The following is a 46,784-nucleotide window of genomic DNA, read 5'->3' as shown; positions in this document are numbered from 1 at the left end:
CGGAGATCCGGCCCGGCGCGAACGTGGTCAACGGGAAAATCACCTGCAAGGGCGTGGCGGACGCCTTCGGGATGGACTACACGCCGATCGAGGAGCTGCTGTAGCCGGCTCTCCTTGCCGACGGGCCGGCGGCCTTTGCAGGATGTCATTGCGAGCGACCGAAGGGAGCGAAGCAATCTCCTTCTTCTAAAAAACAAGGAGATTGCTTGGTTGCTTCGCTCCTCCGGCCCCGCCCCGGCTTCGCCGGGGTGGGGCCCACAATGAACAGGACGCGTCACTCCCAGCGGAACACCAGCACCGCGATGACCCCGGCCACGACCATGACCGCGCCCAGAACCAGCACCTCCATCTGATACTCCGACCAGGCGTCCCCCCTCCACAACCCCTGCAGCAGCGCCGCCACGTGGGTGAGCGGATTGAAGCGGATGGCCTTCTGCATCCCTTCCGACATCACCTCCTTGGGGAAGATGACTCCGGAGAGGTAGAGCATCGGCTGCAGCAGGACGTTGCCGATGATGGTGCCGGTGCGCGTGTTGGGCATCACGCCGCCCAGAATCATCCCGATCGAAAAGAAACTCAGGCAGCCGAGGGTGAAGGCGGCGACGACGCTGGCGATGTTGCCTTCGAAGCGCAGATGGAAAAACAGCTTGCCGATCAGGATCAGAAGCAGCATTCCGAGGATCGTCATCGCGAACTGCAACACCAGCTGGGCGCCGAGCACGGCCGCCGGGCTGACCGGCGTGGCGCGGTAGCGGCGCAGGATGCCGCGCTCGCGGTAGGTGGTGAGGGCCATCGGCAGCGCTAAGAGCGCGCTCATCGCGATCACGATGGCGATGAACCCAGGCACCGCCCAATCCAGAAACCCTCTCCCGCCGAACTGCGGATTGGGGTCGTTGGTGAAGACCGCGCCGAGGATCAGCAGGATCATCGGCAGCAGGCCGAGGGTGAAGAAGGCGGCGATCGGGAAGCGGAAATAGATTTTGCATTCCGCGAGGGTGAGTTTCCAGAAGCTTTTCATGCTGTCCTCCGTCAGTCGCGCATCGCGCGGCCGGTCAACTGCAGAAACACGTCTTCGAGGTTTGGTTGTTCCATCCGGATGTCGCTGTAAGCGGCGCCCTGCGCCGAGAGCCAGTTCACCACCGCGCCGATCAGCGCCGGCTCGCCCGGCCGGGGAGCCCTTCCGTAGACGATGACTTCGTCCCCGTCCCGCTCCACGCGGGTCGCACCGTCGAGCGCCTTCAGCGCCTGCGGATCGAGCGCGTTGCGGGTCTTGAACAGGACCCGGGCCTCGGATCCGAGATCGGCCACCAGCGCGGCGGGGGTTTCGAGGGCCACGATTTTTCCGCGGTCGATGATCGCCACGCGGTCGCACAGCGTTTCGGCTTCCTCCATGAAGTGCGTGGTCAGGAAGACCGTGCAGCCGCCGTCGCGCACGTCGCGCACCAGGTCCCAGATGCTGCGCCGCGCCTGCGGATCGAGCCCGGTGGTCAGTTCGTCGAGAAACACAAGCTTCGGCCGGTTGATCAGCGCCAGGGCGATGAAGACGCGCTGCTGCTGGCCGCCGGAGAGTTTGGAGAACCAGGCGTTGCGCTTTTCCGCCAGGCCGAGGCGGGCCAGCAGTTCCGGCCAGGGCGCCGGATCGGGGTAGAAGGAGGCGAACAAGTCGAGGATTTCGCCGACTGTCAGTTGGTCCGGCAGCTGCGATTTCTGCAGTTGGGTGCCGATGACGTAGCGGAGTTCCCGCTCCTGGCGGACCGGATCCAAACCCAGGACGCGGATCTCTCCGCGGTCGGGTCGGCGCAGGCCCTCCAGGCATTCGATCGTGGTCGTCTTGCCGGCGCCGTTGGGGCCGACCATACCGAAGATCTCGCCCGCCCGCACCTCGAGGGAGAGATCGTCGACGGCGACGGTTTTGGCGTACGTTTTTCGAAGGTGGCGGACTTCAAGGACATTGTTCACGGCTTTTTCCTTTCTGGATTCGGCGACGGGTATCCTGCCGGGGTGGAAACCACCGCGGATCGCGCCGAGCACAACCGGATTTATGGTATCGAAGAGACGGAGGGAGCCTGGGATTAACCCGCTTTTGCCTGCATAACGGTTTCTCCTTTCCCGAAGATCCCACCAATAATCTGGTTCATCGTTGTTTTCCCTTTGCGCCGGCCGCGCCTTGGATGATTTCCTCCAGCGCCTCCACCTGGTTGCGGAACACCTTGCGTCCCGTGGCGGTGGCGGCGGCGTAGGTGCGCGGCTTACGGTCGACGAACTTCTTGGTCAGTTCGATGTAGCCGGCTTCCTCCAGCTTGCGGAGGTGGGCGCCCAGGTTGCCGTCGGTCACGCCCAGCAGGTCGCGCAGGAAGGTGAATTCCGCGCTTTCCCCGGTCCGGATCGCCACCAGGGCCGCCATCAGGCGCAGGCGCACAGGCTGATGGATGATCTCGTCGAGTTCGGCCATTGCTAGGCTCTCCCGCGCAACAGCAGCAAACCGCTGCCGATCAGCGCGCCCCCGCCCACCAATGCCAGCCAGAGGAAGAAGTAATCCGGCAGGACGAGGTAGCCGAACAGCATCAGGGCGGTGAAGGCCAGGGAAACCCACAACAGACGCAGGTCGACCCACAGCCCCATCGCCGCCATCCACAGCATGGTCATCAGATACACCAGCAGGTTGATTTCCCGCGGGTCGGACGGATGGACGAAGAACGCGCCCACTACCCCGAACAGGAGGAAAACCGCATATAAGAATCCGAGCCGGGCGCCGTACGGGTTGAGGAATTTGCGGGCCCGCCGGACGTTGACCATCACGGAGAGGATGTTTCCGAGGGTGCTCATCACGATCCAGGGCCCGGCGACCAGCGCGACCGGCAGCCGGTCGGCGAACTGGGTCAGCGTGTATCCGATCATCATGACAGTGCCCCAGATGATCATCTGATAGGCTCCGCCCGAGGCGCTCTGGGCCCGGTTCATCTGGTTTTCCGCCTCGCGAATGGATGCCAGTGCGGATTCGGCAGCGGAACGGTCAATATCCATGAAGCCTCCAATAGAGTACTCTATAACATAGAGTACTCTATTTCGTTTTTCCTGTCAAGGCCCCAGGATGCTTTTTGCGGGCGGTTTGCGGGTCGGCCGTTTTTCGCGAAAAAAACAGTTCGAAAAGCCGTCCAAAGGCGGTCGGGAGGACTGCCTTGGTCGGGGGAAGAGCGTCTGTCATGGACCCCGCCCAGGATTGTTTGGAGAATCGCGGTTCACCCGGCTGAAACCGCCTTCGGGTAGAATCCGGCCGGACAGCAATTCCGCCAATGGGAGGGTGGCATGCAGCCTGAACGGATTGCCGATGGACAGTTCGACATCGCCGAAAACCCGCTTTGGCATCCCGCCGAGCGCCGGTTGTATTGGACGGATATCCCCCGCGGAAAGCTGTACCGATTGGATCCGGCTGACGGGAAGTGGGAGGAGTGTCGGCGCGGGGAGCCGGTCGGCGGGTTTACCATCCAGGCCGACGGCGCCCTGCTGTTGTTCATGGCCCGTGGGGCGATCGCCCGCTGGAACGCCGGCGAGTTGACATACCTGCGCCGGGAAACCGCCGGTGAGGAGGATGGCCGCTTCAACGACGTGATTGCCGACCCGCGCGGCCGGGTGTTCTGCGGGACGATGTCGACCGCGGCGCACGGCGGCCGCCTGTACCGGCTGGATCCGGACGGATCGTTGCACGGGATCCTCGAAGACCTCGGCACCCCGAACGGCATGGGATTCACTCCGGACCGCACCGGGATGTATTTCACCGATTCACGCGCCCGCCGGATTTATCTCTTCGACTACGATGAAGGGACGGGGAATCTGAGCCGGCAGCGGGTCTGGCTTGAGACGCCGGAGAACCTGGGATCGCCGGACGGGCTGACGGTGGATTCGCAGGGGTTTGTCTGGTCCGCGCGCTGGAACGGCTCCGCCCTGTTCCGCTATTCGCCCGACGCGGTCGAAGTCGCGCGGTTCGACTTTCCCGCCCGCAAGGTTTCCAGCGTCGCCTTCGGAGGGGATTCCTACGAAACGGCCTTCGTCACCACCGCGCTCGACGGGAAGGCGAAGGCGGAAGAGGGGCAAGGAGCCGGCGCCGTGTTTCGCATCCGGCCCGGCGTTCCGGGCGTGCCGGAATTCGCTTCCAGGGTGAACGTCTGACGTCCGGCGGGCCGGGGGCGCATCCCCAATCCTCCCATGACGATTCCGAAGAACCTTGCCTATGATCGGAGCGGTTCCGCCGGCGAAAAAAACCGCGGGGCGGACTTCGTCTGGCGCATGATCGACCGCCGGCGGGCTGCGTGGATTCAGGCGCTCTCCCCGCTGTTGTTCCTCGCGCTCTTCACGGCCTGTTGCTGGCTGCCCTTGCGCGATCTCGCCGAGGCGTTCCGCCTCTCGCTGGCGCTGCTGCTGCAGATGCTGTTCCACGAACTCGGGCACCTATTCGTGTTCCGGCGGAACGGAATCCGCAGCCGGATCTGGTGGCTGTTGCCTTTGGGCGCCGCGGCGGCCCCTCTCGACCGGGAGGAGAAACGGAAAAGTGACTCGCTTCCCTGGAACGCGGTGGCCTGGTTGCTCCAGGCCGGCGTCACGGCCAATATCCTTCTGATGCTTGCCGGATCCCTGATGCGCAGCGCCTTTTCCGGATCGGCCGCTCAATTCGGGAAGGATCTGCTCACGGCGGGCGGGATCCTCGCCATTTCCAACCTCCTGCCGCTGGCAAAGCTGGACGGGGGCTTGCTGTTCCATGTTATCTTTTCTTCGCTCAAGGAAAAAGACGACAGGCGGGTGGCCGCCGGTTTGGCGGCGCTGCTGGCGGCGGCGGTCCTCCTCGCCGCCGGCTCGATTGCCTGGCTGGATCTGGGGGAGCTTATCGCCGCCTTCTTCCTGCGTTCCGGGTGGTTCGTGGCGTTCGCCTTGATCGCCGCCGGAATTTGGCATCGCCAGGGTCTGGACAATCCCGTCCACTCCTCGAGCGCGCAGGCGATGAGCCGCAGGCAGGCTTTGGTGCACATTCTCCATTACATCGCCCTGCTGTACATCTCCTTGCGGCTGATCCTGGGGCCGTTGGGCTGGATTTTTTAAGCGCCCCCGTTTTTCCGCGGACGAGAATCCGTGTACAATCCAGGATGGTTGGCCTGCGGAGGAATCCCTGCCGGGAAGCCGTTCTAGGTTTGCGGATCCCCCAAGGCGGAAGGAGGAGAAAAAAGATGAAACGAACCCTTGCCCCGTTTCTGTTGTGGGCCGGCCTGCTGATGTCCCTATCCTGCAGCGCCCTTGCCGGTTCCCCGGTGGAAAAAACGGAATCCCCTTTGAAAACGGAGGAAATGGAATCTTCCCTGCGAGCGGATAAAACGGCCCCCATCCTGGAACCGAAAAAAACGGAATCCCCTCTCCGATTGGAAGAAATCGAGGATTTCTACGATGCGGTGGAGGCCCAAGACGATTTAAGCATCATCCGGTACATCGACTCTGAATTGGACCGGGCGGATTTGGAAACTCCGTACAGCCCATACGATATTTGCTACGAAGAGACCGTCCGCGAGATCGAGAGCGGAGCGGGGGGAAAGCCGGCGGCCGAGCCGGTCGAGGGTTGCGGTTCCGCGGAAGACGGCGATTACGCCATGGCGGCTTCCGTCAGCCTGGAATCCTCCGCCGCGACGGCCGCTTGCGGATACCGTTTCCGCTCCGACGGTGAGGGGGACTGGTACGCGTTGCGGCTGGAACGGACGGAGGGGGCCGCCTTCTGGTCGTTGCTGCGCTTCGCCGGCGGAGTGGTCGCGGAAGTCCTGATCGAGCCGGCCGCCGATGGGGAGCTTATCCTGGCGGACGGCGCGCGGACCCGGGTGCTGTTGTATGCGCGCGGGGAAACGCTGAAGGTGTTTTTCAACGGACGCTTGGCGGGGACGGTGACGGATTCGGGCCTGACGGCCGGGACGATCAGCCTGTTCGCCGAAGCGGAATCCGGCACCGCGATGTGCCGATACGACGCGGTTTGGGTCAACGTCTACCATTAGTCGGGATATAAAACCGGATGTCTTGGCGAGTCCCGCCCCGGCAAACCCGCCGGGCGGGCTGGAACGGGCTTCACTCCGGAACGCACCTCCGTGCGGGGGGCGCCGCTTAGCAGAAAAACCCTGCTTCTGCCGGGTGGTACGGGCGTACTCCTAGAAATGCCCGCCAAGACACCGCCGAAGGGCGTGGTCAACACCCGGCGCAGCCGCGGGGGGGGTGATGGGCGGTGGAAGCCTGCCTCGTTCGGTAAAAAACCGATATTTTCCGCTGCTCGTAGATTGCTGCGATGGATCAACTGCGAGTTTCCTGCATCGCCGAAAGGAGAACGGCATGTCGCTCGGACGGGTACTGCTCTGCATCCTCCTGCCTCCCCTGGCCGTCATCGATAAGGGCTGCGGTTCGATCGTCATCGTCACCCTGCTGACCTTGATCGGCTGGGTGCCCGGGGTCCTCGGGGCGTTGATCGTCCTGAACCGCAAGTGAACCGCCCGCGAGTACGCCTCGAGGTGCTTTCCGGACGCGGATGGAAGCCCGCGCCGGCCGGAGGCTAAATCCGGGATCCATCCGCGGGGAGGTCCGTATGAAACCGACTGACGAACGGATATCCTGGCTGCTGGACTCGCAGACTCCTTCCATCGTTTACCAGACCCTGAGCGATCCGCGCCTGTGCTCCCCGCCGGCGGCGCGGGTCCGCGCGGCGAAGGCGCGAGGGATGCGGACCGGCGCGATACCGGCGATCCTCTCCCGCCAATCCAAGCAAGGCAACTGGAAAATCGATTTCGGCTACTACGGGCCGAAATATTTCAGCACGCATTGGAGCATGATGCTGCTTGCGGAATTGGGAGCGGAAAGGGCCGATGCGCGGTTTCGGCGCGGGGCCGGTTATATGCTCGAGGCAACCCGCGGCAAGGTGCAAGCAGGTTTGGAATCGGAATCCTTCCCTTGGTCCTGCCTGTTCGGCAACATCCTTCGCTACGCGTGGAGCGTGCGGGCCGCGGAAGACGACCGCCTGGAGCGGTTGACCCGGTTTTGCGCCCGGGCGGTTTCCGACGGGGACTGCGCGTGCGGGTGGAACGGCGGAAAAGCCTGCGCCTGGGGCGTGGCGCGCGTATTGTGGGGGCTGGCGGCGATTCCGAAACCGCGCCGCGACCGTAACGTGGAGGCCGCCGTTAGGAAGGGCGTTAACTTTCTGCTTCGGGACCATCATTTGGAGCGGGCTGATTATCCGGTTCCGCGCGGAGGAAGGGTCAGCCCGCTGTGGTTCAAATTGAACTTCCCGCTTTTCTATCAGGCGGACATTCTCTTCACCCTGCGCGTGCTGGACGAGCTGGAGTTCCTGGATCATCGCGGCGCGCGTCCGGCGCTGGATTGGCTGGAATCGCGCCGCCGGCCGGACGGCCGCTGGAAGGGGAGCAGTCCCTTCCGCACCCGCACCTGGCGCGAAATGGGCGCGCCGCCGGAGACGGACCGCTGGGTGACCCTGCAGGCCTTGCGCATCCTGCGCCATGCGGGACGGGCGGATGCGTGATTTGACGGAACGCACCGGGGCACGGATGGATCCGGTCCGTCTGCCGCAGGGATCCCGCGGCCGCAAAACGTCGCCAGCCATCCTGGGCGGATCGTTCCGCCGGATCCGCGCCTGGTGCTGGCGGGCCGCCTCTTTGGTCCATAGATCATTCCCACGCCGGCCTGCGGTGCACGCCGTGGGAGACAGCCATGCGAAGTTCATTTTCCGCGGCGCGCCGGACATCCGGCTGCATCACCTGGGGCCGGTGACGATGCACCGGATCGCGCGCGACGGACGCGCCGCCCTGCTTTTGAGCGATCTGGGCGTGCACGACCGGGATATCGTCATCTGGTGCCTGGGGGAAATCGACGTGCGCTGCCATCTCGTTCCGCAGGCCCGTCGGCAGGGCGTGACCGTCGCCTCCCTCGCCGCAAGTTTGGCCGGAGGATTTCTCCGGTCCGTCTCTGAAATCCAAAAGGACGCGCGCGCCCTGCGGACGGTCATCTTGTCGGTCATTCCTCCCACCGATCAAGCCCCAAATCCGGCGTTTCCCATCGCCGGCACCCTCGCCGAACGGGTCGAAGCCCGCCGGATTCTCAACCGGTCGCTGGCCGAACAATGTTCCGCTTTCGATTTTCATTTCCTGGATCCGTTCGACCCTTTCGCGGATCCGGAGGGCGCCCTGCGCCGAAGCATGTCGGACGGCAACGTCCATGTCGGGCCGTCGCACGCGGATCGAGTCCTCGAGCCGGTCAGGGATTTATGCTCGCCGTGGCGGGAGACCCTTCCCAGCCGGGCCGGCCCGGGAAGGGATTCGGCTTGATGGAGTGAAGGGAGAATAGGCGTCCATGTTCCACAACATCCGGCCGGAAATCCTCGAACGGATGCGCCAATTGGAGGCGATCGACCGCCGGGACCGCGCCGACGGCACGCCCCGCCAGCGGCGCCTGCGCCAAATCCCGCCCGAGACCGGCCGGTTCCTGGCCCTGCTGGCGGCGGGCACGCCGCCGGGCGCGTGGCTTGAAATCGGCTCCAGCGCCGGGTATTCGACGATGTGGCTGGCGCTGGCCTGCGAGCGCTTCGACCGGCGCCTGACCGCGTTCGAGATTCTGCCGGAGAAGGCCGCCCTGGCGCGGGAGACTTTGAGCCGGGCGGGGATCGAACAGTGGGTGGAACTGGTTGAAGGCGATGCGCGCAACCATCCGGCGGCGTTCCGGCAGGTTGCGTTTTGTTTTTTGGACGCGGAAAAGGAAATCTACTCCGACTGCTACGAAGCGGTAGTCCCCAACCTGGTTCCCGGCGGGATCCTGGCCGCCGACAACGCGGTCAGCCATGCCGATTCTCTCCGGCCGGTGCTGGAAAGGGCGCAGGCGGATCCGCGCGTGGATTCCCTGATCGTGCCGGTGGGCAAAGGCGTGTTGATCTGCCGGAAGGAATGATTCCGCCGGCGCCGCGGATTCCGGCGGGAGGGCAAAACCACCGCAAAATGCCGCCGTCTCGATATGCCTGTACGGAATGCGGGCTGCGCCGGCTTGGCTCTGCCAAGCCGGACGGGGATCGACCAGGGTGATCCACACCCTGTTCGGGGCGTTTTAAATTAAGAGTTCAATAATGCGGAAAGGTGAATTCACTGCGACAAGGTACAATGCCGTTCGGCCTCCGCCGTACGGCAGGGGATTCCGCAACGGACAATGCTGAGGATTGCATGGACGATTCAAGCCTGATTGAAGAATTCGGCAGCCGGTCCCGGTCCGCCCGCAACATCCGGTTGGCCGCCGCGGCCGCTTTGCTTTTGTCCGCCGTCGGATTCGCACTCTACGGAATCCCTTCGGCGCGGGATGCCCAATGGAGCGGCGTGCTGTTGGCCGCGGCGGGCGTCCTGGCGGCGGCCGCCTTCGGTTTGGCGGTTTTCTCCTTCACGAGATTGCGCTGTCCGAACTGCGAGCGGGCGCTGTGGGGGGCGTTCCAGGCCGCCTTCTGCCCGTCCTGCGGGGCGGCGCTGAAGGCCGGCGCCGGTTCATTCCACGCCGCCCGGTCCACCCGCAAACTGGAGGGCAGGACGGCCATCGTGCGGCGGGGATCGGCCCGGACGTCGGCCAGGGTCTGGGAGCCGCAGGTCGGGCTTTCCGGCGCGGACGATTTCCCCATGGAATCGTATCCCAAGAACATTCGCATGTTCACGACCAGCGACGAACTGGAATTGACCAAGCGCTACATGCGGCTGATCGACAAGGATGACATCCGGCGATCGGGGCCGGGCGCCGAGCGGCGGGAACCGCCGGCGGGGGATCTCGGACCGGACGGGCAGGTTCAGCGCCGAAGCCGGTGGACTTCGCTGTCGATGGAGACGAAGATCGCGCTGGCCGGGGGCTGTATGATCGCCGTCGTCATTCTTTTCCTGTTGATCGCCGCGCTGCAATAGGGCCGCTGCCGGGCGCGGGGCGTTTCTTCGGGTAGGCACGCAAGGCGGCCCGGGCGGCCGGCATGGACCGCCGCGGGCTTCTTTTTTTTTACGTAGTTTTCTTCCCCGAAATGCGGATTCCTTCATGAGGTTACTTTGCTGCGGCGACAGTTTGTGCGGAAGGCGGTATACTTCGATGAGATTCCGGAGCGCCGGAGCTTACTGCGGCCTTGCGTCGTGGTAAAATAGCGCGTTTTTGAACCGGATCCTTCCACCGAGGAACGTCATGAGTCTTGAGAAATTTTTTGCCCCCAAATCCGTGGCCATCGTCGGCGCCTCCACCCAAAGAACCAAAGTCGGATTCGAGATCCTTGAAAATATGATCGAAGCCGGATTTCCCGGAAAAGTATTCCCGGTCAACAACAAGGCGGACGAGATTCTGGGGTTGAAATGCTACCCCGACCTGCCTGCGATCGGGGAGGTTCCGGATTTGGTGGTGATCGTGGTCCCCGCGCCGGTCGTTCCGGCGATCATGCTGCAATGCGGCAAGCTGGGGGTGAAAGCGGTGATCATCATCACCGCCGGCTTCAAGGAAGTGGGCAAAGAAGGGCTGGCGCTCGAACAGCGGATCACCCAGACCGCCTCCCAGTACGGGATCCGCGTCATCGGCCCCAACTGCCTGGGAATCATCGCCCCTTCGCGGAAAATCAACGCCAGCTTCGGCGGGAGCCTGCCCGCGGCGGGGGGAATCGGATACCTGTCGCAATCCGGCGCGCTGCTGGCCGCGATCCTGGATATGGCCAACGCCTCCGGGATCGGCTTCAGCAAACTGATCTCGATCGGCAACAAAATCGACGTCAACGAATTGGACCTGATCGCCGCCCTGGGCGACGATCCGGAGACGAAAGTCATCGCCGGATACCTGGAAAGCATCAGCGACGGCAACATGTTCGTCCGCCGCGCCGAGCAGGTTTCGAACGTCAAACCCATTCTGCTGATCAAATCCGGCGGCACCGCCGTGGGGGCCAAGGCCGCCTCGAGCCACACCGGCTCGCTGGCCGGCGGGGAAACCGCCTACGAGGCGGGCTTCGAGCGCGCCGGGATCATCCGCTGTCCGTCGATCGACAAGCAGTTCGACTACGCCGAGGCCTTCGCCGTCCAGCCCCTGCCGAAGGGCAACCGGGTGGCGATCATCACCAACGCCGGCGGTCCGGGGATTATGGCGGCCGACGCGGTCGAGCGGGAAGGGCTGGGCTTCACCCAGCTCGCGCATGCGACGATGGACAAGCTGGAGTCCTTCCTGCCGGCGGCGGCTTCGGTCCACAACCCGGTGGACATCCTCGGGGATGCGCTGGCAGACCGCTACGAGCAGGCGCTCGACACCGTGCTCGACGATCCCGGGGTGGACATCGCCCTGGTGATCCTCACCCCGCAGGCGATGACCGAGTGCCGGGAGACGGCCGAGGCGGTGGCGCGGGTGGTGAAGAAGAAGCCCGGCAAACCCGTCCTGGCCTGCTTCATCGGCGCGGAAAAAATCACCGAGGCGCTGAAAGTCCTGCGCGCGGCGGGCATTCCGCAATACGTCTCGCCGGAAAACGCCGTCGACGTGATCAAGGTGATGACCGAGCACGTGCGCTGGCGCAACAAGCCCAAGCGCGTGGTGAAGCTCTTCCCGGTCAACCGCCACAAGGTGGAGATCATCATCGAGCGCCACATCCGCCAGGGATTGCGCGAGGTGGGCGAAGCCGACGCCAAGGAAATCCTCGAAGCCTACGGCTTTGTCACCCCCAAGGGGGCCCTGGCCACCTCGCCCGAGCAGGCCGCCTCGATCGCCGATCAGATCGGATATCCGGTGGTGATGAAGATCTGGTCGCGCGACATCATCCACAAATCCGACGTGGGCGGGGTGAAGCTCGGAATGCGCAACGCCCAGGAGGTGATGGACGCCTTCGACCTGATGATGTACCGCGTGCCGAAGAAGGCCCCCGACGCGCAGATTCTGGGGGTGCTGGTGCAGCAGATGTGCAAGGGCGTGCGCGAGGTGATCCTCGGGATGAACCGCGATCCGCGCTTCGGCCCGTTGATGATGTTCGGCATGGGCGGAACGATGGTGGAAGTGATGAAGGATGTTTCCTTCTACCTGGCGCCGCTGACGGCCGACGAGGCCAAGCAGATGCTGATTAGCACCCGCACCTACAAGATGCTGCAGGGCGTGCGCGGCGAGGAAGGAGTCGACATCGACGCGATCGCCGAGGGCTTGCAGAGGCTTTCGCAGCTGGTGACGGAGTATCCGCAGATCCAGGAGCTGGACATCAATCCCTACGTCGTCGGGCCCCGCGGAACGGTTCCGATCGCGGTCGACGCCCGGATGAGCGTGGAAGAGAAATAAACCCCCTCCCCTGCCCTCCCCCGTTTGCTTCGCAAACGGGGGAGGGCAGGGGAGGGGGACGGGAGCCGGCATGCCGAACACTTTCGACTGGAAAACCAAATACGCCGACAAGATCCGCGGCGCCGCCAAGGCCATGCGCCTGGTCCAATCCGGCGACAGCGTGTTTATCGGGTCGGGCTGCGCCCAGCCGCAATACCTATTGCGGGCGCTGGTGGATTACTGCGACGAGGTGCGCGACGTGCGCATCCTGCAGATCCTCACCATGGGCGAGGCGCCCTACCTCGACGAGCGCTACCGCGACAGGTTCAGCCTGAACACCTTCTTCATCAGCGACAACGTCCGCGCGACGATCGAACAGGGGCGCGGGGACTACACTCCGATCTTCCTGTCGGAGATCCCCAACGAATTCGAATCCGGCCGCATTCCGATCGACGTCGCCCTGATCAGCGTCTCGCCGCCGGATTCCGGCGGGCTGTGCAGCCTGGGCGTATCGGTGGACGTCGTCAAATCGGCGGTGGCGAACGCCAAGTACGTCATCGCCCAGGTCAACGCCAACATGCCGCGCACCTACGGCGACAGCTTCATCCACGTCAACGACTTCGAAGCCCTGGTGCCGTACGACGAGGAGCTGGCCGAAATCCCCCGGGCGGAGGTGGACGATGTGATGCGCCGCATCGGACAGAACGTCGCCCGGCTGATCGAGGACGGCAGCACCATCGAATGCGGCATCGGCCGGGTGCCGCAGGTGGTGGCCGAATGCCTGCGCGACAAAAAGGACCTCGGCATCCACACCGAGATGTTCGGGGATTGGATCATCGACCTGATCGACTGCGGCGTGATCACCTGCGCCAAGAAGACCCTCAACCGCGGCAAGGTGGTGGCCAGCTTTTGCATGGGGTCGAAGCGGCTCTACGACTACCTCAACAGCAACCACTTCTTCGAGTTCTATCCGACCGAGTACGTCAACGACGTCAACATCATCGCCCAGCACGAGAAGATGGTGGCGATCAACGTCGGCCTGGAGGTCGACCTGACCGGGCAGGTGTGCGCCGATTCGCTCGGCTACAAGTTCTACAGCGGGATCGGCGGGCAGGTGGATTTCATCCGCGGCGCGGCCCGCAGCCGCGGCGGCAAGCCGATCATCGTCGTGCCTTCCACCGCCCGGAACGGCACCGTCAGCCGGATCGTCCCGCACCTGGCGGAGGGCGCCGGCGTGGTGGTGACCCGCGGCGACGTGCACTACGTCGTCTCGGAATACGGCGTGGCCTACCTGCACGGCAAGAGCATCCGCGAGCGGGTCTTGGCGCTGATCAATATCGCCCACCCCAAATTCCGCGTCGGATTGATCCAGGCCGCCAAGGCGCAGAAGTACGTCTACGAGGACCAGATCATCCTGGACACCGAGCGGGTCATCTACCCCGAGGAGTTGGAGATCTACCAGACTCTCAACGACGGGACCGAACTCTTCTTCCGGCCGGTCAAACCCACCGACGAATCGGCGCTTTCGGAGATGCTCTACTCGCTCAGCCCGACCTCCCTGCGCACCCGCTACATGACCCACACCATGACCTTCCCGCACAAGGACGTCCAGCAGCTGACGAACATCGACTACATCAACAGCCTGGCGATCGTCGGCACCGTCCCGGGCGTCTCGGGCGAGGAGATCGTCGCCATCGCCCAATACTTCCTGGATCCGAAGACGCAGGTCGCGGAGGTCGCCTTCATCGTTCAGGACGAGTGGCAGCAAAAGGGCATGGGCACGGTGCTGCTGCAGTATCTTTGCCGGGTTGCCAAGCAGCGGGGGATCAAGAAATTTTTTGCCAAGGTCCTGCCGACCAACCGGCCGATGCTGTCCATCTTCCACAATTCGGGCTACAAGGTGAACACCGAATTCGACGGCGACGTCTACAACATCGAGTTCGACCTCTCACCGGCCAAGCCCGCCCCTCCGCCGCCGGCGGAGGTCAATTAGAAAAACCGCCGGCGGCGACGCCGGCGGTTTTTTTTCAGGGCCGCGAAGAACGCGACGGGCATGCGGAGGCGGCCGCCGGGGCCGCCCATTTCCTTGGAAGTCTCGGCATGGCCTTTGCAGGGTGCTGATAAAGCCTTTACCAGTGTTTTTGCGGACGGCCGGAGGGAGCGAAGCCATCTCCTCCTTCAGAAAAAAAGGGGATCGCTTCGCCGCTTCGCTACCCCGGCCCCTCCGCGGCGAAGCCGGGGCGGGGCTCGCAATGACAGCCCCCGCCTTTTTCCGCACCCGGCTAATGCGCAATAAACGTCAATTCGAAGAACCGCAGCGGACTTCGCAGGATCTCGCATTCAAACGAACAATAATGGGGCAGCCAAAGAACAAACGCCAAGACGGCGGCGGCGATCGAGGCGCCGTAGAACACCGGGCGGGAATCGGCGTGCTCCGGCGCGGAGACCGAACCCGATTCCGCCGAAGGCGGTGTTCTGCGGAAGGCATACTCCCAGGCCGGCAAATTCACCGAAACCGCAACCAGGGCGAAGTTGACGCAGGCGACCGTGAACCAGCGCCCGTAATCGTAGGCCGTGACGTACACGGGCATCGACAGCAGGAGCGGAACCGCGAAGTAGCGCAGAAAGAACTCGCCCGCCTGGCGGACCGCCGACCGCGGGGCGAAGGACCGCGGAACGCGGAACCGGAGAATGGCATACACCGTCTGGCGGGCGAGGTACCACAAGAGAACCGCCAACGTCGGAAGAATCAGAATCCAATCCATCCAATGCCGGGAGATGATCCACCGCGTGATTTCGGCGGCCCGGACGAACGACCACTCCATGGGAATGAAGGATCCGGGCAGGGTCGATCCGTTGAGTTTGTCGGGGGGCAGGATGCAGGTGCCCTCCCGGATCGCGCCGGCGGCCGCCCATTTTTCGCAGATGCCAAGCAGCGTCGAATAACTCGGCGTGCCGCTCAGGAGCACGGCGCCGAAGGCGATCGCGGCCGGGAGGTACAGTAATCCGGCCCACAGCGCGGTCCGCCGGAAACCGCCCGCGGCCGTCATCCGCAGAACCGACAGGGTCACCATCGCATGCAGCGGGACGAACAAAAGGAAATTCACCTCGTGCACGAGGACCGCCGCTGGGAGGAGGAGGACGGCGAGCGGCGCCCATCCCAGGAGGTACCGCCGCAGGCTTCCGTCCCGGCGCGGAAAGCCTCCCCCGAGCGGCAGCGTTTTTTCCACGACGAACAGGTGCAGGAGCAGGATGACGTATCCGAGCATTTCCTTCCGGCCGATGGCCTTGTGGTCGTGGAGGTAGAAAAAGAACAGCGAGGGAAGGAACAGCAGTCCGAACAGAGTCAACGGGTGCAGGGCTTTCAACGACCTTGCCAGCAGCCGGACGTAGCCGCAGGCGACGGCCAGGAACAGGATCCAGGAGAACACGGCGATGAATTCCTCGTGCGGGACGTCCGAAGGAAGGAGGCGCCAGATCTCGCCCGACAGCCCGCGCCGGATGAATCCCTGGGAATAATCGATCAGCCAATCGGTATACGCCCAATAATTCAGGCTGCGCTCGAAAGCATCCCTCGGCAGCCAGTACAGGAACGCGCGGATCAGGGCGCCGCAAAAGGCGGCGAGCAAGATGGAATTAATGAGCAAACGGGGTTGGGGAAAAAACGATTTGATCCGAGCGGATGCCGTCAATGCCGAACTCCTTCCGTCGTCCGGATTTTCTTCCCGCGGGGCCGAAGAGGGCGCGGAGGTTAACATTTTGTATCTCCTCAGCCTCCCGTCCTTCCTCTTTCCCCACTCCCATCACCCAAACCCTCCCCTCGCTGTCCCGAGCGTAGCGAGGGGAGGACCTGGGGATAGGGGCGAGGAGGGAAAAGGGCGGGTTTTTTTCTCAATGTGAAATGCGCTGAGCAGAAAAATTTCTTATGCCCCAATTTCCTATCCCCTTCCCCGGCTTGGCGTTCTTGGAGTCTTTGCGGCAAGGGGTTTTAGAAAAGCCCCTTCTGAAGCGCGAAATACACCAAGCTGATCGCCAAGATCACCACAATGAAGATCAGAATCGGAATCCCCGAAGCCTTCTTTTCGAGCGGCTTGAGCGGCTGGGCGTAGGAAGCCGCGGAGGGTTTGGTCGTCGCCGACGAATGGGGTTGGCCCGGGGCGTTCGGGGCCGCGGGGGGCGGTTTGGAATCGGACTGCGGTTTCCACTCCAACCGGCGCCTCTCGGTGGGGATGGCGCGCAGGTCGAGCGCGTTCGTGGCTTCGGAGTCGAGCGGCATTTCCAGCCGGCCGCCGGATTGGAGGTCCTGGTAGATCCCCGGCGCGAACGAATCCCGCCGGGTGGACGAATCGTCCCCGGCCGGAGGGGCGGCATGCGGGGCGCGCAGGGCGTCGAAAGAGAGCGGGCGCGCGGATTCGGTCAGCGGCAGGGATTCGGCCGGCGGGGCCGCGTCCAGGATCCGCTCCGCATCCTTCGCCATTTCGCCCGCCGTCGGGTAGCGGTCGGCCGGTTCTTTGGCCATCCCGCGGTCGATGACCGTCTGCATCGCCGCGGGCAGGTCCGGCGCCGCGGAGGAGAGCAGGGGGATCGGGCCGCTGACGTGCTTCATCAGCAGGGCCATGGCGTTTTCGGATTCGTACGGCGGACAGCCGGTGACCATGTGGTAGAAGACCGCGGCCAGCGAATACACGTCGGCCCGCCCGTCGATGGTTTTTTCCCCCTGGCATTGTTCCGGACTGGTGTAGGCCGGAGTCCCGAAAAATTCGCTGTGGGTCAATTGGACGCTGGATTCCACCAGCTTGACCAGCCCGAAATCGGTGATGTAGGGATTGTCTTCCAGATCGAAGAGGATGTTCCCGGGCTTGATGTCGCGGTGGATCATCCCCAGGGAGTGGGCTTTGTCCAGGCCGGAGGCGACCCGGCGCATCACGGCGCAGGCCGCCGGCGCCGGCAGGCGGCCGCGGCTCAGGCGGTCCTTGATGGATCCGCCCTGCATGAAGCGCATGACCAAAAAAAGCTGGTCCCCGTCTTCGCCGTAGTCGTACACCGGAACGACGGCGGCGTGCTCGAGGGTGGCGATCGCCTTGGCTTCGCGCCGGAACCGCTCGCGGTTGTCCGGATCCTGCCCCAGGTGGGTGGGCAGGACCTTGACCGCCACTTGCCGGCCGAAGGTCTCGTCCTGCCCGAGGTAGACCACGGCCATCCCGCCGCTGCCGATTTTATCTAGGATTCTGTATCGCCCGATCCTTTGGGGAAGCATGGACCGATTATATCCCGCCCCACACCGCCGGGCAATTTCTTGCCGCGCGGGATACGCGGTCCCGCCCCGGTCCCCGCTCCGCAAGTGCGGGCAGTAATCGGGCGGGGCGGGGGAGAACCTGACGGAAAATTTGCCGCCGCTCAGGCGGTTTATTTCAGCCGAATAACTTAGACACAACATCACCGCCGTTGTTGGGGTAAACCGTCACCCCGGCGTCCGCCCTCGCGCTTGCCTTCGCGCTTGCCCTCGCGAAGCGGGGGAAGCGGGGGCGCTCGAAGCCGGCCCCGGTTTTTTTCGAAGAGGAAATGGATGCCGGCGGGGGGCGTCCTGGGCAGAAAACACGCCGAGGGCGGGCGCCGGCATGACGATCGCCGACCGAGCGATTATTGGATTTTTTCTCTTCTGCTTCGTGCTTTACGGATCTTCTTCGCGCGTCCGCGTGAATTCAATGCTCGATGGAAGCGCGCAAGATCTCGTCCGCCGCCAGCCGCAGCGGGATCCGCCGCGCCCGGGCTAAAGTCTGGATTTCCTGGAAGGCTTCCCCCTCGGATTTTCCCAGCTCCATCAACCGGTCTCTGGCCCGCTCGACCGTTTTGCGCCCTTCCAGGTTGTAGCGCAGTTCCGCCAGTTCGTCCATATTCAGCGGGGCGGAATCCCGCCCCTTGGCGCGGAGAACACGGCGTAAGAAGGCATCCTTTTCGAGACGCCCCGCCTGGGCGTCGGAGAACCCGGCCGCGGAATCCTGCCGGAACGCCGGCCCGCGGTTGGCGGACGGGGGAGAACCGAAGGAATTATCCATCGTCGGATGACTCATGGGCGGCTCCTTTCTTATCTGCACAACCATGCGTTTCCTGCTTGCGGCGGAGGGGGGACCGGATTTTTACTGGGCGGGGGGAAAGAGGCTTGCCTGGTCCCACGCAAGCAATCCGGGAGAGGATCGGGGGTGGCGGGAATTGCACGCATCCAGTCCCTGAGAAAAACCGGCCTGAGCAAGGGCGGGGTCATGCTCAGGCCAATTGGCATACCGGAGCGCTGTAGCGTCTCCTCGGTATACCGAATCCATAGTGCGTGTTAAGTGTACGGCGGCGCGCCGCAAACGTCGTCCCGCCGATGGGCCATTCGGGCATCCCCCAAACGGGTTACAGCGTTTCGCCTTCCTGGCCGCGGGCCGGAACCATCGTCCAGATCCCGCTCGGGCAGGCCGCGGCGCAGAAGCCGCATCCGGTGCACAAATCCTCGTCGACCGCAAACGAAATTTCCCCGTGCTCCTCGGTCCGGCGGATCGCGTTCTGGCCGCAGACCGAGACGCAGATGCTGCAATCGCGGCACGTGCCGCAGGAAATGCACCTGGCGGCTTCCTCGAGGGGCTGGGACGGAGCCCGGCCGCGCTGCGGGGTGAAATATTCCAGGTGCAGGCGTTGGCGGGGGACGGCTTCTTTGCGGACGCGGCGGAAGGGTTCGCCGGAGGCGTCGGCGTGCGCAGCCAGGGCGGCGGTGCGACCGCCGCCGACCGCGTCGGCCAACAAGCCCGGCTTGACCGCGTCCCCGGCGGCGTAGATTCCTGGAATCCCCGTCCGGCCTTCCTCGTCCGCGGCGAGGTAATCGTTCTTCGAACGTCCGAGGGCATCCGGCAGCCAGTCCAATTCCGGGATTTCGCCGACCGCGACGACGACGGCGTCGGCGGGGAGGTCGGGCTGTCCCTGCTCGAAGGCCAGGATTCCATCGCGGTACCCGCGGACATGCAGCGGCCAGAGGATGCGCGTCCCGAGGGCCAGGGCCGCGGCCCGTTCGCGGCCGGAGGAGGCCGGCGCCCGCACGTCGACCGCGGTGACCTTGCGCGCTCCATGCCTCCAGGCCGCGGCGCAAACGTCCATCCCCACGTCCCCGGCGCCGATTACAACGGCTTGTTTCCCTTCGAGGGCGATCGGAAGCGTACCTGCGTTCTCGGCGCGCAGGAATTCTAGCGCGGTGAGCGCCCGTTCGCTCCCGGGGAAGGACAGCCGGCGAGGTTTGGTCGCCCCGGCGGCGATGATCACCCCGTCGTGGCGGCGGCGCAGGTCCTCGAAGAGCGCCCGGTCCACCCGCACGCCGGTGCGGGCTTCGATCCCCAAACCCAGCAAGCGTTCGATTTCATCGCGCACCAGCCCTTTGTCGAGCCGCTCCTGCGGAATGACGGAGAACATTTTTCCGCCGAGGTCCGGCCCGCTGTCGTACACGCAGACGGTGTGCCCGCGCAAGGCCAACTGCCAGGCGGCGGAAAGCCCGGCGGCTCCGGCGCCGATCACCGCGAAGGTTTTCCCGGTCGCCGCGGCCGGTTCGGGGGCGGGCAGGTCCGCCGAATATCCGCCGAGCGGGCCGGCAAGGACCGGAAAATCGATCGATCCGCGGGTGCAGGCGGCCATGCACGGATTGGGGCAGGCGGCGCCGCACACCGAACCCGGGAAGGGACTGTACTGCAGGACCAGTTCGAGCGCCTCACGCACCCGTCCTTCGCGCAGCAGCCGGATCCGCTCCTGGGTCGGGATCCCGTTCGGGCAGGCGTACTCGCACGGCGCCGCAAAAACGGCGTTGTTCCAGACCGGGAAAACGGAGCGGTATTTTCCACGCGGAACGAGCGGGGCCACCTCCCCGTCGTCCCGCAGCACGTCGCCGAAGATCCCGCCTTCCACCCAGCGCGCGGAACGGAATTCCGCGAGCGGCAGACGCTCCTGCGCGCGTTTGCGTTCCTGGGAATCCCAGGGGGTGATCTTGCGCCACTCGGTGCGGACGGTCAGCGCCCCGAGCAGTTCCGGAGCGTCGACGGCTTCGAGGAAACGCGGCAAGCCTTCGGCCAGGAAGGACCAATCCGCATCGTCGAGCCCGTCGCTGAGCTTCACCTCGGGGGAGAGATTTTCCACCGGTCCGCGCACATAGACCGTTCCGCCCACCATCCCGACGCAGGCGCGCTGTCCGAGGACCGAAGGCGCGCCCTCGCAATCGTGCCCGCAGACGACGGCGATGCCGCCGCCCATGAATTCAAACGGGAAGGAGCCGGTGTGCTTGAGAATCCACAACTGCGGCGGCGGGTACGCGGGATCGTGCTTCATCAGCGAGCCGGAGCGCGCGCCGGCCCTCCCGCCGATGTAGATCACGCCGTCGGCGGCGCAGTGGCCGGCGGTGTCGCCCCCGTCGCCGCGGACGACGATTCGCGCTCCGGCGTTGAGCCAGCCGACATCGGCCGGCGCTGGTCCCTCAACGACGATTTCGGTGCCCGGCATGCCCATCGAACCGACGCGCTGGCCGGGATTGGTCACCGTGAAATGCAGACCGCGCCCGAGCTGGTCCCACAGCGGGCCGCCGATGTCGTGCTGGCCGGCGGCGTCGATGACGAAATCCGTTTCGCCTGCGGCCATCGCGGCGTAGATCCGCCGCAGGAGGTCCTGGGTGGAGATGCGCTGGTCGTCGGTGTTGGCGGCGATGCGAAGCATGGGAAAATCCTTCCCCCTCCCTGCCCTCCCCCGTTAGCCGGTTTCGGCTAACGGGGGAGGACAGAGGAGGGGGCTCAGCACGCGTATCCGATCTGCAGACGCTCGGCGACGGCTTTCTCCATCGCGATCAGCGCGTCGCTGCGGCCGACGGGCAGGCTGGAGTTGCCGATCGGCGCCATCAGCTTCTTCAGTTCCCGATCAGTCGCCAGGAAATAATCGACGATCGCCTGCGCCGCGGCATCCACGTCGAGCCGCGCCACCAGCAGCGGATCCTGGGTGCAGATCCCCGTTGGGCACAGCCCGGTGTTGCAGGCGTTGCAGCGGCCGCGGTCGTTGCCGACGCAGCCGGCGATCTGCAGGAAGATCTTGGCCGCGAACACGCCGCTGGCGCCGAGGCAGATCGCCTTAAACGCGTCCGCGGCGAGGTGTCCGGTCTGGCCGAAGCCGCCGCCGGCGAAGATCGGGATCTGCCCTTGCCGGCCCTGGCTGACCGATTCCAGGTAGCAATCCCGCAATTTAGAGAGCACCGGGTGGCCGGAGTGGTCCAGGTTGACTTCGTGCGCGGCACCGGTTCCGCCCTGGATCCCGTCGAGGAAGAAACCGCCGACGATGTGATACGGGTCGCGGACCAGGTTGTTGAACACCGAGACGGAGGTGGAGCTGGCGGCGACTTTGATCGCCACCGGCACCCGGAATTGGAAGGCGGCGTTCATCGAGAGGAACATCTTTTGGACGCTCTCCTCGATGCTGTAGAGCCCCTGGTGGTTGGGCGGGCTGAGCAGGTCGGCCCGCGGGACGCCGCGGATGGCCTGGATGTGGGGCGCCACTTTCGCCGCGGGCAGCAGCCCGCCGTCGCCGGGCTTGGCGCCCTGGCCGATCTTGATCAAAACCGCGGCCGGATCGACGGTCATCTTGGGCATCGCCTTGATGATCCGGTTCCAGCCGAAATGCCCGGAGGCGATCTGCAGGATCATGTACTGCAGGTATTTCGAGGTGAGCAGCTTGACCGGCAGGCCGCCCTCACCGGAGCACATCCGCACCGGGAGGCCGCATTCCTCATTGAGGTAAGCGACGGCCAGCGCCAGCGCCTCCCACATCCGCCAGGAAAGCGCGCCGATCGACATGTCGCCGATCAGGATCGGGTAGATCCAGCGCACGGGGGGAACCCAGCCCGCCGGAACGAGTTTGCCGTTCTCAACTTTGAGCGGAAGTTTTTCCGCCGGCAGGCTCCGGCCGAGCGGGGTGAGCAGGTCGAAGGTGTGGCGGGCCGCATCCAGCGAGGGGTCTGTCATCTGGCTGATCCGGCCGACCTTGATCCCGTCCAGCACCCGGCCGGGGATCAGGTGCGCGCGCCCGCCGCGCTTGATCGGATTCCCGCCCCGGCGCGCGATCAGCGCGAAGCGGTTGTGCGGATTGGGAACGGGGCGGATCGAGCCGGTCGGGCAGACCTTCTCGCACATCCCGCATCCGCGGCAGGCATGGGCCGGGTCGTCGCTTTGGCGGACGGCCAGGATCACGGCGGTGGTGTCCAGCGGCTGGGGGAGGGAGCCGGCCGAAACGGTCTGCCCGCGGCGCTGGAGTTGCGCGTGCAAGGCGCCGAAGGTGCAGGCGGCGACGCAGGCTCCGCAGCGGATGCAGGTTTCGCTGTCCCAGCGGATCTTCCAGGGTTGGTCGACCACATGCGGGTCCCGGACGTAGACCGGGGCGGCGAGCGGGACGCGGGGCGGCGTCGGGAGGGCGGGCCGCCGCGCGGGAGAGGGGGTCGGCGCCCGAGGGGCGGGATGCGGCTGATCCCGCTGGTCGACCTCCAGATCGGTCATTGTCGCCATCGCTGCACCTCCAAGCTTCCGTCCACCACCACCAGTTCGCGTTCGCCGGGGTAGATATCCGCTTGCGGATCGCGGTCTGGAAGGATCCGGTTGAGCCCGCACACCTCCGAGGCCGCCGCCACCATCGTCCCGTCCCCGCCCACCACCACCGGCCGCAGCTTCTTCGCGTCGCAGGCGATTCCCATCCGCCCGTCGGGCAGGACGAAGACCACCGTGTTCGGCCCGTTGATCTCCAGGTGCTGGCATGCCCGCCGGATCTGGTACAGCACGGGGGCGTCCGGCCGCGCGGCTATCTCTTCGAAGGGCAGCGGGGTGATCACGTGCTTGTAATATTCCACCGGCCAGCCGAGGGTTCGGGTTATGTAATGGAGCGTGTAGAGGAACGATTGCGTGTCGGATTCAAACCCGGTGTAGTAGGGGCTCAGGGTTTGCTGAAAATCCTTGTTTTTCTGAAAGAAGGTGTTCTCGCCGTTGCCCATCAGGGTGTAGCCCTCGAGGAAGAAGGGGTGCGCGGCGTAGCGCACGATCCGGTAATTGGTGTTCTGGCGGCATTGGGCGCTGATCGTCCGCGCCCGCAGGGGATGGTTGTCGGCCCACAGGCCGAAGGCGGCGGCGATGTCGCGCGGGTCGCCGATTTCCTTGAGGGTGAGCGCGTCCGGCCAGAAGGAATAGACGAATCCTTCGCCCGCCTCCTCGAGCGCGCGGCGCAGAGCAAGCCGGGTTTCCACCAGCAGCCGCTCCCGCTCCGCTTGCGGACGATCCGCGTGCGATAGCGGAAAACCGTAGTTGCGGAACACGTACAGCGGCATGCGTTGGATATCCAATCCGGGGGACGGATCGACGTCCGGGATCCATTCGAATTTCAAGTCGAACCCGAACCGGTTCATCATCCCGTCCACGCGCTCCAAACCGGCCGGGGTGCAGGCCATCGAAAGCAGCGGAAACGCCTTGTAGGGGGCGAACGCGCCGTCCAGGTCCTGAAGAACCATGGCGAATCCGGAATTGTCGTGGCCCTTTTGCATTGCCGCCATCATCCGCAGGATGGGTGCGGAGGATATCGGCTGCTTGGATTTAATCGCTGCGATTCGGCACATGACTCAACCCTCGACGTATCTTCACTTCACCGATAAATAGGATAAAACGTGTTGGATTAAATGTCGTCCCCAACCCAGGCCATAAAACGGCCGAAAACCATGGTTTTTTGCCCCAAGGGAAACAGCCTGTTTTCCAATTCTTTTTCCCGCCTCCGCTCTTTAAATGGAGCAAAATACCCAAAGCCACCCGTATGGGTGATGGCTGGATCCCCCATTGTTCCTATAATTCTCCGATCCCACCACCCCGCAGGAAAAGGAGTCCCCCCATGTCGGTGATTCAGGAAGTCATTGCGAAAATCAAGGAAAAAGACGCCGGGCAGCCGGAGTTCCATCAGGCCGTCGAAGAGGTGATGACCACCCTCGAGCCCACCGTCGCCAAGCATCCGGAGTACGTCAAGGCGAAGATCTACGACCGGATCGTCGTTCCGGACCGTGCCATTCTGTTCCGCGTGCCCTGGGTGGACGACAAGGGCGAAGTCCAGGTCAACCGCGGGTTCCGCGTTCAATTCAACAACGCCATCGGGCCCTACAAAGGCGGGCTGCGCTTCCACCCGACGGTGAACTTGGGGATCATCAAGTTCCTCGGGTTCGAGCAGGTCTTTAAGAACTCGCTGACCACGCTCCCGATGGGCGGCGGCAAGGGCGGCTCGGATTTCGATCCGAAGGGGAAATCCGACCGCGAGGTGATGGCCTTCTGCCAATCGTTCATGCGCGAGCTCTACCGCCACATCGGCCCGGATACCGATGTTCCGGCGGGCGACATCGGCGTGGGCGGCCGCGAAATCGGCTTCCTGTACGGCTATTATAAGAAGATCGTCAACGAGCACACCGGCGTGCTCACCGGCAAGGGGCTCGACTACGGCGGCAGCCTGATCCGCCCGGAGGCCACCGGATACGGCGCGACGTATTTCGCGGCCGAGATGCTCGCCACCCGCAAGCAGGATTTCAAAGGCAAGGTCGTCGCGGTCAGCGCTTCGGGCAACGTGGCCCAATACACCGTCGAGAAGGTGAACCAGTTGGGCGGCAAGGTGATCACCCTCTCGGATTCCGGCGGCACGGTCGTCGACGAAGCCGGCGTGGATGCGGCCAAGCTGGCGTTCGTCCTGGACCTGAAGAACAACCGGCGCGGCCGGATCAAGGAATACGCCGACAAGTATAAGGCGGCCTACATCCCCGGCAAGAGCGTATGGGATGTGATCCGCGAGCAGGGCATTCACGTGGATGCGGCTTTCCCGTCCGCTTGCCAGAACGAGATCGATCTGACCAACGCCGAAGCGCTGGTTAAAAACGGATGCGTATGCGTCAGCGAAGGCGCCAACATGCCCTCCACGCTGGAGGCGATCCGGGTGTTTCAGGAGAGCAACGTCCTGTTCGGGCCGGCCAAGGCCGCCAACGCGGGCGGCGTAGCCACTTCGGGCCTCGAGATGTCGCAGAACAGCATGCGCCTCTCCTGGACCCGGGAAGAAGTGGATGAACGCCTGCACGGGATCATGAAGCGGATCCACAAGGCGTGCCTCGACGCCGCCGAAGCCTACGGAAAGAAGGGCAACTATCTGGCCGGGGCCAACATTGCCGGCTTCGTAAAGGTGGCCAACGCCATGGTTGCGTACGGGGTGGTGTAGGCTGCCGGGAGTCATTGCGAGCCCCGCCCCGGCCCCCGCTTCGCGAGTGCAGGCTTTCGCCGTGGCGAGGCCGGGGGAGGCCGGTGTTTTTTCGGCCGACGAAGCAATCCCCTCGTTTTTGGTAAACGCGGCCGCCGCAGCCTCGACTGCGGCGGCGTTTTTCAGGCCGAGGCGGTCTCAAGGACCGCCTCGGCCTGTTTTCCGGAGGATGAAGTTCTCACCCATATGGGTGTTGATTCATCGGCGGGGATGGGTATAATCTCGGTAAAAGAAAATCCATTTCGGCCGTGAAGCCCTTGGAGGCGGCAATCCTCCGAGGGCTATTTCTTTTTCCCGAGAGGATGATAACGATGCCGTCCATAGATTCCGGCGATACCGCTTGGATGCTGGTTTCCACCGCGCTCGTACTGATGATGACGCCGGCGCTGGCGTTCTTCTACGGGGGGATGGTCCGGCGCAAGAACATTCTCTCCACATTGAATCTCAGTTTCATCACCATCGCGCTGATCAGCCTGCAGTGGGTGCTGGTCGGCTACTCGCTCGCCTTCGGCACGGGCGGGGGCGGTCTCTTCGGCGGGCTGAACTACCTCGGATTGGCCGGCGTGGGCGCAGAGCCGAATCCCGACTACGCCGCGACGATCCCGCACCTGGCGTTTATGGCTTTCCAAATGATGTTCGCCGTCATTACCCCGGCGCTGATCACCGGGGCGTTTGTCGAACGGGTGAAATGGAAAACCTATCTGCTGTTTACGCTTCTCTGGGCCGCCCTAATATACGATCCGGTGGCGCATTGGGTGTGGGGCACCGGCGGCTTCCTGCGCACCATGGGCGCGCTGGATTTCGCCGGCGGAACGGTGGTCCACATCCTGGCCGGCTTCTCGGCGTTGGCCTTCGCGCTGGTGATCGGAAAGCGCAAGGGATACGGGGAGGCGCCGATGGAGCCTCACAACATTCCTTTTACCGTGCTCGGCGCCGGCCTGTTGTGGATGGGATGGTTCGGGTTCAACGGCGGCAGCGCCCTCGCGGCGAACGGCACGGCGGTGAGCGCCCTGGTGACGACGAACACCGCGGCGGCGGCCGCCGCGCTCAGTTGGATGCTGATCACCTGGCGGCGGAACAAGCCGAGTGTCCTGGGGACCGTCACCGGGGCGGTGGTCGGGCTGGTGGCGATCACGCCGGCCGCCGGCTACGTCACCCCGTTGGCGGCGGCGGTCATCGGAGCGCTGGCTTCCCCGATCAGCTTGGGGGCGATCAAACTGCGCCAAAAAATGGGCTTGGATGAATCCCTCGACGTCTGGGCTTGCCACGGCGTGGGCGGAACCTGGGGCGCCGTCGCCACCGGGTTGTTTGCCGTGAAGGCTGTCAACCCGGCCGGCGCGGACGGACTGCTGGCCGGCAATCCCTCGCAATTCCTGATCCAGGCGGCGGCCGCGGCGGTTTCGATCCTGTTCGCTTTCGGCGCAACCTACCTGCTGGCCCGCATCCTCAAAGCGACGGTCGGCTTGCGGGTATCCCGGGACGAGGAGGAAGTCGGGTTGGACATCAGCGAGCACGGCGAGCTGGCGTATGCGTGACCCAACCTCTCCTCCCCTTCCCTTAAGGGAAGGGGAGGAGGGAACGGGAGATGGGGTTAGGTCAGGAAAAAAGTCCAAAGGAGAATGTGCCATGACCAAGAAAATCGAGGCCATCATCCGCACCGAGAAACTGGAGGACGTGAAGACCGCCCTGCACCAGATCGGGATCGTCGGCATGAACGTGGTCGAGATCCGCGGCCACGGGCGGCAAGGGGGGATCAAACTATCCGGGCGCAACGGCGATTACACGGTCGATCTGCTGCCCCGGCTGCAGGTCAACATCGTCCTGAGCGACCACAACCTCGACAAGGCGGTCGAGGCGATCCGCGCTTCGGCCGCGACGGGCAGCATCGGGGACGGGTTGATCTTCGTCTATCCGGTCGAGGACGTGATCCGGATCCGCACCGGCGAGCGCGGCCGCGAGGCGCTGCACTACGCCGGCGATATCGACGAGAAGCGCGAGCGGTTGGGCGAGGCGATCGGCGACAAGGCCGGAGCGGAGCCGATCATGGACGACATCCTCGAATATTGCGAGTGAGAAGGGAGCGTGGATTTCGGCGCCCGGGGCCGCCCCGTCGGCTAAAACTCAGCGGCAAACGGGGAGGATTCACCCTCCCGGGCGCAGCGATTGCAGGAACAGCGCCGCCAGCGCCACGAACAGCAATAATCCGAAGCTGATTGCGAGCGCCAGGACCACTTGGTTCCGCAAATAGGAAGTGCCGGAAGGTTTGCCTCCGGCCGTTTCCAAAATGGCGAGGTCGACCGTCTCCGGATTCTCGAGGGCCTCGAGCAGGGCGCGCACGTCCGGAAAGCGGTCCTCCGGCTTCTTTTGCAGGCAGCGGGTGACGACAGCGGCGAGCGGCTTCGGCACCGACGGCATGTCCCGGTCCAGGCGCGGGATCGGATGGTACAACTGCTGCGCCATCACCGCCATCGGATTGTCCCCGTCGAAGGGCGGATGCCCCGCCAGCATCTCGTACAGCATGACTCCCAGGGCGTATTCGTCGGTGCGCGCGTCCCCCCGCCGGCCGTCCACCTGTTCGGGGGCCATGTATTCGGGGGTTCCGGCGGCGGAGGAGAATTTCGGATAGGTCACCCGCCGGCCCTTGCGCGTCAGCGCCAAACCGAAATCCAGAATCACCGGCCGCCCGGCGGGGGTGATGAGGATGTTTTCCGGTTTTAAATCGCGGTGAATCACTCCCTGTTCGTGGCAATAGGCGATCCCGTCGGCGATCATCCGGATCAGGCCGGTCGCCCGCCCGGGCGGCAGCGGGGCTTCGGAGTAGAGCAGGTCGCGCAGGGAGCGCCCTTCCACGTACTCCGCAACGAGGTATGGAATCCTCTCGAAGACGCCCGACCCCAATCCTTTCTGGATCATCGGGTGGTCGAGGGTCTGGACGGTTTCGAGCTCGCGCCGGAACCGCTCGAACAACACCGGATCCCCCACCCCCGAGGCGTCCGGAATTTTCAAGATCACGTCCCGCTGTTCCACCGGATCGAAGGCGCGGTAGATGTCGCCCATTCCGCCGCGCACGAGGTGGGTTTGGATTTCATAACGGTCAAATCGGTCGCCGGATTTCAACATTGTCATTCCGATTATATTCGGGATTTCCGACTCGGATCAGCGCCCGATCCGGCGCTGGAAGATCCGCCCCGGTCCGTCATCGGCGGGTGTCTTTGGCGGGGGCCAAGGCGCTTTTATCCTGCTCGTGCGGGATGATGAAAACCCCTCGCCTGCCCTCGCGCCTGCCCTCGCGAAGCGGGGGAAGCGGGGGAAGCGGGGGGCTTGCCGCGCGGTGGTTCATTCAGTGCCCGGTCCTGTGCCGGAAGAGCCGGCCCCAGAGGCCGCCTGCGGCGGATCGCGCCGGCGCCGGCGACTTGGCCTGAATGACGATCGCCGAAACGTTGTCGTCGCTGCCGCGTTCCAGCGCCAGATCGATCAACGACCGTCCGAACTCCAGGGGCGAAGCCGCGCCGGCGGAACAAGCCGCGATCTCGCCGTCCTCCAACGCCGACCACACGCCGTCGGTGCACAGCAGAATCCGGTCGTCTCCGTGCAGGTCCCGGGTGGCGGTGTCCGGCCGGAGGAACAGGCTGAGGCCGAGCCCCCGCGTCAGTTCGGAGCGCCGTTCGTGGGCGCGGACTTTTTCCGGGCCGAGGACGTGCAGGCGGACCATTTCGCCCACCGTTGTGTGATCGTGGGTCAGGCATTCGATCCCGCCGCCGCGGATTTGGTAGGCCCGGCTGTCGCCGACGTGCAGAAGGTGCAAGCGGCCATCTTCCAGGCAGGCGGCGGTGAGGGTCGTTCCCATCCGCGGGATCCCCAGTTGGCGCATCGCCTGTTGCAGGCCGAAATCCGCCTCTTCGACGGCAGTCCGCATGGCTCGGACGACGGAGGAGGAGTGATTGCGCAGGAACGATTCAAAGAAAACCTGCAGGGCGACGTGGCTGGCGAACCGTCCCTGCGCCAGCCCGCCCATCCCGTCCGCGACGGCGAACAGCGCGCGCATCCGGCCGTTCCTTGCGGCTGCGCCGGCCATCCGGAAGCCGTCCTGATTTTCGTCGCGGCGCGTGCCGGTGTCGCTGATCCCGGCGGCGGTGAGGATTCCGGGGACTTCCGCCGCCGTGGAAAGCAGGGATCGCAGCGGCGCTCCCGCGGATGGGATGACGGAGGTGGTCGTTTGAAGATGATATTGTTCCATTCGGCCGGCTTTCTGCCCCCTCCCCTTCCCTCCCCCGCTTGGCGCACCCGGCCAAGCGGGGGAGGATGAAGGAGGGGGTGCTATCAGGATTCCGAGGCCGCGACCGCGGGTAGGATCGCCTTGCCCTGGGCGCGGCTGTTCCAAACCAAGTAGGCGCCGCTCGCCAGGGCCCACAGGGCGGCGATGCCCAGCCCGATGACCGTCGCCGCCTGGGAGGTTCCTCCGCTGGCCAAGCCCACTCCGGCGATGGCCAGCAGCATGCCGACGTTTCCGATCAGTCCGAGGCCGGGAACGATCAGGTGCTTTCCGAAGCGGAAATCACGCCGCCCCGCGAAGGCGATGAAGGTCAAGGCGCAAATCAGGGCGTACAACACAAACGTGCCGAAATTCGAAGCCAGGGTGATTCCCGTCAGGGCGGTCACGTTCTGCGACCCGACGGCGCCGAATACCGCCGAGACGGCCACCAGCAGCCAGATTCCGATGTAGGGGGTGGCGTACCGGCCGTGCAGGATCCCCATTAAACCGGGCATCTCTTTGTCTTGCGCCATGGCGAAGGAGATCCGGACCGCGGTATTCATCGCCGCCAGGGTCGTGCCGAGCACCGCCAGCGCGACGGTGAAGGCGATGATGATCATCAGGGCGAAGCCGTTACCGCCCAGCATGGCGTCGCCGATCAGCCGGACCAAGTCGCCGATCGGCGCCCCGGAGGCCGCGGCGGCCTCCATCCCGGAGACGGCGGTGCCGTCGGACGCGGTCGCCGTCAGCTTCTCGGAAATGGCGAAGTTGGCGGCGAAGTATTGCAGCAGGTAGGCGAACAGCCCCTGGATCGCCAAGGAAAGGATCACCCCGCGCGGGATGTCGCGCTTCGGATTTTTGGCTTCCGCGGCCAGCGAGGTGGCTGATTCAAATCCGACCAGGATCAGGATGGCGATCGTTGATTGGAACAGCATGGACGCAAAGTTGTGCGGCAGCACCACCGAAACGGCCGTCGGATGCACCCATTCCGTCGCGCCGAGCGGATTGGACAGGCGGAATGCGATCGCCAGGACCGAAAACCCGACCAACGACACGAGTTGGATGATGTTGATCACCAGGCTGACGACGGTGGAGCCGTTGATCCCGCGCACCGCGATAAAGCCCACGAAGGCCGAAAACGCGGCGGCGATCAGCACCAGGCCCCACGGCGGGACGGCTATCCCGAACTGGCCGCACAGGTAAGATACCAGCGTCGCCATCATCGCCACCATCACCCCGGGGTAGACCCAGTAGAAAAGGTGCGCCGCCCAGCCGACGACGAATTTGGAAATGCGGGCGAAACGCCGGTGGGCCGGCTTTTCGCGGTCCAAAAAGGCTTTGTCGGCGAAGTAGTAGGAGCCGCCGGCGCCGGCTTCGGGGTATTTGCGCGCCAGCTCGGCAAAGGAAAGCGCCGTGAGAAACGCGATGATCAGCGCGAAGAACACGCCGCTCCAGATGTCCTTCTCCATGCCGGCGGCGTTGACGCCGGCGGCGGCCTGCAACTGGAACGTGATCCACAGGAACGCCCCCGGCGCGATCAGCGCCATCGCGTTGACCGTCACCCCGGTCAGGCCGAGGGTCTTGCGCATCGTGGTTGGGCTCGAATTGGCTTCCATGATTTCCTCCATTGCGAAGGTATTCCGCACCGGGTTGTCTCCAAAGAAACCGAACGGCGTTCTTTGGAAAATCCCGTGCGGTTGTTTGTCCGTCATTCCCGCGCGGTGGTTTGTCCGTCATTCCCGCGCGGTTTCAGCGGGAATCCAGGGTTTTGTCCGGCTGGATGCCTGAGGAGAAGGCCCTCCTAAGCAGGGCCGGCGCGGGCATGACAATCCTGGTATGACTTTTCCCGCAGTCCCTTAAACGGCCGACACCTTGAACCGAATATCCGTTCAAGGCGTCGCGGCCGGGAATATATTCATTTGTCCGCCGACCCCCTTGCGTTCCACCGTGTTGCGCCCGCCCCTTCGGAAACACCCTCCGCGGAAACGGGGGACGGCCCGCGCCACTGGATTAATGCGAACGCCTCCGAAGGAATTCCTCCGGAGGCGTCATGGCCCGTCTGGTTTTACGCTATTGTATGGAAAACAAGACCCGTGGAAACACCCTAATGGGCCACAAATCAGGAAGGCGCGAGATCGTCCGATTACTACGAAAGGGGGATCCGGAATGTCCGCGTTGGCGCAAGTCGTGGAATGCTTTGGCAGGGGCGGAAGGATGCGGTAAAGCTGATTGAGCGGCCACGGCGTTTTGGCGGGGAGCATCGAAACCACAAGAAAAAAGGTGGTTTCGATTCGCCCGCGGAGAACTCAGGCTGCTCGACCGGCTTCTTGACATGCCTGCTTGGGCGAATTTCCACCCCTGCAAAGGGATGCCCGTTGCGGCGCCGGGATACTTTCCGCCGGCTGAAGGAGGCTGTGAATCAAGAGGAGCTAACCCGCATCGGCCCCCACCACCCCGGTGTGACCCCCGCGCGTTGCTCCTCTCGATTCACAACCTTCGCGTTTCGGCGAAGATTGCTGCGGAAGAAAAAAGCCTCCGGTCCCACACGGGACGGGAGGCTTCGCGGCCTTGCGAGATATTCGGTTGTCGATCTTGATCCGAGTATACTTTATCTTCCGGGTATATCCACCCCCAAACGGGCCAGATTCGCCGGCGGTGGACGGGCTGAAAATAGGGGATTTTTCAGCGATCTCGTTCTATAATAAGTCCAACCCTGAATTATCCACCAAGGTATTTCATGGCATTCACCTTCGATCAATCCAAAGACGAGATCGCCAGGCTGATAAAGCATTTTTCGGCCCACCGGGCGGCCTATCAGGCTTCCGGGTACAAGGAAGCGCACGTGCGTCAGGAGTTCATCGACCCGCTGTTCATGGCGCTCAATTGGGACGTGCGCAACCAACAACAGGCCGCGCCGGAGTACCGCGAGGTTGTCGTCGAAGATTCACTGGATATGGGAAGAAACGAGGCTCACCGCGCTCCGGATTACGTGTTTCGGGTGGGGCGGGAGCGCAAATTCTTCGCCGAAGCCAAGAAGCCGGGCGTCGACATCAAAACCTCGCTCTCCCCGGCGTATCAATTGCGGCGCTATGCCTGGAGCGCCAAACTGCCGCTGTCGGTCCTCACCGATTTTCAGGAGTGGTCCGCCTACGATTGCCGGATCCGGCCTTCGGACAAGGATAAATCCTCCACGGCGCGTCTGAACTACATAACCTATGAGGAGTATCCCGACCGCTGGCACGAGGTCTGGGACGTTTTTTCGCGCGAGGCGGTGCGGAGCGGTTCCTTCGATGCTTTCGCCCAAGCCGGCCGGGGACGGCGCGGAACGTCGGAAGTGGACGCCGAATTCCTGAAGGAAATCGAAGGCTGGCGCAACGCGCTCGCGCGCAATATCGCCCTGCGAAACCCCGACCTCACGATCGACGAGCTGAACGACGCCGTTCAGCGGACGATCGACCGGATCATCTTTCTGCGCATGGCGGAGGACCGCGGTGTGGAGCCCTACGGCCGCCTGCAGAAGCTGGCCGAAGGCGACGAAATCTACGCCGGACTGATCGCGATGTGCCGCCAGGCGGATTCGCGCTACAACTCCGGACTGTTCGATTTCTCCAAGACCGGCGACAGTGTCACGCCGGACCTGGTGCTGGACGATAAGGCGCTCGAGCCGATCCTCGCCGACCTGTACTTTCCGAAATCGCCTTATGCCTTCAACGTACTGCCGGTGGAGATCCTGGGCAACGTGTACGAGCAGTTCCTTGGCAAGGTCATCCGGCTCACAGCCGGACATCAGGCCAAGGTCGAGGAAAAACCGGAGGTTAAAAAGGCGGGGGGCGTATATTACACTCCCGCGTACATCGTCGAGTACATCGTCAAAAACGCGGTCGGCAAACAGGTGGAAGGAAAGAGCCCGAAACAGCTGAAAGGTTTCCGGGTTCTGGACATGGCCTGCGGATCCGGATCTTTCCTCCTGGGCGCGTATCAATATCTGATGGATCATTACCTCGGCTGGTACACGGCGAACGAACCGGAGAAGAACAAAAACGCCGTTTGGAAATATCGGGATACCTGGAAATTGACCACCGCCGAAAAGAAGCGCATCCTGACCGAGCACATTTTCGGAGTCGATATCGACCGGCAGGCGGCGGAAGTCACCAAGCTCAGCCTGCTGATCAAGGTTCTGGAGGGCGAGAGCGACGAGAGCCTGAGCCGGCAGAGGCAGATGGAACTGCTCCCCGAGCGCGCGCTCCCCAACCTGGATAAGAACATCAAGTGCGGCAACAGCCTGATCGGGCCGGATTACTTCGCCGGCCGGCTTATGCCCGATCCGGAGGAATTGCGGCGCGTAAACCCGTTCGATTGGGCGGCGGAGTTTCCAGAGGCAATGCAGGCGGGCGGATTTGATTGCGTGATTGGTAATCCGCCGTATGGTGCTGATTACACAGAAAAGGAAAAAGAATACTTTCAAGGTCAATTTATATACCGAAAAGGAAAACCTGAAACATACATCTTCTTTTTCGAGAGGGGCTTCAATTTATTGAAATCGTCCGGATGCCTTGGATATATCACACCAAATGCTTGGTTAACGAACCATTATGGTGCGCAATTGCGGCGTTATTTACTTTCGAAAGGTTTCTTCTATCATCTTGTTGACCTTGAGCCAACTAAAGTTTTTCAAAAAGCAATTGTTGATACCGTCATCTCAATTATTACCAATAGAAAGAAATTGGATGATGCATCGCTTACATCTATTTCTAAAGGAACTAAAGATCATCGAATTGAATATAAATTTACAATAAGCCAATCAATATGGAAAGATGATAAGCAAAGCATCATTAATCTACAAGCAAATCCAATTGAGATATCCCTTTTAACAAAAATGAATTGTGACGGGGGAACTTTGGGAGATTTGGTGGATTATTCGCAAGGCGTAATCCCTTATAAGACAAAAGAAGATGGTGAAGCTAATCGATACATCGCAGAAAAACCAAGAGGTCTTGGTTGGTATCCTTTACTTGAAAGTGCATCACAGCTTAGGAGATTTGAAATTGATGCACCTACTGCATACATACACTATGGTAATTGGTTATGGTGCCCACGAGACCCCAAATATTTCAAACAACCAAAAATATTATTCCACCGACTTCGGAAAAAGTTACCCAGACAGTTAATCGGAGCATGCGATTTCAGCGGTGCGGTGAATCGCCATTCACTTTCAAACCTAATATTGCAACCCGAATTGCCTATCGAATCATTGTTCGCGGTATTAGGTTTATTCAACTCGACATTAGCTAATTGGTGGTTTGTGAAGAAGTATGGGTTATTGATGGAGGTTGGTGGATTTAAAATATCCGAACTACCACTTCCACTAAATTGGATGCAGGATCAAGAAAAAATGATAGTGATCGTTAAGCAGATGATTGATATTCACAAACAAAAAAAGGTCGCGAAGGATATTATTGAAGAGGAGCGTCTTCAGCGATTGATTGACTCCACCGACTCTCAAATAGACGCTTTAGTTTATGAATTGTATGAATTGACATCAGAAGAGATTGCGATAGTGGAAGGCTCGCAATAACCCCATAAATGTAAAAGCCGAATACCAGAGGGAGGCTGGCATTCGGCCTTTAAGGGAACATTTTTCCACTGTTTTTGAACTTAATCGGCCAACCCAATCACTGCTTGTTGCGATGAATCCGGAGAAGGTTCTGCCGTTAAGGGTTTTTTTTATTTTTCAGCAACACATTGCGCGGGAAATAACAGCGCGGCTATTGCCATCCCATCCCGCCCCTCCACTGAATTCTTTTCTGCATAGCGCAACCGACATCCCTCCCCGCCCTTCCCGTATGACGGGAAGGGAGGGGAGGATAGGAGGGGCAGGATGGGGCGGCGCGCCGGGCTTCCGTTCAGATATTGAACAGCATATCGCTGTAGGTCGGATACGGCCAAACCTCCGCGCTGACCAGCGCTTCCAGCTTGTCGCCGTCCTCGCGCAGGAGCGCCATCTGGGTGAACACGGAATCGCGGAAGGCGCAAGCCTGCGGATAGGCGCCGCCGTCCACGGCATCGGCTTCCGCCAGCTTGGATTCCAACCGCGCGACGTTATTCTTGAACGAGGCCGCAACCGTGGAGACTTCCCGCAGAGTCTCGGCCTGCGCGCTGGTTTCGGCCTCGACCCCGGCGGCTTTCACCTCGCGGATCGATTCGGCGAGATCGGAGATGTACTCCACGGCGGCGGGAAGGATCTGCCGCTTGGCCATCTCCAGCATCGTCAATGCCTCGATCCGGATCGTCTTGACGTAACCCTCCAGCATGATTTCCCGGCGGGATTCCAACTCGGCCTTGCTCAGAATCCCGTGCTTTTCCATCAGGGCGATGTTCTTTTTCTCGGCCAGCGCCTGCGTCGCGGCGACGGTCGAGCGGATGTTGGGCAGGCCGCGTTTTTCGGCGTCCTTGACCCAGTCTTCGGAGTAGTTGTTGCCGTTGAAGATCACCTTCTTGTGGGTCCGCGCGGATTCCCGCAGCAGCGCCCGGACCTCGGATTTCAGGTCCTTGGCCTTTTCCAGCCGGTCCGCGAACTGGCTGAGGGTTTCGGCTACGATCGCGTTGAGGACGAAGTTGGGCATGGCGATCGAAGCCGACGAGCCCACCATCCGGAACTCGAATTTGTTGCCGGTGAAGGCGAAGGGCGAGGTGCGGTTGCGGTCGGTGTTGTCTTTGGGCAGCGGCGGGAGCGTGGAGGCGCCCAGGTTCAGGGTGCCGCCCTGCTTCGAGTTCGTCGCGCCGCCGTTCTCCAATTGGGCGAGGATGTCGGTCAGCTGTTCGCCGAGGAAGACCGAGATGATCGCCGGCGGAGCCTCGTTGGCGCCCAAGCGGTGGTCGTTGCCCGGCGTGGCGGCCGAGACCCGCAGCAGGTCGGCGTAGTCGTCGACCGCGGCGATCACCGCCATGAGGAAGACCAGGAACTGCATGTTCTCGTGCGGCGTCGTCCCCGGATCCAGCAGGTTCTGCCCGTCGTCGGTTGCCATCGACCAGTTGTTGTGCTTGCCGGAGCCGTTGACGCCGGCGAAAGGCTTCTCGTGCAGCAGGCACACCAAGCCGTGCCGCCGGGCGACCTTCTGCATGAAGGCCATCACCAGCTGGTTGTGGTCGGTGGCGAGGTTGGTGCTGGAAAAAATCGGCGCCAGTTCGTGCTGGGCGGGGGCGACTTCGTTGTGCTGGGTTTTGGCGAGGATCCCCAGCCGCCACAGCTCCTGGTTGAGCTCCTCCATGAAGGCCGAGACGCGTTCCTTGATCTGGCCGAAGTAATGGTCCTCCAGCTCCTGGCCCTTGGCCGGCTTGGCGCCGAACAGGGTCCGTCCGGCGAGGATCAGGTCCTTGCGCCGGTCGTAGGTCGATTTGTCGATCAGGAAATACTCCTGTTCCGGGCCGACCGTGGTGGTCACCTTCTCGGCGGCGGTGTTGCCGAACAGCCGCAGAATCCGCAGAGCCTGCTTGGAAAGTGCGTCCATCGAGCGCAGCAGCGGCGTCTTTTTATCCAGCGTCTCCCCGGTGTAGGAGACAAACGCCGTCGGGATGCACAGGGCGTGGTCCTTGAGGAAGGCCGGCGAGGTGCAATCCCAGGCGGTGTAGCCGCGGGCTTCGAAGGTGGCCCGCAGGCCTCCGGATGGGAACGACGAGGCGTCCGGTTCGCCGCGGATCAGCTCCTTGCCGGAGAACTCCAGCATGACTTTGCCGTTGGAGGAGGGGCTGATGAAGGAATCGTGCTTTTCGGCGGTGTAGCCCGTCAGCGGCTGGAACCAATGGGTGAAGTGGGTGGCGCCCATCTCCACCGCCCATTCCTTCATCGCTCCGGCGACCACCTCGGCCACCCACGGATCGAGCGCCACGCCCCGGTCGATCGTCTTGCGCAGAGCCTGGTAGGCGGGCTTGGGAAGCCGCTCCTTCATCTTGGCGTCGGTGAACACGTTGGAACCGAACAGTTCGTTTAACTCCGGCATCTTGGCCTCCGTTGGTGTTTGGATTTCAGGCAAATAAAAAACGCCCGTCCCGCGATGCAACCGCATTGCGGAACGGGCGTCATGGCCCAAAAACCAATCTTGAATTCGCCCAATTTTATGGCGTTTCCGGTATTTCCGTCAAGCGTCCGAACGGCTGATTTCAGGCCGCCGCGCGGATGGCCTATTCGGGGGATCGAACCTAACCTCCCATCTCCCGTTCCCTTCCCTCATGGGCTGTCTAAAAAGTGGAACTTTCTTATTATGGATGAGACCCGATACTTATTGAGTTGTCATTCCCGCGTGTTTTTAGCGGGAATCCAGGGTCTTTCGCGGGTAGATAGGATAAAGTCTCTGGATGCCCGCTAAGAGCACGCGGGCATGACGATCTTCCACCTGCCCTGCCGATCTTTCTAGACAGCCTCGGAGGGAAGGGGTTCAGGGGTCAGGAGGTTGGGCCGGTGCGCGAAGCAATTCTTCCGCAGCCCGGCGCATGGGGATCCGCCGCGAGCGGGCTCGTTCCTGAATCTGGCTGTAGGCTTCTTCCTCCGATTTGCCTCTCTGCATCAGCCGCCCCTTGGCCCGCTCCACCACTTTGCGGGATTCCAGGTCTTCGCGGATTTCCGACGTTTCGCTTGCGAGCCGCCGGGATTCTTCAAACCGCGATACCGCCACCTCGATCGCCGCCGCCAGGCCGCGTTCGTCCACCGGCTTGATCAGATACCCCTGAATCGGGAGCGCGGCGGCCTTTTCAATCAGGTCCTGTTCGCCGTGGGCGGTCAGGATCAGCACCGGGATCGGCCGGCGGCGGCACATCGCCTGGGCCGCTTCCAGCCCGTCGGTGAACGGCATGCGGATGTCGAGGATCGCCAGGTCCAAGGCGCGGGCGTGGAAAAGGCTCAAGGCTTCGTGGCCGTCGGCGGCGGTCAGCACCTCGTGCCCCAATCCGGAAAGCATCGTCTTCAACCCCATCCGGATCAGCGATTCGTCGTCGGCGACGAGGATCTTCAATTTTCTCATTCCGCCTCCTGAAACGCCTCGGTGTGCGGAATGCGGACCGTCGCCCGCGTTCCTTCGGGGCCGGATTCAAACGCCAGCTTGCCGCACAGGTCCTCGCGGACGAGGGTCCGCACGATTTCCAGTCCGAGGCTCTCCCGCGGCTGTCCGCCGTCCAATCCCACGCCGTCGTCCAAGATCTCCACTAGCGTATCTTCCGGGGTGTGGGCCAGAAGGATCCGCACGCTTCCGGACGCGCGGCCGCCGAAGGCGTGTTCCAGTGCGTTATGCAGAAGCTCGTTGATCACCAGGGCCAGCGAGGTGGCCGGCCGCGAGGGCAGGAGCAGGGAATCCCCTTCCACCGTGATGGTCGCGGCGAGGTCCGGCCGCACCATGTTTTGCGAGGTCAGCCGGACGATGCGTTCCGCCACCTGCCGCAGGTCCACCAGGGCGTATCCCTGACGCGAGAGGGTTTCGTGGACCGCGGCGATGGCCAGGATCCTCCCGATGCCGGCGCCCAGCGCGTCGGCGGGCCCTGCGGAATCCCCTTCGCGCTGCTGCATGCGCAGGAGCATCGCCACCGTCTGCAGGTTGTTCTTGACCCGGTGGTGCATCTCGCGCACGATCGCGGCGCCGGCGGCCAGCCGCGCGTTCTCGATCGCCAGGGCCGTCTGGTTGGCGAGCGTGGTGCACAGCGCGACCTGCTGCGGGGTGAACTCCACCGGCCGCCCGACGTAGGCGTTCATCACGCCGATCACCTTCTCGCGCACGGCCAGCGGAACCGAAAGCAGGGAGACCAGGCCTTCCCGCCGCGCCAGGTCCTTGAAGTGGTAGCGCGGATCGACGCGCACGTCCTGGACGGCCACCGGCTTTCCGGTCCGGATCACCTCGCCGACGATTCCCTCGTCGATCCGCAGGGGCGGCCGGCGCCGGTAGGCCGGGCTGCGGCTCCAGGCGGCGCGCATAACCAGCTCCTTGTGGTCTTCGTCGATCAGCTGCAGCGAGCATACGTCGCTGCCCATCACCCCGGCGGCCATCTCCGCCACCAGCTCGAGCATCTGGTCCGGGACCATCGGCGAGGTGACGGTCTGGCTGACTTTGGCGAGGGTGGTCAGCTCGTCCAGCCGGTTGCGCATCGAATCGTGGAGCATGGCGCGGTCCAGAGCGCCGGCCGCCAGGTCGCCGATCAGCATCAGCAGTTCCGCCTCGGCTTCGGAGAAATCGCGCGGCGCGGCGGTCTGGACGTTCATCGCCCCGATCACCCGCCCGCGGTTGGTCAACGGGACGGCGAGCAGCGAACGCAGCCCTTCCTCGTTGGTTTCCGGCAGCAGCTTGAAGCGCGGGTCCAGGCGGGCTTCGCGCACGGCCGCGCTCTTGCCGTGCTTCGCCGCCCACCCGGTCAGGCCCTCGCCCAGCCGCAGCGAAGCCCGCCCGAGCGATTCGCGGGCCAGGCGGGTTGAGGCGCGCAGCCGCAGAATTTCCCCCTCGGGCTCGAGCAGGTAGATCGAGCAGGAATCCGCGCCCATCACGTGGTTCGTCCGCCGCGCGATCAGATCCAGCGTGGTATCCAGGTCCCAGGCGGCGGAAAGCGCCTGGGCGATTTCGCGCAGAGGGCTGAGCGCGAGGGTTGAGGGGGTCAGGTCGCCGGCCAAGGGGGATTCCTCATTTTTTTTCGTTACTGCTCAGCCTGTTTTTTAAGGATAACCGGCCGTTTTCCGACCTCACATCTATCTCCGGTCCCCTTCCCCCACTCCTGGCGCCTGCCCTCGCGAAGCGGGGGTATGCCAGGAGTGGGGGAAGGGGTGAAGGGGAGTGAGGGTTGGATGATGGCGGGATGCTGAGCAATTGCGTTTTTCTTCTATAGTAAGACCTCTGAATGAGTTCCAGCAAAAACCTCGGCCATAAAGGGCACAAAGAGCGAATAACAGACGAAACCTTCCGGTTTTTTTGTAATGTTTGTGGCAAAAAGCCGGTGGTCGGAAAAAGGCCGCGGTCTGAATCGAAGAAACCTTTTTTGAGGTTGTAAAGAAGTATATTTCTGGGCGGTGCATGCGTCGCCATACAGGCAGGCCATTCCCCATTCTAATCCGTTTGGGGGATAAAGAATGACGGAAATCCGTTTTCCTTATTTTATCAACTGCTCAGGCGGCTTATTTCGATGAAAAAACCTCAACATAACACCAGCGGCGTTATGGGTTTTATCCGTTACACCGGCGTGGCTTCCTCGCGCCCGTCCTCGCGCCCGTCCTCGCGCCTGCCCTCGCGCCCGTCCTCGCGCCTGCCCTCGCGCCCGTCCCAAGCGCCTGTCCCGAGCGCCTGTCCCGAGCGAAGCGAGGGAAAGCGAGGGAAAGCGGGATTCGAAGCCGGGGTCCAATATTTATCGAAGATGTACTGGACGCCGGCCAGGTTCACCTCCGGCGAAGAACACGCCGAGGGCGGGCGCCGGCATGATGATCGCCGGCTGAGAAATTACATTTTTTCCAGATGGAAGCGGACTCGAGGAAAGAAATCCCAGCCGCCGCCGGCGAGTGATTCATCCCTGCCGGGCATTGAAAAACCGTCGAGCCTGCCGCGGGCGATCCGCCCGGCGGGTTTATTCGGCTTCGAATCCGCTTTCAAGTGTTTTTCGACCGCCGCCCGTTTCCGTTCCGAGGCAAGGGCTGCCTCAGGTACCCAGCGCCTCGGCCAGCAGGGCCTCGGCCGGCTCCTTCGCATTCGTCCCGAAGACCGCGCCCAGAAGTTTTCCGTTGCGGGCGGCCGCGGCGGCGTCTTCCACCCCGCCGCCCCGGAGAACCTCGAGCGCCGCCTCCGCCCGCGCCGAATCCGGATATTGCACCAGCAGCAACTGACATTCCGAACCGCCGCGCGCGTAACGAGCCGCCACCGCGTCGGTGTCCGCGGTCAATCCGAGCAGGTTTTCCCCGCCGAGCCAGATCCTTTCCTGGATCGCCAACTCCATATGGAAGAATTTTTCGGATCCGGCGGCCAGCCCTTCCGCGGGAAGGAAGCCGAGGATCGCCGGCTTCTCCCCGCCCGCCGGAAGCGACCGGGAGATGAACTCCGCGAATTGGAGCAGTTCCCCGTCGGCGGCCGTGTCGAGCGCGGTGAGGTTGACGTAGAATTTCTCCTGCCAGAAGACCAGGCGCACGCCGGTTTCCAGCACGGCTTGGTTCGCCCGCCCGACCGCCGCCGCCGGGATGCCCTCCCGGCCGGAGAACAAGCCGTAGGCGTCCTCCGCTTCGGCGAAGCGCCAGATTTCGGCGTTCAGTTCCCTGCCGGCGCCGTCCGCGTAGCGGCCGGTCGCCACTTCCTCGAAGGTGTAGGTGAAGTAATATTCCGAGGCGCCGTTGATGTAGTCGAACAGCGTCTCGCGGGTGAAGGTCAGGGCTTCGCCGGCGGGAATCCAGCCGGGGATGGAATCCGCGCCGGGGAGGGAATCGGCGGGTTTGACCGGAGCGGGCGCTGGCGCGCATCCCGCGCAGAAAACCAAGCCGGCGAGGAGGGTCGGCGCGGCTCCGGTCCGGAGGACATGCGCAAATCGCAGGGTTTTTCCGTTCATGCCGTTCGCAGCCTCGCGGGATTCAGACGGCGACTTCCAGCCGTTCGATTTTCTCGAGTTGATGGACGCCCAGGCCGAGCGACCCGGATTCCGAAAGGCAGGATTCGGCGATCGACAGCAGGGACAGCGCCGGCTTGCCCGCTTCGGCAAGCAGCCCCTTGAGGATATCCAGCCCGACCGCGTCGTGCGCCACCGGATCGCAACTCATCAGAATCGAATCCCCGCGGTAGTCAGCCGTCCAATAGGGATACGAGGTGCCGTATTCCAGGTTCGCCTCGAGGACGTCGCCGATGACCAGCCGGGTGCGCTCCTTGATCTCGGGCAGCGCGTTCAGCGCCGCGATCTTCCCGGCGATGCCGCTGTGCAGCATGCCCGGATATTGCACGGAACCGAAGTGGTTTTTTAGCGCGAAGGTGATTCCGGCCAGCATGTGGGCTTTCAACACCGGCATGTTGATTAGCGCCGTGCAGTCTTTGAGGATCGGGCTCACCGGCACATCGGCGCCGCCGACGTTGGTCCATTCCGTTCCGTAGGTCTTGTCGGTTCCGCGGCAGCGGACCCCGGGCCCGTCCGGATTGACGGCGAACCCGGCGGTTTTCAATTCGTCGCTGGTCTGGTCGTACAAGACGATGCTGCCGGCCGGGACGCCGGCTTCCTGGAGGGAATCCGTCACCGCCGCCACCAGCGGGACGTGGGTCCAGATCAGGCTGTTGTAGAAGGCGTTGACCTTGATCGCGACCTTGTCGTCCGCGGTAAACAGCGAGGCCCAGCCGTCGCGCGCGGTCGTTTGGCCGGTCAGGCGCACGATCGATTCGTCCAACATCCGGCGCACGACCGCGCCGGAAAGCCCGTCGCCGTCCCAGACCCCTGCGCCGCGGGTGTGGACGACGCGGCTGGTGACCGCGGATTGTGGAGCCGCGGCTTCCGTTTTCGCCGCCGCGGGATCGACGGGCGGGACGGTCCGGGTCGGCGTGACCGCCGGGGCGGACGGCGCCGCCCGGCAAGAGGTCAGCCAGCCGGCGGCTCCGAAGGCGGACAGTTGGAGGAATTGCTTCCGGCTCAAATTCCTGTGCGTCGGCTTACTTGCATTCATGGTTCGTTCCTAATTCGATCGGATTTGCGGTCGGGGGCAATTATAACGGCTCCCGCCCGCGTCCGGTCCGAACCATCCGGCGGAAAATCCCCGGCCGCATCCGTTTTCTTCCGCCTCATCCGCTCCTCCGGAGAGCGAGCCGGAAGGCGTGCTCCGGGATTATTTCACGGAAAACCAGCGGAACAGGCTTCCCGGCCGAAAAGGGGCGTAGGAAGAGTTTAAGTTACTACTCAGCTGGCGATCGTCATGCCGGCGCCCGCCCTCGGCGTGTTCTTCTCCGGGGGTGAAATTAGCCGGCATCCAGCAAATCTTCAATAAATACTGGACCCCGGATTCGAACCCCGCTTCCCCCGGCATAGAGCATGCCGAGGGCGGGCGCGGGGGAGCCACGCCGGGGTGACGGACAAACCATATAACACTGGTGATGTTATGCTGAGATTATTCAGTCGAAATAAGCTACCTGAGAAGCAGTTACGAATTTTATTAGCTCTCAAAACTACTGCCTATGGCAGTGTGTGCCATGAAAAGGTACCACCGTGGTAGTAATTCGTTTTCCCACGGAGCTGACAAATTCATCGACATCCCACCTAACCTCTCCCCTGGCCCTCCCCTTCCCTCCCGTAAGACGGGAGGGAAGGGGAGGGTGGGATTTTCGTCCCGTGGTTTTTCCATCGCCGACAGGAGGGGTTGGGTGGGATGGCGGTCGGACCGAAGGAGGGACTATTTATGCAGGGGAGACTGCGTAAGTAGTGTGGGATTGGACGAAGAGAGGATAAGAAAATTCGTCCAATGGAAAGAGAAACAGGAAAAAGAAACTGAGATTGCATAAAAACGGTTGTTCGACTAGAGCCGTTAGGAGCGCACCTTCCAGGTGCGACAATACTGAAGCCGCCGCCTCAGGCGGCGGTAATTCACTGTTTTGAATCCTTATCAAGCGGATGAGGAGCCGGGAGAGTGTATCCCGGAACGCCTTCCCCGGATGGAGCGGTCGAAGGGTGTGGGAGGATGGGGGGAAAGGGCGGCTGAGCAAACGGGGTTTCCATAGCGTTCGGGACGGGGACGCGCCGCCCTGTTTCGGTCGATGATTCCAAAACGCCGGAGGCCTGCCCTTATGCCGGCATCCAGAACCGGATCGCCGTACCTTCGCCTTCCTCGCTTTCGGCCCGGATCTCGCCGCCGTGCGCTTCCACCAGCTGCTTGGCGATGGCCAGGCCGAGCCCCGTCCCGCCCGAATCCACCGACTTGACGTAGCGGTCGAAGACGTGCGGGAGCAGGTCCGCGGGGATTCCGCGCCCGTTGTCTTCAACCCGGAATTCCAGGCGGGGGGTTCCCCCCGCATCGCGGCGGCAGCCGATCCGCACGGTTCCGCCTTCGGGCGTGTGGCGGATCGCATTGGTTGCCAGGTTCTCGAGGATCTCGCGCATCCGGGGGATGTCCGCCTCGATGTTCGGCAACCCGGGATCGGTCTGTTGCACGAGCGTCACCCCCGCTTTGCCGGCGGAGGGCTGCATCGCCTGCGCCAAGTCCGAAACCAGGCGCGCCGGATCGCAGGGTTCCTTCCGCAGGACGAGTTTTCCCGTCTCGGCGAGAGAGAAGGTACGCAGGTCTTCGATCAGACGCGCAAGGATCCGGGTTTCCTCGAGCAGCAGGGCAAGATGTTCCTCGTCCCGCGGGTAGACGTTGTCAAGCATCCCCTCGAGGTTGCCCTGCAGGACCGTCAGCGGGGTCCGCAGTTCGTGCGAGATGTCGGCCAGCAGGCGCTTGCGCTGTTCGTCGTACGCCCGCAAGCGGCCGGTCATCATGTTGAAGGAGCGGGTGAAGGTCCGCATCTGCGGCGGGCCGTGCTCCTCAAGGCGGGTGGTGTAATCCCCGGCGGCCACGCGGTCGGCGGCGTCCATCACTTCATCCAGCGGGGACACTATCTGGCTGAGGATGCCGCCCAGGATGATGGCGAACAGCACGAACCCGACCAGCGGAACCAAGAGAACGCCGCGCGGAAGCTCCTCCGGGAACACGGAGCGGAACAGGGCGATCAACAGCGCCGAACCGCATCCGGCGCTGGAGAGCAGGAAAACGACCGAGAGCAGGCAGCCCCACCGGAAGCGGAACGGGGGCCGGTGCCGGCGGCCGAAGGGAGGCTCGGGCGGCCAGGGTTCGTCCTGCGGCCACCAGGCCGGGCGGGGGAAATGACGGAAGGGATGATGGTGGGGACGCCGGGGTTCGTGGAAAACGCCGCCGCCCCACTCCGGCGGATCGTGGAATGGGCGCTTGCGGTCGTTCACGGCTGCTCCTTCTGCCCGCCTACCGATTCCGCCAGCTTATAGCCCACGCCGTAGACCATGAGGAGGTAGGCTGGTTCCTGCGGGTTGGGCTCGATCTTCTTGCGCAGGTTTTTGATGTGCGAGTCGATCGCCCGCTCGAAGGATTCAAACGAGACGCCGTGGATCGCGTCGAGCAGTTGGGCGCGGGTGAACACCCGCCCGGGCTGGCGGGCCATGGTTGAGAGGAGTTCGAATTCCGTCGCCGTGAGCTCGACCTGCCGCTCGCGGATTCGGACTTCGCGGCGCACGAGGTCGATCCGCAAATCGCCCGCCCGCAGAAGATCGCCCGGCGTCCCGGCCCGGGTGGTTTCGCTGCGGCGCAGGACGGCCCGCACGCGGGCTACGAGCTCCTTCGGGCTGAAGGGTTTGGTCACGTAGTCGTCGGCGCCCAGTTCGAGCCCGAGGATCTTGTCGGTTTCCTCGTCGCGCGCGGTGAGGATGATCGTCGGGGTGGAGGATTGGGCGCGCAGGGTCCGGATTAGGTCGAGGCCGTCGAGGTCGGGCAGGCCGAGGTCCACGATCAGGAGGTCCGGTTTATGCTCCCGCGCGGCCGCCAGCGCTTCGCGTCCGTCGCGCGCGGTAAAGACGACAAACCCGGACCGGACGAGGTAATCTCGGACTAGGTTCGTGATTTTCGGTTCGTCGTCGATCACGAGGATGGTTTTCATGGCGGCTTGGGATTCGATTATACCGTTTGGCTTCACAGCCCTCTCCCGTCCTCCCCCGTTAGCCGTGGTTCGCGAACGGGGGGTGCTCCCTCCCATCCTCACCCGTTAGCCGTGGTTCGCGAACGGGGGGGGGCTCCCTCCCATCCTCCCCCGTTAGCGGTAGTTCGCAGACGGGGGATCCCCCCTTCAATCCTCCCCCGTTAGCCGTGGTTCGCAGACGGGGGATCCCCCCTTCAATCCTCCCCCGTTAGCTGCAGTTCGCAGACGGGGGATCCCCCCTTCAATCCTCCCCCGTT

At 63.4% G+C, this 46,784-nt stretch carries 35 protein-coding genes; 14 read left to right on the top strand and 21 right to left on the bottom strand.

The genetic code is table 11. The features are described 5' to 3' along the window. Nucleotides 1-274: 274 nt before the first annotated feature. The 4 genes from JW929_13435 to JW929_13420 all read right to left on the bottom strand — a co-directional run bounded on the left by JW929_13435 (nucleotide 275) and on the right by JW929_13420 (nucleotide 3,024). Nucleotides 275-1,018, bottom strand: a complete 744-nt coding sequence (locus JW929_13435) for an ABC transporter permease (GenBank protein MBN1440405.1) — start codon at nucleotides 1,016-1,018, stop codon at nucleotides 275-277. Between the two features lie 11 nt (nucleotides 1,019-1,029). Then, nucleotides 1,030-1,959, bottom strand: coding sequence for an ABC transporter ATP-binding protein (locus JW929_13430; GenBank protein MBN1440404.1), 930 nt, complete (start codon nucleotides 1,957-1,959; stop codon nucleotides 1,030-1,032). 175 nt (nucleotides 1,960-2,134) lie between these two features. Further along, on the bottom strand, nucleotides 2,135-2,452 hold the full coding sequence (locus tag JW929_13425) for a transcriptional regulator (GenBank protein MBN1440403.1): 318 nt from the start codon (nucleotides 2,450-2,452) through the stop codon (nucleotides 2,135-2,137). 2 nt (nucleotides 2,453-2,454) lie between these two features. Beyond that, the gene (locus JW929_13420; protein ID MBN1440402.1) at nucleotides 2,455-3,024 is read right to left on the bottom strand and encodes a hypothetical protein; all 570 of its coding nucleotides are present in this window, start codon (nucleotides 3,022-3,024) and stop codon (nucleotides 2,455-2,457) included. A gap of 282 nt (nucleotides 3,025-3,306) precedes the next feature. Between JW929_13420 and JW929_13415 the strand changes: the two genes are divergently transcribed. The 10 genes from JW929_13415 to JW929_13370 all read left to right on the top strand — a co-directional run bounded on the left by JW929_13415 (nucleotide 3,307) and on the right by JW929_13370 (nucleotide 14,290). After that, a complete protein-coding gene (locus tag JW929_13415) occupies nucleotides 3,307-4,167 on the top strand; it encodes an SMP-30/gluconolactonase/LRE family protein (GenBank protein MBN1440401.1) in 861 nt (286 codons plus the stop codon). Between the two features lie 36 nt (nucleotides 4,168-4,203). Continuing rightward, nucleotides 4,204-5,091 carry a hypothetical protein gene (locus tag JW929_13410; GenBank protein ID MBN1440400.1) on the top strand — a complete coding sequence of 296 codons (888 nt, stop codon included), beginning with the start codon at nucleotides 4,204-4,206 and terminating at the stop codon, nucleotides 5,089-5,091. Between the two features lie 125 nt (nucleotides 5,092-5,216). After that, nucleotides 5,217-6,023, top strand: a complete 807-nt coding sequence (locus JW929_13405) for a hypothetical protein (GenBank protein ID MBN1440399.1) — start codon at nucleotides 5,217-5,219, stop codon at nucleotides 6,021-6,023. A gap of 328 nt (nucleotides 6,024-6,351) precedes the next feature. Then, on the top strand, nucleotides 6,352-6,504 hold the full coding sequence (locus tag JW929_13400; protein ID MBN1440398.1) for a YqaE/Pmp3 family membrane protein: 153 nt from the start codon (nucleotides 6,352-6,354) through the stop codon (nucleotides 6,502-6,504). A gap of 97 nt (nucleotides 6,505-6,601) precedes the next feature. Beyond that, a complete protein-coding gene (locus JW929_13395; protein ID MBN1440397.1) occupies nucleotides 6,602-7,549 on the top strand; it encodes a hypothetical protein in 948 nt (315 codons plus the stop codon). A gap of 1 nt (nucleotide 7,550) precedes the next feature. After that, nucleotides 7,551-8,351 carry an SGNH/GDSL hydrolase family protein gene (locus JW929_13390; protein MBN1440396.1) on the top strand — a complete coding sequence of 267 codons (801 nt, stop codon included), beginning with the start codon at nucleotides 7,551-7,553 and terminating at the stop codon, nucleotides 8,349-8,351. Nucleotides 8,352-8,376: 25 nt separating this feature from the next. Further along, nucleotides 8,377-8,967, top strand: coding sequence for an O-methyltransferase (locus JW929_13385; protein ID MBN1440395.1), 591 nt, complete (start codon nucleotides 8,377-8,379; stop codon nucleotides 8,965-8,967). A 266-nt stretch (nucleotides 8,968-9,233) separates the two neighbouring features. Further along, entirely contained in the window at nucleotides 9,234-9,950 is a 717-nt protein-coding gene (locus tag JW929_13380; protein MBN1440394.1) for a hypothetical protein, read from the top strand. A 265-nt stretch (nucleotides 9,951-10,215) separates the two neighbouring features. After that, nucleotides 10,216-12,318: an acetate--CoA ligase family protein gene (locus JW929_13375; protein MBN1440393.1), complete on the top strand. Its 2,103-nt coding sequence runs from the start codon at nucleotides 10,216-10,218 to the stop codon at nucleotides 12,316-12,318. 70 nt (nucleotides 12,319-12,388) lie between these two features. Continuing rightward, nucleotides 12,389-14,290, top strand: coding sequence for a GNAT family N-acetyltransferase (locus JW929_13370; protein MBN1440392.1), 1,902 nt, complete (start codon nucleotides 12,389-12,391; stop codon nucleotides 14,288-14,290). 289 nt (nucleotides 14,291-14,579) lie between these two features. Here the strand turns inward: JW929_13370 and JW929_13365 are convergent, their stop codons facing one another. From JW929_13365 to JW929_13340, 6 genes are all read right to left on the bottom strand, one after another. Beyond that, entirely contained in the window at nucleotides 14,580-15,989 is a 1,410-nt protein-coding gene (locus tag JW929_13365) for a hypothetical protein (protein MBN1440391.1), read from the bottom strand. A 296-nt stretch (nucleotides 15,990-16,285) separates the two neighbouring features. Then, a complete protein-coding gene (locus tag JW929_13360) occupies nucleotides 16,286-17,554 on the bottom strand; it encodes a serine/threonine protein kinase (GenBank protein MBN1440390.1) in 1,269 nt (422 codons plus the stop codon). A 445-nt stretch (nucleotides 17,555-17,999) separates the two neighbouring features. Further along, nucleotides 18,000-18,368: an ANTAR domain-containing protein gene (locus JW929_13355; GenBank protein ID MBN1440389.1), complete on the bottom strand. Its 369-nt coding sequence runs from the start codon at nucleotides 18,366-18,368 to the stop codon at nucleotides 18,000-18,002. A gap of 325 nt (nucleotides 18,369-18,693) precedes the next feature. Continuing rightward, on the bottom strand, nucleotides 18,694-21,021 hold the full coding sequence (locus JW929_13350; protein MBN1440388.1) for an FAD-dependent oxidoreductase: 2,328 nt from the start codon (nucleotides 21,019-21,021) through the stop codon (nucleotides 18,694-18,696). Between the two features lie 74 nt (nucleotides 21,022-21,095). Continuing rightward, on the bottom strand, nucleotides 21,096-22,850 hold the full coding sequence (locus JW929_13345; protein ID MBN1440387.1) for a 4Fe-4S dicluster domain-containing protein: 1,755 nt from the start codon (nucleotides 22,848-22,850) through the stop codon (nucleotides 21,096-21,098). Further along, on the bottom strand, nucleotides 22,838-23,944 hold the full coding sequence (locus JW929_13340; GenBank protein ID MBN1440386.1) for a hypothetical protein: 1,107 nt from the start codon (nucleotides 23,942-23,944) through the stop codon (nucleotides 22,838-22,840). The genes JW929_13345 and JW929_13340 overlap by 13 nt, the downstream gene beginning before the upstream one ends. Nucleotides 23,945-24,210: 266 nt before the next feature. On the opposite strand from JW929_13340, the gene gdhA reads away from it, so the two are divergent. The 3 genes from gdhA (at nucleotide 24,211) to JW929_13325 (ending at nucleotide 27,678) form a co-directional block, all read left to right on the top strand. Beyond that, nucleotides 24,211-25,566 (top strand): NADP-specific glutamate dehydrogenase, encoded by a 1,356-nt coding sequence (gene gdhA / locus JW929_13335; GenBank protein ID MBN1440385.1) that lies wholly within the window; start codon nucleotides 24,211-24,213, stop codon nucleotides 25,564-25,566. 383 nt (nucleotides 25,567-25,949) lie between these two features. Then, on the top strand, nucleotides 25,950-27,140 hold the full coding sequence (locus JW929_13330; GenBank protein MBN1440384.1) for an ammonium transporter: 1,191 nt from the start codon (nucleotides 25,950-25,952) through the stop codon (nucleotides 27,138-27,140). Between the two features lie 91 nt (nucleotides 27,141-27,231). Next, nucleotides 27,232-27,678, top strand: a complete 447-nt coding sequence (locus tag JW929_13325) for a P-II family nitrogen regulator (GenBank protein MBN1440383.1) — start codon at nucleotides 27,232-27,234, stop codon at nucleotides 27,676-27,678. Between the two features lie 69 nt (nucleotides 27,679-27,747). Here JW929_13325 and JW929_13320 read toward each other — a convergent pair whose 3' ends face one another. The 3 genes from JW929_13320 to JW929_13310 form a co-directional block, all read right to left on the bottom strand. Further along, nucleotides 27,748-28,725, bottom strand: coding sequence for a serine/threonine protein kinase (locus JW929_13320; GenBank protein MBN1440382.1), 978 nt, complete (start codon nucleotides 28,723-28,725; stop codon nucleotides 27,748-27,750). A 220-nt stretch (nucleotides 28,726-28,945) separates the two neighbouring features. Continuing rightward, complete coding sequence (locus tag JW929_13315) at nucleotides 28,946-29,842, bottom strand: serine/threonine-protein phosphatase (protein ID MBN1440381.1); 897 nt, start codon at nucleotides 29,840-29,842, stop codon at nucleotides 28,946-28,948. Nucleotides 29,843-29,925: 83 nt separating this feature from the next. After that, nucleotides 29,926-31,473: an APC family permease gene (locus JW929_13310; protein ID MBN1440380.1), complete on the bottom strand. Its 1,548-nt coding sequence runs from the start codon at nucleotides 31,471-31,473 to the stop codon at nucleotides 29,926-29,928. A 1,121-nt stretch (nucleotides 31,474-32,594) separates the two neighbouring features. On the opposite strand from JW929_13310, the gene JW929_13305 reads away from it, so the two are divergent. Further along, nucleotides 32,595-35,432: an N-6 DNA methylase gene (locus JW929_13305; protein ID MBN1440379.1), complete on the top strand. Its 2,838-nt coding sequence runs from the start codon at nucleotides 32,595-32,597 to the stop codon at nucleotides 35,430-35,432. 328 nt (nucleotides 35,433-35,760) lie between these two features. On the opposite strand, the gene JW929_13300 is transcribed toward JW929_13305, so the two are convergent. The 8 genes from JW929_13300 to JW929_13265 all read right to left on the bottom strand — a co-directional run bounded on the left by JW929_13300 (nucleotide 35,761) and on the right by JW929_13265 (nucleotide 46,488). Further along, nucleotides 35,761-37,854: a glutamine synthetase III gene (locus JW929_13300; protein MBN1440378.1), complete on the bottom strand. Its 2,094-nt coding sequence runs from the start codon at nucleotides 37,852-37,854 to the stop codon at nucleotides 35,761-35,763. 435 nt (nucleotides 37,855-38,289) lie between these two features. Further along, complete coding sequence (locus JW929_13295) at nucleotides 38,290-38,871, bottom strand: response regulator (protein MBN1440377.1); 582 nt, start codon at nucleotides 38,869-38,871, stop codon at nucleotides 38,290-38,292. Beyond that, nucleotides 38,868-40,499, bottom strand: a complete 1,632-nt coding sequence (locus JW929_13290; GenBank protein ID MBN1440376.1) for a GAF domain-containing protein — start codon at nucleotides 40,497-40,499, stop codon at nucleotides 38,868-38,870. The genes JW929_13295 and JW929_13290 overlap by 4 nt, the downstream gene beginning before the upstream one ends. 553 nt (nucleotides 40,500-41,052) lie before the next feature. Further along, the gene (locus JW929_13285) at nucleotides 41,053-41,259 is read right to left on the bottom strand and encodes a hypothetical protein (protein MBN1440375.1); all 207 of its coding nucleotides are present in this window, start codon (nucleotides 41,257-41,259) and stop codon (nucleotides 41,053-41,055) included. 253 nt (nucleotides 41,260-41,512) lie between these two features. Beyond that, nucleotides 41,513-42,406, bottom strand: coding sequence for a hypothetical protein (locus tag JW929_13280; GenBank protein MBN1440374.1), 894 nt, complete (start codon nucleotides 42,404-42,406; stop codon nucleotides 41,513-41,515). 22 nt (nucleotides 42,407-42,428) lie between these two features. Further along, nucleotides 42,429-43,499, bottom strand: coding sequence for a DUF362 domain-containing protein (locus tag JW929_13275; protein MBN1440373.1), 1,071 nt, complete (start codon nucleotides 43,497-43,499; stop codon nucleotides 42,429-42,431). Nucleotides 43,500-44,608: 1,109 nt separating this feature from the next. Further along, entirely contained in the window at nucleotides 44,609-45,781 is a 1,173-nt protein-coding gene (locus tag JW929_13270; GenBank protein MBN1440372.1) for a HAMP domain-containing histidine kinase, read from the bottom strand. After that, a complete protein-coding gene (locus JW929_13265) occupies nucleotides 45,778-46,488 on the bottom strand; it encodes a response regulator transcription factor (GenBank protein MBN1440371.1) in 711 nt (236 codons plus the stop codon). The genes JW929_13270 and JW929_13265 overlap by 4 nt, the downstream gene beginning before the upstream one ends. Nucleotides 46,489-46,784 lie beyond the last annotated feature (296 nt).

The organism is Anaerolineales bacterium (genome assembly GCA_016928575.1).
In the GTDB taxonomy this organism is placed as follows: Bacteria; Chloroflexota; Anaerolineae; order Anaerolineales; family RBG-16-64-43; genus JAFGKK01.
The sequence above is the reverse complement of the archived record's forward strand: the minus strand, read 5'-3'. Positions and strand labels throughout refer to the sequence as shown.

Excerpts from the sequence above, each read along its gene's own strand:
- JW929_13275 (MBN1440373.1), bottom strand. The coding sequence starts at position 43,499 with ATGAATGCAAGTAAGCCGACGCACAGGAATTTGAGCCGGAAGCAATTC.
- JW929_13355 (MBN1440389.1), bottom strand. The coding sequence starts at position 18,368 with ATGAGTCATCCGACGATGGATAATTCCTTCGGTTCTCCCCCGTCCGCC.
- JW929_13305 (MBN1440379.1), top strand. The coding sequence starts at position 32,595 with ATGGCATTCACCTTCGATCAATCCAAAGACGAGATCGCCAGGCTGATA.
- JW929_13320 (MBN1440382.1), bottom strand. The coding sequence starts at position 28,725 with ATGTTGAAATCCGGCGACCGATTTGACCGTTATGAAATCCAAACCCAC.
- JW929_13380 (MBN1440394.1), top strand. The coding sequence starts at position 9,234 with ATGGACGATTCAAGCCTGATTGAAGAATTCGGCAGCCGGTCCCGGTCC.
- JW929_13370 (MBN1440392.1), top strand. The coding sequence starts at position 12,389 with ATGCCGAACACTTTCGACTGGAAAACCAAATACGCCGACAAGATCCGC.
- JW929_13295 (MBN1440377.1), bottom strand. The coding sequence starts at position 38,871 with ATGAGAAAATTGAAGATCCTCGTCGCCGACGACGAATCGCTGATCCGG.
- JW929_13375 (MBN1440393.1), top strand. The coding sequence starts at position 10,216 with ATGAGTCTTGAGAAATTTTTTGCCCCCAAATCCGTGGCCATCGTCGGC.
- JW929_13435 (MBN1440405.1), bottom strand. The coding sequence starts at position 1,018 with ATGAAAAGCTTCTGGAAACTCACCCTCGCGGAATGCAAAATCTATTTC.
- gdhA (MBN1440385.1), top strand. The coding sequence starts at position 24,211 with ATGTCGGTGATTCAGGAAGTCATTGCGAAAATCAAGGAAAAAGACGCC.
- JW929_13340 (MBN1440386.1), bottom strand. The coding sequence starts at position 23,944 with ATGTGCCGAATCGCAGCGATTAAATCCAAGCAGCCGATATCCTCCGCA.
- JW929_13280 (MBN1440374.1), bottom strand. The coding sequence starts at position 42,406 with ATGAACGGAAAAACCCTGCGATTTGCGCATGTCCTCCGGACCGGAGCC.
- JW929_13315 (MBN1440381.1), bottom strand. The coding sequence starts at position 29,842 with ATGGAACAATATCATCTTCAAACGACCACCTCCGTCATCCCATCCGCG.
- JW929_13325 (MBN1440383.1), top strand. The coding sequence starts at position 27,232 with ATGACCAAGAAAATCGAGGCCATCATCCGCACCGAGAAACTGGAGGAC.
- JW929_13385 (MBN1440395.1), top strand. The coding sequence starts at position 8,377 with ATGTTCCACAACATCCGGCCGGAAATCCTCGAACGGATGCGCCAATTG.
- JW929_13310 (MBN1440380.1), bottom strand. The coding sequence starts at position 31,473 with ATGGAAGCCAATTCGAGCCCAACCACGATGCGCAAGACCCTCGGCCTG.
- JW929_13400 (MBN1440398.1), top strand. The coding sequence starts at position 6,352 with ATGTCGCTCGGACGGGTACTGCTCTGCATCCTCCTGCCTCCCCTGGCC.
- JW929_13405 (MBN1440399.1), top strand. The coding sequence starts at position 5,217 with ATGAAACGAACCCTTGCCCCGTTTCTGTTGTGGGCCGGCCTGCTGATG.
- JW929_13415 (MBN1440401.1), top strand. The coding sequence starts at position 3,307 with ATGCAGCCTGAACGGATTGCCGATGGACAGTTCGACATCGCCGAAAAC.
- JW929_13395 (MBN1440397.1), top strand. The coding sequence starts at position 6,602 with ATGAAACCGACTGACGAACGGATATCCTGGCTGCTGGACTCGCAGACT.
- JW929_13330 (MBN1440384.1), top strand. The coding sequence starts at position 25,950 with ATGCTGGTTTCCACCGCGCTCGTACTGATGATGACGCCGGCGCTGGCG.
- JW929_13350 (MBN1440388.1), bottom strand. The coding sequence starts at position 21,021 with ATGCTTCGCATCGCCGCCAACACCGACGACCAGCGCATCTCCACCCAG.
- JW929_13360 (MBN1440390.1), bottom strand. The coding sequence starts at position 17,554 with ATGCTTCCCCAAAGGATCGGGCGATACAGAATCCTAGATAAAATCGGC.
- JW929_13265 (MBN1440371.1), bottom strand. The coding sequence starts at position 46,488 with ATGAAAACCATCCTCGTGATCGACGACGAACCGAAAATCACGAACCTA.
- JW929_13410 (MBN1440400.1), top strand. The coding sequence starts at position 4,204 with ATGACGATTCCGAAGAACCTTGCCTATGATCGGAGCGGTTCCGCCGGC.
- JW929_13345 (MBN1440387.1), bottom strand. The coding sequence starts at position 22,850 with ATGGCGACAATGACCGATCTGGAGGTCGACCAGCGGGATCAGCCGCAT.
- JW929_13300 (MBN1440378.1), bottom strand. The coding sequence starts at position 37,854 with ATGCCGGAGTTAAACGAACTGTTCGGTTCCAACGTGTTCACCGACGCC.
- JW929_13420 (MBN1440402.1), bottom strand. The coding sequence starts at position 3,024 with ATGGATATTGACCGTTCCGCTGCCGAATCCGCACTGGCATCCATTCGC.
- JW929_13425 (MBN1440403.1), bottom strand. The coding sequence starts at position 2,452 with ATGGCCGAACTCGACGAGATCATCCATCAGCCTGTGCGCCTGCGCCTG.